The following is a 57671-nucleotide window of genomic DNA, read 5'->3' as shown; positions in this document are numbered from 1 at the left end:
TGATGACTGAATTTCTATTTGCTTATGTTCCAAAATCTTTTTACTACCTAGGCTTCAGAAATATCGTTTTCGATGATGACCTTAATGGCATGGTGGTCTGCTGCCTTACTGAAGACTTCATAGGCTTTTTCAATTTCACTTAGTTTGAAATAGTGAGTTACCAATTTTTCTGGTTCAATCTTATGACTTTCAAGTGCTTTCAACAATTGTGGAGTTGTATTTGTAGATACCAAACCAGTTGTTACATTGATGTTGCGAATCCAAAGCTTGTCCAAATCAAATTCAACTGGTTTACCATGCACACCACAGTTGGCAACTGTTCCGTCTACACCGATAATCTTTTGACAGAAATCAAATGTTGCAGGAATACCAACAGCTTCGATAACAACATCTACACCACGACCATCTGTCAAATCATAAATTTCTTTAATGGCTTTTTCAGGATCTGAAGAATTAACCTTATGAGTCGCACCGAATGATAGGGCAGTTTCCAAGCGGTTATCATCTAGGTCTACCATAATCAATTGAGCTGTCAAAAGTGCAGCCAATCCAACTGGTCCTGAACCAATAATAGCTACGCTACAACCAGGTTCCACTTCCCCTTTTAAGACACCAATTTCATATCCAGTAGGCAGAATGTCTGATAGCATAACCAAGGATTCATCTGACAAGTCTTCTGGAGTATGGTAAAGAGTGTTATCTGCATGAGGGACACGTAGATATTCAGCCTGCATACCATCAATCAAGTGACCGAAAATCCAGCCCCTTCGTCTTCACAGTGGGCATAAATTCCTTTTTTACAGTAGTAGCATTTACCACAGGCGCAGACACAAGAAATCAAGTCCTTGTCGCCTTTTTTGAAGTTAGAAACTCCTTCCCCAACTTCTTCAACAATCCCAATCCCTTCGTAGCCAAGAATGGTACCACTTTGACAAGCAGGAACATCCCCTTTGATAATATGGAGGTCTGTTCCACAAATAGTATTTTACGATACGCACAATAGCGTCTGTTGGCTTGCGAATAACTGGTTTATCTACATCAACAAAAGAAGCAAGTCCTGGTTTAACATAAGTATAGGTTTTCATAAAGCACTCCTCCGTTTTTTAAATGTACTATTTATAATATAATTGCAAGCCTTTTCAATTGGCTCTTTAGGTATTTTTGTGATATTTTTAACTTTTTTATTTACCGGTAAAGCAATGTAGATAAAAAAGCAGAAGCTAGCCTCTAACTTCTGCCTTCTCTCTTATGACTCATCTCCAATTTTTCTGATACCTGCAACAAAAATCGAAGATAATAATAATTGGGTAACACTCAACTGATCAAATCCAAAAATGTAATGTTCTAGCAAATGAAATAAGAAAACAAACAAAAACAAAGATAATAAAATCTTACACATAGATTTAAGCCCAGAAATTAATCCGTCCATTATTTGGATATACATCCCTAGCATCAACCCATTGAGCTACCGCATAACCTACATTGTAGAAAATGTTAATATAATCAAATATACGTTCAAGAAGTTCAGCTAACCGATTGCTATAAATGCCTAAACGAATAGCAGCTTTTTTAGCTACCCTACTTAAAGTAGCTTTAGCAACTGCCAATCCTTTTTTCTTTACCAAATTACCAATGCCTGCCACACCACCGGAAATAGCAGTAGCAATTAGATTTTCTACTTTTTTAAACTTTTTTCATTTTTTCAAGTACAGTTTTTCAAATTATAGTAAAAAGAGCCAGAATTATACTGACTCTTCTATTGATTATTAAACTTAGAAGCACGTTCTTCTCCCCACCAATAGGGCATTAGTTCTGCGACTTTCACTGTCTTTCTTGTATCGTAGTCCATCATGAATTCTGCATCTTTATTTTCAGCGTTCAACTCTAAAAGGAATTCTCTGCAAGCGCCACAGGGCATTCCTGAACTTCCACCATAAGGTGCTTTATCTCGAAAGGCTAATACTTTCTTAACCTTAGTTTGTCCTGAAAATTGGTACATATTGAAGAGGGCCGCCCGTTCTGCACAGAGATGGAAAACACCACAGGTTCCCTCCATACAGAAACCTGTAAATATTTGTCCATCTTCTGCTTCTACTGCAGCTACAACATGATTGGCATAAACAAAGTCTGATACTTCATGTGGATTGTATAGTTTCTGTGCTTCTTCGTACATCTTTTCCCAGATGTCCATTATTGTACCCTTCTTACTTAGAGATTTCCTTTAACATATTTTCGATATGCTGGATTGATTTTTCACGTCCAAGCAAGAAAATTGTATCTGGTAATTCTGGTCCATGCATTTCACCTGAAACTGCGATACGAATAGGCATGAAAAGATTTTTCCCTTTAATACCTGTTTCCTTTTGGACTGCTTTAATTTGTGGGAAGATATTCTCTGTCACGAATTCATCATCTGTCATCACTTCGAGTTTTGCTTTGAAGGCTTCAAGAACTGTTGGGACTGTTTCACCTGCCATGACTTCTTTCTCAGCCTCAGTTAATTCTGGGAAGTCTGAGAAGAAGAGGTCTGTCAATGGGATAATCTCATCTACTGATTTCATTTGTGGTTTATAGAGCTCAACTAATTTTTCAGCCTTGTCAGTCAATCGACCTGCTTCTTCTAGGAATGGTTTTGCCATTTCAAAGATAGTTTCTAGGTCTGCATTCTTGATATAGTCATTGCTCATCCAGTCTAGTTTTTTCTGGTCAAAGGCTGCTGGAGACTTGCTGAGGCGATTTTCATCGAACAGTTTAATGAGTTCTTCACGAGAGAAAATCTCATCTTCGCCACCTGGGTTCCAACCAAGAAGAGCAATAAAGTTAAAAACTGCTTCTGGAAGGTAACCTTTCTTACGGTAATCTTCTATAAATTGAAGTGTATTAGTATCACGTTTAGATAACTTCTTACCAGTCTCAGAGTTGATAATCAAGGTCATGTGACCGAACTCTGGAGCTTCCCAACCAAGTGCTTCATAAACCATGAGCTGTTTTGGTGTATTAGCGATGTGGTCGTCTCCACGGATTACGTGAGAAATCTGCATATCATGGTCATCGATGACAACGGCAAAGTTGTATGTTGGATAACCGTCTTTCTTTTGGATAACCCAGTCACCACCGATATTGCCACCTTCAAATTCGATATCACCTTTGACCATATCATGCCACTTGTAGATACCTGTCTCATTGACAGCCAAACGAACAGTTGGGATGATCCCTGCTGCTTCACGTTCTGCGATGTAAGCTGCTTTTTCTTCTTCACTCATACCAAGGTATTCATTGATGTAGCGTGGTGTTTCGCCAGCTACTTCTTGGCGTTCGCGTTCAGCTGCCAACTCTTCTTCTGTAACGTAAGATTTATAGGCTTTTCCTTCAGCTAATAGTTGGGCAATGTATTTTTGATACAAGTCCAAACGCTCAGACTGGCGATAATTCTCATGTGATTCTGGACTTTCATCCCAATCCATGCCTAACCAGCGAAGGTTTTCAAGTTGTGAACGTTCACCATCCTCGACATGGCGTTTACGGTCAGTATCTTCGATACGAATGAGAAATGTTCCACCATGATGGCGCGCATACAAGTAATTAAACAATGCTGTACGGGCATTCCCGATGTGTAGTAGTCCTGTTGGACTTGGTGCGTAACGTACGCGGATATCTTTTGACATAGTTTCTCCTATAAAGTCTCTAGGCGTCTGCCTTTTTGCTCTCTATATTATATCACAAGTCTTGGCTGAGTCCAATTTCTATGGATAAAGAGAGTAAAAAGAGTGGACAAACCACTCTTTTCTTCTATTATTACAGACGTGCGTTAAGTTCTTTGCTCAATTCTTCAAATCCTGGTTTTCCAAGAAGGGCGAACATGTTACGTTTGTAGGCTTCAACACCTGGTTGGTCAAATGGGTTGATAGCATTCAAGTAACCTGAAAGAGCGATAGCCAATTCGAAGAAGTAGATTGTATAACCAAGAGTGAAAGCGTCTTGCTCAGGCAGTGTCACAAACATATTTGGAACTCCACCATCAGTGTGTGCTAACAGCACCCCATCTGTCGCTTTTTTGTTTACAAAGTCAACGTCTTTTCCTTGAAGGTAACCAAGACCGTCCAAGTCTTCTGCCAATTCAGGAATCAGCACATTTTTGCGAGGTTTATCTACACGGATAACTGTTTCAAAGAGGATACGAATTCCTTCTTGGATAAATTGACCCAATGAGTGCAAGTCAGTTGAGAAGTTAGCTGAAGTTGGGTAGATACCTTTTTGGTCTTTTCCTTCTGTTCAGGCACCCCTTGTAGATGCATCTGCTGGAAATTCCCTTGCACTGGCTGGCTAGTTTGATTGACTTGCCAAGCCCTTTGCGCTTGACCTTGACCGTCTTATTCTGGCATGCTTTTCTCCTTATAAATTTTGTTGATTTGTCATATTGCGAAAACATTGAAAAACAATGACAAATTTCACAATATTATAATATAAATTATTTTTCCTATCAAAAAAGAGAGTGGGAAAGAACTTCAAACAAGTTAAAAAGTTCGTCTTCCACCTCCCCCCGCACAGTTGATCAGGCAATCTTTGGGACTTACAAAGCGAAGGAAGATGCCAATCAACCACTAAGTTATCTGTTTTTTTAAATTTAGACTCAAAAGCCTGGACTTTTTGCCCAGGCTCTGATTCAAGTTTTTAGACTCTTATTTTTCTAGTATTCTTAATTAGATATTTTATCTTACTTAGGCAGCTTCGAAAATCTGAATGGTAGAACCTTTCTCAAGTACTACTGCTTGGTCTGCTGCGACATGGAGTGTACCAGGAAGGCTCCCCTCTTTTGAACCATCAAAAGAAATCGTGATATGCCCCAGTCCAGTTAAATTTTTTTCTACTACATTTCCTACGGCAGTAATCGAATATTCCTGACTATCTACGACCAGCTTTCCACCTTCTAGTATTGCACCTAGAAGATTTTTGTTATCGATTTTAAAACAATACTCTGCTAAATCTTCCGGAGCTTCTTCTCCAAATAAAATGAGCATATTAGCGTCTTGAATCATATTCTGAGCTTCAAGCCCCACTTGAATTACTTTAGCTTCAAAAATTTTCTTCATCTAATTCCTATTCATCCTTTCTCAAATCTGTCATAAACTTATGCTTATAGATAAGTTTAACATAATAGTTGCTGTGTTTACGTGCATCTATCAAAGTTCTACTGATAAAGGCCAATACTAGCTATCCAAGCTACTAGCACCCGCGGAACACCATTTAGAAAGCGTGAATAAAGTACAGAAGGAACACCAACCTCAACTGTTTCAGCTTTGGCTTCAGAAAGACCGAGTGCTACAGGGATGAAATCACAACCGTTTTGGGTGTTGATAGCAAATATAGCTGGTAGAGCCATTTGGGGTGGAATATTTCCTTTTCCGATTTCGACTCCAATTAAGGTTCCGATAATCTGACTGATAACAGCTCCGGGGCCTAACAAAGGAGATAGGAATGGCAAGGAACAGATAAAGCCAATCAAAATGAGCCCCCAGATGTTCCCCGCCAGGGGAACCATTAATTTTGCCAGCCAATTTCCAACACCTGAACCTTGAATAACCCCAATCAGCAAGGAAACAAAGGCCATGAAAGGAATGATTGTATTGAGCATTGTCTGAATGGCTTCACGAGCAGCCTGGTTGAAAGTCGCAACGACCTTCCCAGCGCCCATCCCAATTCGTGCTACAATACTTGTTTCAGCTTTTTGCTCTGTAATTTTTTTACTAGTATCGTAAGTTGGCTTTTCAGTTACCACAGTTGTCGCTTTTTCGTCTTCATTAGCAGCAGAAATTTGATTAAGGCCAACTGCTGACACATAGATTTCCTCGGTGATATATTGAGCTAGAGGGCCACTTTTCCCTGTAGCGACAATATTGATTGTAGGGATCCCCTTTTTAGGATAAATACCGCAGCGAAGAGTACCGCCGCAATCTACGATTGCTAAAGCAATTTCCTCATCTGGGATAGAAGTTTTAAACCCGTTAACAGCTTCCATACCGGTCAAATCAGCAATTTTATCTACAATATCTGGCTTTTCTCCGCCACCAGTGATATAGATGAATTTATGCTTAGCCTCACTAGGTGTAATGACCAAAGGGCCCCCGAAACCACCATTTCCTTTAACAACTTTTATACTCTTATATGACATAATTTCACTCTTTCTATCAATCAAATGTTTTACTCAAGGTAACACCTTGCTGTTTTGCTACATAAGCAGTTGTAAAATCGGTTACCCAACCGCCTACAAAGTTCATGACAATCCCAACAAGCATGTAACGAATGGCTAAGTCCGTTTGACTTAAACCTAAATTTTGAATTCCTGTTGCAATTCCCACCCATACAAACAACTCCCCAGGATTGATATGCGGGAATACACCATTTGAAGTATGGCAGAACTGCATCTGAGCTGCTACAAAACTAGGTTTATAATATTCTGGTAAGAAACGTCCCATACTAATCGCCATCGGATTCCCCAGCATAAAGGCTGAAATGAAAGGTAAAATCATATACCGGCTAACAGGATTTTTGGCAGAAATCTTAGCTAGGGAATTGACCTTCTCTTCTCCCAAGAAAGCGATAAGGGTATTCATTGCAATCAATAGCATCAAGACAAGAGGTACAATATTTGTCATCCAGCTAATAAAGGTTTCTCCACCTAATTGGAAGAGTTTCATAAAACTCTCTGCAAATTCTGTAATATAATTCATAAGGAACTCCTTTTCTTATTTTTTTTTAAATAACTGTTTAATAGATAATTGTAAGTAAGCCGCATAAAAGCCGAATCCCAGAAAAGAATCAGAAGAACTTGTCTCTTTCTCAATACCTGCCTCATGCCAAAGATAGACTTTTCTAGCATCTTCTATAGCTGATTGCATCAACTTATTTTCTTTTCTCACAAGAGGATTATACTTGTCAAAATAATGGATGTCTTCTCCAACATAATCGTCCATATTTTGAAAACGCGCTAAGATTGTGACTCCTTGCATTTTGCTAGCTTTAAGAACCCGACCGTTTTCATCAACCGCGAACATGACAATCGTACCGGATTTGATTCTTCCGGATTTCCTGCCAATCGCTACGCGCCCCAGTTTCCGGAGCATCGTATAGGTCTTATTGAAGTCTTTCAGTTGCTGCCAGCCGAGGAACATTTGAAATATATAAGCTGCCATGACAAATACAGCGAAAATTATTATCGAATTCATTAAAATACTCCTTTGCTCTTAGAAAATGATAGAAACTCTGTCTCTGTTTCTACAGCCCTCAATGCTTCTTTTAGAGAAGGCTCTCCTGCAATTCGAAAAATGTCGTCATACAATTCCAGCAATTCACTTTCCATTTTTCTTTCAATTTCTGAGGGTATGGCGACTAGAAAGATAAATTCAATCCATTCATCTCCTTTTTGATAAGGCTCTTCTAGTTTTCCGAACATTAAAATAGTCTTTGCATAACCCTGGTTAATTGTATGGGGGAACGCAATTCCTCCACCAAAAATGGTTGATTGCTTTTTCTCCCTATCAATTATCCGATTTCTAAAACCTTCATCAATCATCTGAAGTTTCTCTAACTCCGCAGACATATTTAGCAAGTATTGCTGATAGGTTTTTTGGGGGCTTAATCGAATAAAACGTAAGCTGACTGTTTCTAGATTTTTTTGATGAAAAGCATTGGCTTTCTGCCATTCTTCCTGCAGCCATTGATCATCAAAAAGATGATTAACTTGAATGACTGGAGATTTAGAATCTTTATATTTTAGAGGAACTGTCGTAAAAATCGCGAAATAGTCCTGATTCAATTCCACATTAAAATCCTCTTCAGAATACTGAGTAATGTCTACATCATTTCCAATGACTCGTCTGAGTTGCTGGATAATCATCGCAGCAGTTCCTCTTCCTGTTGTGCAAACCACAGCTATCTGCTTGCGAGAACCCTTAACAGCAGAATTTTGTTTTCTTAAAATCATTTCAAAATACAAAGCCAGATATCCGATTTCAGATAATTCCAATTCAGAACCAAAAATTGTAGATAGTTCTTCTCCAGCAATTTTCGCCATTTCAAAAGCAAAAGGATATTGAGTTTGAACCTCGCCATGAAATATATCATTAGCTTGCACATGGAAAATCAGTCGATTGATTAAGGACCCTAAATGAGACTTGATTTCTTCAAATAATTCTTCATCATCAAAGTGAACCAACATAGTTTCTTTGACTTTCTTGACAATCCCTTGAAAAATGTATGCAAGCTGTTCAGATTGATAAGACGGCTTGCTTAAAGTGTCAATAAAACGGACATTAAACGGAAAACACAAAAAGTCTATCTCAAACTGACTGAGGGAAATCTTATAAGTCACCTCAATATGATAGATTAATTTCTCAGCCAAATGTGTCTCTGTTAAATCATTCCTATAGTAGGGAATAGGACAATTCAACACCCTAGATGTATGAATACGATCCACCATAATTGAAAGGGTCTTTCGAAGGAGCTCCTGTGTTTCTTTAGGGATTTTATAATCCTGGACTAGCGTCTCCAGAAAAGAAGATGTTGCCTCAGTGAGTGTCCTTCCTTCAAAGTAAGGAGCCACTTGGTGAATATAGAGCAAGCGCAAATTCAGCTCGCTCCCCAAGACCTCCAGCCCACGATTGGGCTTTCCTGAAATAGTGATAGAGTAACTCTCTGCCAAAGATTTTACTTGTTTTAAATCCTTATTAAGGGTACTTCTACTAACACCTACTTCCTCAGCCAAATCGTCAATAAGAAGAGGGGAGGTTGACTCAATTAAACGTTTTAGCAAATAGGCGATTCTTTTACTGGAAGAATTGAAGTCACTCTCCTGTTTTAAACTACCAGATAAAATCTTTTCCAACTCTGTATAGTCATACACTTCTAACATTAATTGATCATCTTGTGAGATAATCTGGATATTAGGAGCCAAAACATCATTTAATTGTTGGATACTCTTTTGCAAGGTTTGCATACTAATATCCAGCTCCGAGCGCATATCTACCAAGAAATAAGTTGGCTGTGAGACCATTTTTTCTAAAATGTTATACCATCGATTTACTAAGGTCAACTCTCTTCCTCACCTTCATTTTTTTAACCGCGAGTTTTACCTCCGGCAATATTTGTAGTGACACCTGTTATATAGCTAGAACGGTCTGAAATATAGAACGCTACAAGATCAGCTACTTCCCGTAGTTTCCCACTCCGTCCCAATGGAGTCGTTGAAGTTGAAGCATAACCAGCTCGAATATCTTCTACCGTCTTTCCACGGGTATAAGCAAGAGCTTCCTCGTAAGAAAGAGTTCGAAGACCCGTAGCTTCCATAATTCCTGGAGCAATTCCAACCACACGTACACCATGTTTACCAAGCTCTTTCGCCCATGAACGAGTGTAACTATAGACTGCTGCTTTCGTGGCAGCATAGGCACTTTGTCCTTCAGAACCTTCCAAGCCTGCTTCTGAAGCCATGTTTACAATTACACCTTTTCTATTTTGAACCAGAATCCGGCCTACTGCCTGGCTAACCAAATACAGACCTTTTTGGTTAATCATTGTTACTTTTTCAAACGTTTCATCGTCTAACTCGTAAGGACCTTTAGGATTTTCTGCATCAATTAATAATCTAGGGACATTAATCCCCGCATTGTTGACCACCGCATCAATATTGCCAAATCTTTCAACTATTTTAGCGACTCCTACTTCTACTTCAGAGCGAGAAGTTACATCAACTTTTACAAATAATAGATTCGGGTGACGCAAATCGTTGTCGCTAAGGTCAAAATTCGCTACATTGACACCTAATTCCAGCAATTCTTCAACGATTGCCTTACCGATCCCAGATGACGCACCCGTCACAAGAACTGTTTTGCCTTTTATATTTAACCAATCATTCATTTTGATACCTCTCAAGTTTTATTTACAAGGCAATTATACAGCGCTTTCATAAAAGAATTAAGACACTCTTTTTTACACTGTTCAAAAAAATGATAAACTAATTAAAAGGCTTGTACTAAAAATCCACAAGAAATGAACTTGTGGATCTTTTTTATTCTGAATTAGCTCAACATATATGAGAATCAAAGACGTGCATTCAGTTCTGCACCGAGCTCTTCAAATCCAGGTTTCCCAAGAAGGGCAAACATATTTTTCTTATAGGCTTCAACACCTGGTTGGTCAAATGGGTTGATAGCATTCAAGTAACCTGAAAGAGCGATAGCCAATTCGAAGAAGTAGATAGTGTAACCAAGAGTGAAAGCATCTTGCTCTGGAAGAGTCACGTACATGTTTGGTACGTCACCATCTGTGTGGGCAAGAAGAACACCGTCAGTCGCTTTTTTGTTTACAAAGTCAACGTCTTTTCCTTGAAGGTAACCAAGTCCATCAAGGTCTTCTTCCAAGCTAGGAATAATCACGTTCTTGCGAGGTTTGTCAACACGGACAACTGTTTCAAACATGATACGAGTTCCTTCTTGGATAAATTGACCAAGTGAGTGCAAGTCAGTTGAGAAGTTGGCTGAAGTTGGGTAGATACCTTTTTGATCTTTTCCTTCTGACTCACCAGCCAATTGTTTCCACCACTCTGAGAAGTATTGAAGTGATGGCTCGTAGTTTACCAAGATCTCAGTTGCATAGCCTTTACGGTAAAGGATGTTACGAACTGCTGCGTATTGGTAAGCTTCGTTTTCAGAGATTTTATCTGAAGTGTAGTCTTTGCGAGCTGCATTCGCACCTTCCATAAGGGCTTTGATGTCAGCTCCTGATGCTGCGATTGGAAGCAAACCAACGGCTGTCAATACTGAGAAGCGTCCACCGATATCATCTGGAACAACAAATGTTTCCCAACCGTTAGCGTCTGCTTCAATCTTAACAGCACCTTTTTGGCGGTCAGTTGTTGCGTAAATACGTTTGTTGGCTTCTTCTTGACCGTATTTCTTAACCAAGAGTTCTTTGAAGACACGGAAAGCAATCGCTGGTTCAGTTGTTGTACCTGATTTAGAAATCACGTTTACTGAGAAGTCTTTGTCAGCTACGTACTCTACCAAGTCAGCAAGGTAAGTAGATGAGATTGAGTTTCCAGCGTAAAGGATTTGTGGAGCTTTACGTTCTTCTTTTGTTTGCAAGTTTGCAAAGTGGTGGTTCAAGAAGTCGATTGCTGCTTTGGCACCAAGGTAAGATCCACCGATACCGATCACAACCAAAACATCGCTGTCTGACTTAATTTGCTCAGCAGCTTTCAAGATACGGTCAAATTCTTCGCGGTCGTAGTTTTCAGGAAGGTCCAACCATCCCAAGAAGTCGCTACCAGCACCAGTTCCTTTACGGATCAATTCGTCAGCAGCTGTAACTTGTGCTTGCATGTATTCCACTTCATGTGGTGCAACAAATTTGTCTAAAACTTTTGAATAATCAAATTTAATATGTGACATGTTATTCCTCCAATATTTCTTCTTTTCTATCATAACGCTTACCTTCGTTTTTTTCAAGCTTTTTTGTCGAATTTCTCCAATTTTTATCAGAATTCAAACGTTTGCGTAAAAATGTCACATTCCAAAAATTTTGAAAAAATAAAAGAAAGAACGACTAGATGTTCCAGTCGTTACAGTTCATTCAATAAATACTCAAATAATTCTAAATTACCATCTTCTTCATTAACCAGAAACTCTGGATGCCACTGCAAACCGATAATGCGGTGTTCGTCGATAGATTCAATCGCTTCAATGGTTTGATCTCTCGGATCAATAGCAGTTACACGGAAATTAGATGCCAATTCTTTGATACTCTGACGATGGACGGAATTGACCTGACTTTCTTTTCCAAATAGCTTGGCAACCACGCTTCCTTCCACTGTCTCAATAGAGTGAGATGTTCCGAAAGGTAGTCCTTGCCAGTGACCTTCGATTTCTTGATTGAGGGTTCCACCAAAGGCAACATTGACAAGTTGGACACCGCGACAGATTGCCATAATTGGTTTATTCTGACGGAGTGCTTCTTTCAAGAGTGCCAATTCAAATTCATCACGGACCAGATTATAATCATCGCTCTCGATGGTCTTTTTCTCTCCATAAAACTGAGGATGAACATTTTGGCCTCCTGTCAAAATCAATTTGTCAATCATTTCTACATAATCGCGTACAACTGACTCATCACCAACAGGAATGACTAGAGGGAGACCACCGACTTGACGAATGCTCTCTGCGAATCTACAAGATACAGATGAATGAATGTTTTTGCCTTCTGTGTCTACGGGACATAGATTTGCAGCAACTCCTACAACGGTTCTAGGCATGATGTCTCTCCTTTCGAATATTAACGATAGTCCTATCTTATCACTCAAAACGTCTTTCGTCTAATATGTTTTTTTAAAGGCCGTGATAAAAATTTTTTATGGACAAGAAAAAGCTGCCCCATAGGACAACTTCTTTCTTATTCAAAAACAAATTGATTGTGATAGAGTTCTGAGTAGAATCCACCTAGTTTCAAGAGTTCATGGTGGTTACCACGTTCAATGACCTCTCCATCTTTAAGGACAATAATCTGATCAGCATTGAGAATAGTTTTCAAGCGGTGGGCAATAACGAAACTGGTTTTGCCTGCTACAACTGCCTCCATGGCATGCTGAATCTTGCTTTCTGTCACCGTATCTACGTTTGAAGTGCCTTCATCGAGAATGAGAACTTCTGGATCTGTCATCAGGGTTCGAGCAATGGAAATCAATTGCTTCTGCCCTGTCGAGAAGATACTCTGCTCATCATCAATAAGAGTATCGTACTTATCAGGCAAACTTTCGATATAGTCGTGAATGTGGCTTGCTTTGGCTGCTGACTCAACCATTTCCTGACTGGCATCTGGCACACCGAAACGGATATTGTCTCGAATGGTTCCGCTAAAAAGAACGGAATCTTGCAAGACAATTCCCACTTTACTTCTAAGACTATCTAAATCATAGTCACGAATGTCTTTATCATCAAAATAAATACCGCCAGCATCAACATCATAAAAGCGATTGATGAGGTTCATAATAGTGGTTTTCCCTGAACCCGTTGGCCCAACAACTGCAGTCATCTGGCCTTTAGGGGCAGAAATGTTGACATCTTTCAAAATAGGTTTATCAGGCAAGTATGAAAAATCGATATGACTGATTTCAACACCTTCTTGCAACTGAGTGAAGATTGGAGCCTTTTCAGGTCGGATTTCTTCCTCTGCATCAAACATTTCCTGTATCCGTTCAGCCCCTGTAAAGGCCAACTGAAGACTTCCCCAACTAGCTGCAACTTGAATAATAGGCTGGTAGTACTGCTGTGAAAATTGGGCAAACATCACAATCAAACCTAGGGCTGTACTTGTTTCAATAGTCTTATCGTTTAATAGAACGGCCGAACCAGCAAAGATAACGACGGCTGTATTAACCAGACTCATCCCATTCATGACAGGGAACAGAATTCCTGAGAACATCCTTCCTTTAAAGGTTGCCTTGCGTACGCGCTCATTTTGTTCAAGAAATCCTGCCATCATATCCTCTTGAATTCCTTGCACAATCACGGCTTTTTGGCCTGAGATACTCTCATCCATATAGGCGTTGAGCTTCCCTACCTCTTTCTGCTGGAGATTGGTGTATTTGCGTGCCATTTTCACGATGAAAATCAGCATAAGGAAAGCCAATGGGGTGCTGGCAATGGTGATAAGAGCCAGCGTCACATTTCTCGAAAACATGACAAGAATCAGACCAATGTATAAAACAATATTGCTCATGACCTGAATCAAGCTTTCGTTAAAGGCTTGGAGGATATTATCCAAATCACTGGTAAAATGAGACAGGATATCGCCATCTTGTCGACGGTCAAAGAAAGAAACCGTCAACTGAGCAAGCTTACCAAAAAGACCTTTGCGCATCTCGTTGGTCGATTCTGCAATCACGCGCGTCATGAGACACATGTATATGACACTAGAAATAAATAAAACCAAAACCAGCAGACCAAGATTGACCATGATTCCTGATAGGCTTTGCCAAACAAGTTCTGGATTGCCATCTTGATAAGCTTGGACTAAATTAACTAGTTGCGTCACTGCTTGTCCAGAAAAGACCGGAAAGAGAGCTTGGGCAAGAGTCGCCAGAACAATCATCAGGATAACAACTACAAATGATAGCTTATAAACTTTAAAATAATTCCAAAAAAATTGAACTGTCTTCATTTTACTCCTCCTTTCCTTTCTGTGTTTCGTAGATTTCACGGTAAACAGCATTGTTGGCAACCAAGTCTGCATGCGTACCTTGACCAATCAATCGTCCTTGATCTAGAACCAAGATTTTATCTGCATGAACAACCGAGCTAATCTTTTGCGCGATGATAATGGTTGTTGTTCCCTTCAAGTCCTTATTCAAGGCTTCTTGCACTAGACGCTCTGACTTGGCATCCAAGGCCGAGGTCGAATCGTCAAAAATCAGAATACGTGGATTGCTGACAATCCCACGCGCAATCGACATCCTTTGTTTTTGTCCACCTGAGAAGTTGGTTCCTCGTTCCTCAACTGGACTTTCAAAGGTTTTCTCCATACGATGAATGAATTCACTGGCTTGGGCAATAGTGGCTGCACGCTCCATTTCAAATAGAGTAGCATCTCCCTTACCCTGTCTCAAGTTATCTGCAATCGTTCCACTGAAGAGAATGGCACGTTGGAGAACGATAGACACTGTTTTACGCAGGGTTCCTTCACTCACTTCTCGAATATCCTTGCCACCGATTTTAATAGAGCCTTCTTGCGGATCAAAGAGACGTGGAATCAATTGAGCCAAGGTTGACTTCCCTGCACCAGTCGCTCCAACGACACCAACCATTTGACCAGATTCAATAGTAAAGCTCACATCTTTCAGCATCGGTTCCTTATCCATTGGATAGGTAAAGGTTACATTTTCAAAGCTAAGACTTCCGACCAACTCTTCATCTGGCACATCCTTGAAGGTCATAGCTGGCTCTGCGTCAAGAATTTCTCGAATACGACGCATAGAAATCATGGCACGGCTGACAGAATTCCCTAAAAATCCAACCATAACAATGGTAAAGATAATCTGGCTCAGGTAATTAACAAAGGAAGCAATAGAGCCAACAACTGATGGATCCGACTGAACCATCCCTGCAACTAGCCAAATAGAGAGGAATACCGCCCCATAACCGACCAACATCATGAAAGGTTCCACTACTGAAAAAGCATAACCGATGTAAAGATTTTGACCGAGAAGCTCGTCTGAAACTTCCGTAAACTTAGCAAACTGCTCTTTTTCTTGGACAAAGGACTTGACCACACGAACGCCACGCAGATTTTCCTTGGCAATGGCATTGATGCGTTCAAGAAGGGTTTGAAACTTGGCAAAACGAGGCCCCATCATTCCCATCATGACGGCAGTCAAGCCAAAAATTAAGATTACCATGAGAACAATTACCCACCACAGAGAAGGTAGGGTTTGAACCGCCAGGATAAAGGAACCGATGAACAAGAGGGGAAGTCTGAAAAGAATCTGGAAGGTCATCATGACCACGTTCTGAATCTGGTTGATGTCATTTGTCATGCGAACGACTAGATTTCCCGCATTAAATTGTTCAATATTAGCATAAGAAAAGGTTTGGATTTTACGGAAGGCATCCTCCCGAAGGTCAGATGAAACTCCTTGGGCAATATAGGCTGCAAGGACAACATTGAGACCACCAGCAACCAGACCGACTACGGCCACACCAATCAACCAAGCCCCGATACTATAAATAGCTTCATATTTTCCAGCAAGGAGGGCGTCTAAGACTTCCTGCAGATAACGCGGTTGCAGAAGTGAACTAGCAACCATCAAGCCTGTCATCAGGAGCGAAGCCAAGGCCTGCCACTTGTAGGTTTTTATTTTCTGAATCAGCATACTTTCTCCTTAAAAAATAGACAAAAGGGAGCGACAATGTGTCAGCTCCTTCTCATTCTGTTTGTGTGATGTTATTCTAGCAAAAAAGTGACAACTTGTCAAAGAAGTCTCCTTGATACAGCTAGAATGACTAGTAATTTTCTCTTTATAGTTTCTGTTTTAACTCGACCAAGACATTCATAGCCTGCATAGGTGTCATATTGTAAATATCCAGTTTAGCTAATTCTGCTAGGATAGGATGTTCTTCAGGTGTATCAAAGAGTGAAATTTGTTCTGAGACAGTACTTGTTTGTTTCATAGGAGCAGGACTTTCTGTCCCTTGATTCTCTAACTGAGTCAAAATCTTGTCTGCTCTAGCTAAAAGATCTGCTGGCAAGCCAGCAATCTTGGCAACATGGATACCGTAGGATTTATCAGCTGGCCCTGGTTCAATCTTGTGAAGGAAGGTGACCTGCCCATCCTGCTCCAAAGTTGCCACGTGGACATTGACCAAGTGTTGTAAACTAGACTCCAGACTAGTCAACTCATGGTAGTGGGTCGCAAAGAGGGTCTTGGCTCCGATATGTTCATGGATATATTCGATGATGGACTGAGCAAGAGCCATTCCGTCATAAGTTGCAGTTCCCCGTCCCAACTCATCGAAGAGAATCAAAGAATTCTTAGTCGCATGCGAAATGGCATTGTTTGCCTCCATCATCTCTACCATAAAGGTTGATTGGCCTGAAACCAAATCATCGGCTGCTCCGATACGGGTAAAGATAGCATCAAAAATAGGTAAATGGGCACTTTCTGCTGGCACATAAGAGCCCAACTGGGCCATTATCGCCGTCATGGCTAACTGACGCATGTAGGTTGACTTCCCGCTCATGTTGGGTCCTGTAATCAGTTGAATACTGGTATCTTCTGCCATCTGAATCGTATTGGGAATATAGGTCTGAGCCCCCATAACCTTTTCAACGACAGCATGGCGCCCTTTCTGGATATCAATTCGCGAATCATCTCCGAATTCAGGTCGAATCAAATGCTGGGTTTCAGCTACAACCGCCAGACTTTGCAAGACATCAACGGTCGCAATTCCTTGAGCTAGAGCCTGCAAACGCTGAATGTACTTGCCGACCTCTTCACGAATGCGCATAAAAATTTCGTACTCTAGGTTAGCTGACTTCTCACGCGCCTCCAACATGTCGCCTTCGATACGAGCTAATTCTTCGGTTCCAAAGCGTTCTGAGTTTTTCAGCGTCGCCTTGCGGAAAAAGTGAGCAGGCACATTTCCCAGTTGTGAATTGGTCACATGGAAATAGTAGCCATCCTTTTTATTATAATCAATCTTGAGCGTACTGATACCAGAGTTTTCTCGCTCCTTAGCCTCAATTTCAGCAATCCAGCTAGTCCCTTCTCTAAGCACACGACGGTACTTGTCTAAAGTCTCATCAAATCCAGTTCGGATAATCCCCCCATCTGTAATCACATGAGGAGCTTCAGGAGCAATCGCTGCGCTAATCAAGCTCTCCAACTCAGGGATTCCATCCAGTTGTGCGATGAGATAAGCTAGAGCAGGTTGCTCCATTCCTTCTAAAATCGCACGAATCCGTGGCACACTAGATAAGGTGGCCGCCAACTGCAAGAGATCCTTGGGATTGGTTTTGCCAAAAGAAACACGACTAGCCAAGCGCTCAATGTCATAAACACCCTTGAGACTGTCTGTCAAATCACTGCGCTCAAAGAAATGGTCGAGAAAGACCTGCACCACTTCTTGACGTTGGATAATTCGTTCCTTATCAATCAAGGGGCGATGAATCCAAGAACGCAAGAGCCGCATACCCATAGCTGTTTTGGTTTCATCCAAAAGCCAGAAAAGGCTGCCTTGCTTCTTGCCCGAACGAGCATTCTCAACCAAATCCAGACTAGCCTTGGTCGCATAATCCATCTGCAAGAAATCTTTGATTTCATAGCGGATAACAGGCTTGAGGTGGTTCAATTCCCTCATCTGGGTTCGATGGACATATTGGAGCAACTTACTAGATGCCGCTTGCTCCACAGCTGCCAATCGTGAATCCAGTAAATGAAGGTCTTCAAAGCTTTCTTTTTCATAAGAGAGCACCAGATTCATCTGGCGGCTGAGGATTTGTTCTTCTTCCTCAGACAAGTCATAGCCCAACACCACTTCTCGCGCCTTGAGATTACGGATTTCCCCACAAACCAGCGTGAAATCCAAAAGACCTGTCACATAAAAGTCACCCGTCACCAGATCCATATAAGCTAGGCCAAATTGATTGCCTTCGCGGTCTATGGCAACCAAAAAATTATTCTGACTATCCGGCTTACTGCTATCGACCACTGTTCCTGGCGTAATGACCTGAACAACCTCTCGTTTCACAACCCCAACTGCTTGTTTAGGATTTTCCATCTGCTCTGCGATAGCCACCTTATAACCCTGCTCAATCAAGACATCGATATACTGTTGGGCAGAATGATAGGGGACACCCGCCATAGGAATCGGATTGTCGGCATTCTTGTTGCGACTCGTTAAGGAAATTTCCAGAATCTGCGCAGCATTGACCGCATCCTCATAAAATAATTCATAAAAATCACCCATCCGAAAGAGCAAAAACGCATCTGGATATTGCTTTTTAATCTCCACATACTGTTGCATGCCAGGTGATAGCTTTTCTGTCGCCATTGTCCGTCTCTCCTTGTCAAAAATAAGTCTTGAGAGCAACTCTCAAGACCTTACTTATCTTTCATCAAATCTAGCAAACGATCTTCCATGAGTTTGGCAACGTGCTGGTCTCGACAAATGACCAATAAGGTATTGGCACCAGCAACTGTTCCTAAAATCCATTCATCCTTGTTTGCATCTACAATATTTGCCAAAACAGAAGCTTCTCCCAGTTTGGTATGAAGCACCAAGGTAAACTCTGCTCTTGCAACACCTTCTAAATGATGAGACAAAAATTCCACCAAATCAATCTTTTCTGTCTCATTTGCTAGTACATAATACACCATATCATTTTTCTTGACCTTGGTCAAGCCGATTTCGCGCAAATCACGAGACAGGGTTGTCTGCGTCACACAAACATTGTGTGCCTCCAACCGATCTTGAATTTCTTTTTGTGTACTTAATTTCTCCTCAGTAATCATTTTTTTTATTAACTGATGACGATCTCTTTTTCTCATAAAATCCTCTTATGTGAATATTTATAACTATTTTTATAACTATATTATACCAAAAAAATAGGAGATTTCAAAAATTTTTTCTTCTTTCTTTAAAATTGTGATAAAATAGTAGAAAAGTCCAAAAAGGAGCTCTTAATGAATACAAAAGAATTGATTGCTAGCGAGTTGGCTAGCGTCATTGATAGCCTAGACCAAGAGGCTATTTTAAATTTACTGGAAACCCCTAAAAACTCAGAAATGGGAGACATTGCTTTCCCTGCTTTTTCTCTTGCCAAAGTCGAACGTAAAGCACCTCAAATGATTGCGGCTGAACTGGCTGAAAAAATTAACAGCCAAGCCTTTGAAAAGGTTGTTGCAACAGGACCTTACGTCAACTTTTTCCTTGATAAATCTGCCATCTCTGCTCAAGTATTGCAAGCTGTTATCACTGAAAAAGAACACTATGCTGACCAAACTATTGGCAAACAAGAAAATGTTGTTATCGATATGTCTAGTCCCAATATCGCTAAACCATTCTCTATTGGTCACCTGCGCTCAACTGTTATCGGAGATAGCTTATCACATATTTTCCAAAAAATCGGTTATCAAACAGTCAAGGTCAACCACTTGGGAGACTGGGGTAAACAATTTGGGATGTTGATTGTTGCCTACAAAAAATGGGGCGACGAAGAAGCTGTAAAAGCTCATCCAATCGATGAACTCCTTAAACTCTATGTCCGTATCAATGCTGAGGCTGAAAATGACCCTAGCTTGGATGAAGAAGCACGCGAATGGTTCCGTAAACTGGAAAATGGTGACGAGGAAGCTCTCGCTCTTTGGCAATGGTTCCGTGATGAAAGTTTAGTGGAATTTAACCGCCTTTACAATGAATTGCAGGTTGATTTTGACAGCTATAACGGGGAAGCCTTCTACAACGATAAGATGGATGCAGTTGTAGACATTCTTTCTGAAAAAGGCCTTCTTGTTGAGTCAGAAGGGGCCCAAGTTGTGAATCTTGAGAAGTATGGAATTGAACATCCAGCCCTTATCAAGAAATCGGATGGTGCAACTCTCTATATCACACGTGACTTGGCTGCAGCCCTTTACCGTAAAAACGAATATCAATTTGCTAAATCTATCTACGTAGTTGGTCAAGAGCAATCTGCCCACTTTAAACAGCTCAAAGCTGTCTTGCAAGAGATGGGCTACGATTGGAGTGACGACATTACTCATGTTCCTTTTGGTTTGGTTACAAAAGAAGGGAAAAAACTCTCTACCCGTAAAGGGAATGTCATCTTGCTAGAGCCCACTGTTGCAGAGGCTATTAGTCGTGCAAAAGCCCAAATTGAAACAAAAAATCCTGAATTGGAAAATAAAGATCAGGTAGCACATGCTGTTGGGGTTGGATCCATTAAGTTCTATGACCTCAAGACTGACCGTACAAACGGATATGACTTCGACTTAGAGGCCATGGTATCCTTCGAGGGTGAAACTGGACCTTATGTTCAATACGCCTACGCTCGTATCCAATCGATCTTACGCAAAGCGGATTTCAAACCAGAAACAGCTGGCAACTATAGCTTGAATGATGCTGAAAGCTGGGAAATCATTAAACTCATTCAAGACTTCCCACGTATTATCAACCGTGCGGCAGATAACTTTGAACCTTCTATCATTGCTAAATTTGCAATTAGCCTGGCTCAATCCTTTAACAAATACTATGCACATACACGTATCTTGGATGAAAGCCCAGAACGCGACAGCCGTCTAGCCCTCAGCTACGCAACCGCAGTCGTTCTCAAAGAAGCCCTTCGCTTGCTTGGAGTAGAAGCGCCAGAGAAGATGTGATTCAGTACTAACAATTGGAACTAAAGTTCCTAATTGTTAGACGCTAGCCGCGTATGTGCGGACTAGCTAACTGCTTCACTAGTCATGGTCTCTAAATATAATCGATTTAGAGACCATGACGTCGTAACCAGAGATACTTGCCTAAACACTTTACTAATTCACCAAACTAAATAATATCGATTTGGTTTGGTTCATGTCGTAATCTTTTAATTACTTGATTGTTAAGCAATCTAAGTAACTAACGCCAAAGCCTATCAGGTATTTGGCTAGGCGCTTCACTAGTTTTAGGACATAAATATGATCGATTTATGTCCTAAAACGTCGTAATCTTAAAGTTATTGGAACTAAAGTTCCTAATTGTTAGACGCTAGCCGCTTATATGCGGACTAGCTAACTGCTTCACTAGTCATGGTCTCTAAATATAATCGATTTAGAGACCATGACGTCGTAACTATGGCGATTTGCCTAATCGCTTTACTAATTCACCAAACCAAATAATATCGATTTGGTTTGGTTCATGTCGTAATCTTTTAATCACTTTATTGTAAAGTAGTCTAAGTAACTAACGCCAAATCCTATCAGGGATTTGGCTAGGCGCTTCACTAGTTTTAGGACATAAATATGATCGATTTATGTCCTAAAACGTCGTAATCTTAAAGTTATTGGAACTAAAGTTCCTAATTGTTAGACGCTAGCCGCTTATATGCGGACTAGCTAACTGCTTCACTAGTCATGGCTCCTAAATATAATCGATTTAGGAGCCATGACGTCGTAACTATGGCGAATTGCCTAAACGCTTCACTAATTCACCTAACCAAATAATAGACTTCCTGCAAAACTAGAATCCTAGTTCATGATTGATAATGCCAGCAATCAAATTCATTCGTAATCCGAAGCGTTTACGATGATTTCGATAGGTTGTTGAAAATATTTTAAACGTTTTCATAGTGAAATGAAATAAGAACAGGACAAATCAATCAAGACAGTCAAATCGATTTCTAACAATGTTTTAGAAGTAGATATGTACTATTCTAGTTTCAATCTACTATACTTTGGCAAAAATATTCTCAACCTTGCTGCTCCCCTTAGATAGCGCATGGTTATAGGCTTTCTCTTCAGCTGTTAGCGGCTTGAGTTTGCTGGATTTACGTGGAGTTTGTGCTTGAGGATATATCTTCATAAGCCCTTGATAAGCACTGTCAGCCAAGATTTTACCAGCTTGTCCGATATTTCTGCGACTCGTTTTGAACAACTTCATATCATGACAATAGTTCACAGTGATCTCCAAAGAAACAATTCTCCCTTGGCTTGTGACAATCGCCTGAGCCTTCATAGCGTGGCATTTCTTTTTACCAGAATCATTCGCTAATTGTTTTTTTAGGACGATTGATTTTTACTTCCGTCGCATCAATCATTACCGTGTCCTCAGAACTGAGAGGAGTTCTTGAAGTTGATAAGGATTATGCTCTGGTTTCTTGTCTTGTTGCTCCTGGTTTTGAATTTGAGGATTTTGAATTATTTGAAAGGGTAGATCTACTGGCGACCTATCCAGAGCACAAGGAGATGATTGAGCGTTTGACCAGATCCTAGTCTTGATAAGCAAATTTAATCTGATTTAGCAATGTTAGGATTTCTGATAATTGTGTTATAATGTTACCAATAGGAGATAATAGATGACAAAACAAGTCTTATTAGTGGATGATGAAGAACACATTCTGAGATTGCTTGACTACCATTTAAGTAAGGAAGGCTTTTCTACTCAATTGGTAACAAATGGACGGAAGGCCTTAGCTTTGGCAGAAACAGAACCCTTTGATTTTATCTTGCTTGATATCATGTTACCACAATTAGATGGCATAGAAGTTTGTAAGCGGCTGAGAGCCAAAGGCGTCAAAACTCCAATTATGATGGTTTCTGCGAAAAGTGATGAATTTGATAAGGTTTTGGCCTTGGAATTAGGGGCTGATGACTACCTGACCAAGCCTTTTAGCCCTAGAGAATTGCTGGCGCGTGTCAAGGCTGTCCTCAGGCGAACTAAAGGAGAACAAGAAGGAGATGATTCAGATAATATCGCTGACGATTCTTGGCTATTTGGGACCTTGAAAGTATACCCTGAGCGTCATGAAGTCTACAAGGCGAATAAGTTACTGAGTTTGACCCCAAAAGAATTTGAACTCTTGCTCTATCTTATGAAACATCCCAACATGACACTGACTAGAGAGCGTCTTTTGGAACGTATCTGGGGGTATGACTTTGGGCAGGAAACACGTTTGGTGGACGTTCATATTGGTAAGTTGAGGGAAAAAATTGAAGACAATCCTAAAGCCCCTCAATTTATTCGAACCATTCGGGGTTATGGTTATAAGTTCAAGGAGTTATAGATGAAACGCTACCTTCAATTTTGGCTAGTCAATCTAAGTGTTAGCCTCATTCTGATTGCAGGGATGGCATTAACTTGGATCAGTAAAGGCATCGGTCTCTTTCTTCTAGCCCTTTCTTTGGGACTAGGTAGCTACTGGCTCTTTTGCCTTTGGAAATGGGAAGTTGCTTTTGAGACCTTGCACCAACCTCTCTTGACCAGTAGTGAATACTTTTTAGAAAAAGGGCAAGAAGACTTAAAGTCTTTGGCTCAGTATGTGTCTGGCCTAAAAACCAAAGTCTCCCAACAGGATCAGCAATACAAGGACCTAGCCGAAACAATGGAGGTTCTTCTGTCGCACCTAACCATGGGGACGTTTTTAGTTTCCGCTCAAGGTCAGATGTTATTATCCAGTCGCTCTCTGCCTCATTATTTTCCCGATGTGGACGGCGACATAAGTTCACTTGATGACCTCAAACGGATGGATATTCGGAATTTAGTTCACCAAGCCTTCGATCAAAAAACAAGGTTAAAACAAGAAGTAAGTGGGTTTCATGAGGGTGACCTGATTTTAGAAGTGACAGCAGTTCCCGTTTTTAGCCCCACCCAATCTGTGGAAGCTGTGCTCGTCTTGTTATATGATTTAACAACGATTAGAACTTATGAAAAGTTAAATTTAGCCTTTGTCTCAAATGCCTCCCATGAATTGAGGACACCAGTTACTTCGATTAAGGGCTTTGCTGAAACCATTAAGGAGATGTCAGCTGAAGAAGAAGCGCTCAAGGATGACTTTCTAGACATTATTTACAAAGAAAGCTTGCGTCTTGAGCATATTGTTGAGCATCTTCTTACCTTATCTAAGGCTCAACAAATGCCTATACAATGGACGACCCTTTCTTTGGCAGAATTTGTACAGGATTTGACTCAAAGCGTGCAACCTCAGCTCAAGAAGAAGGATTTACAGCTAAAGGTGCAGGTGCCAGATGATATCACCCTCGTATCAGATAGTCAATTACTTTCCCAAATCTTACTCAATCTTTTAACCAATGCCATCCGTTACACTGAACAAGGGGGAAAAATTGAGGTCAAGACCCAAAAGGTGAACGAAGGCATTAAGATTTCTGTGTCAGATACAGGGATTGGTATTAGTCAATTAGAGCAGGATCGTATTTTTGAACGTTTTTACCGAGTTAATAAAGGTCGAAGCAGACAAACTGGTGGCACTGGTCTTGGCCTTGCTATTGTCAAAGAACTTAGTCAATTATTAGGTGGCCAAGTCACGGTGACGAGTCAGCTTGGCAGAGGCAGTTGCTTCACGATTTTTCTTCCTAACCAATCTTTCGCACAGGACTAATAATTTTTAAAGCTATTTTTAGGAGCAGCCACTTTTCAAAAGTGGCTTTTTTTGATTCTTTACACAATCTTTACATGAATCAGGGATAAACCTTTACAAAGACTTGTTAGACTATAAGTGTAGTAATCCTACACAAGAAAAATACATAGAAATAAAGGTGATTATTATGAAATTCAAAAAAATGCTTACTCTTGCAGCCATTGGCTTATCAGGATTTGGGCTTGTTGCCTGTGGCAATCAGTCATCTGCTTCCAAACAGTCAGCTTCAGAAACGATTGAGGTGATTTCACGAGAAAATGGCTCTGGAACACGGGGTGCCTTCACAGAAATCACAGGGATTCTCAAAAAAGACGGTGATAAAAAAATTGACAACACTGCCAAAACAGCTGTGATTCAAAATAGCACAGAAGGTGTTCTCTCAGCAGTTCAAGGGAATGCTAATGCTATCGGCTACATCTCCTTGGGATCTTTAACGAAATCTGTCAAGGCTTTAGAGATTGATGGTATCAAGGCTAGTCGAGACACAGTTTTAGATGGTAAATACCCTCTTCAACGTCCCTTCAACATTGTTTGGTCTTCTAATCTTTCCAAGCTAGGTCAAGATTTTATCAGCTTTATCCACTCCAAACAAGGTCAACAAGTGGTCACAGATAATAAATTTATTGAAGCTAAAACCGAAACCACAGAATATACAAGCCAACACTTATCAGGCAAGTTGTCTGTTGTAGGTTCCACTTCAGTATCTTCTTTAATGGAAAAATTAGCAGAAGCTTATAAAAAAGAAAATCCAGAAGTTACGATTGATATTACCTCTAATGGGTCTTCAGCAGGTATTACCGCTGTTAAGGAGAAAACCGCTGATATTGGTATGGTTTCTAGGGAATTAACTCCTGAAGAAGGTAAAAGTCTCACCCATGATGCTATTGCTTTAGACGGTATTGCTGTTGTGGTCAATAATGACAATAAGGCAAGCCAAGTCAGTATGGCTGAACTTGCAGACGTTTTTAGTGGCAAATTAACCACCTGGGACAAGATTAAATAAAATGTTTGCTCCATAAATCTCTAAAGAGATGCAGACGTTTCATCGTACAATAAGATAAAGAAGGCAAGTAGGGAGGTGTCGTATCTCCCTTACTTTCTTCACTAGAAAGGACAAGATGTGACAAAACAAGCCTTCAAAGAAGCAGTTTTTAGGGCAATTTTTTTCCTGAGTGCAACAGTAGCTGTTGTAGCTATTTTGCTAATCTGTTTCTTTATTTTTAGTAATGGCTTACCTTTCATGGCTAACTACGGCTTTGCCCGTTTTTTATTAGGCAGTGATTGGTCGCCAACGAACATTCCGGCAAGCTATGGTATTTTACCAATGATCGTTGGTTCCTTATTAATTACCTTAGGAGCGATTGTGATTGGGGTGCCAACAGGCATCTTGACATCGGTGTTTATGGTTTATTATTGTCCAAAGCCCGTCTATGGCTTCTTAAAATCAGCTATCAACTTGATGGCGGCCATTCCATCTATTGTTTATGGTTTTTTCGGCCTACAATTATTGGTGCCTTGGATTAGAAGCTTTTTAGGAAATGGCATGAGTGTCCTAACCGCTTCGTTACTATTAGGAATAATGATTTTGCCAACCATTATCAGTTTGTCAGAATCTGCTATCCGAACAGTTCCCAAAACGTATTATTCTGGTAGCTTGGCTCTAGGAGCTAGTCATGAACGGAGTATTTTTAGTGTCATCTTGCCAGCTGCGAGATCTGGTATTTTATCAGCAGTTATTTTAGGAATCGGTCGCGCAGTAGGTGAAACCATGGCAGTTATTTTGGTGGCAGGCAACCAGCCGATTATTCCAAGTGGACTCTTTTCAGGAACCAGAACCTTAACAACCAATATTGTTCTGGAAATGGCTTACGCATCAGGTCAGCATAGGGAAGCCCTTATTGCAACCTCAGCAGTTCTCTTTTTCCTTATTCTCTTGATTAATGCCTACTTTGCCTACTTGAAAGGAAAATCATCTTATGAGTAAATACCTGCTAAAACTTCTCGTTTATTGTTTTTCAGCTTTAACCTTTGGCTCTCTCTTTTTAATCATTGGTTTTATCCTCATCAAAGGCTTACCTCATCTAAGTCTATCCCTCTTTTCTTGGACTTATACTTCTGAGAACATTTCCCTTATGCCAGCGATTATTTCCACCGTTATTCTGGTCTTTGGTGCTCTTCTTTTAGCCTTGCCCATAGGGATTTTTGCTGGTTTTTATCTTGTGGAATATACAAAAAAAGATTCCCTTTGTGTTAAAATCATGCGATTGGCCTCAGATACCTTGTCTGGGATTCCTTCCATTGTTTTTGGTCTGTTTGGCATGCTCTTCTTTGTAGTCTTCTTAGGTTTTCAATACTCTCTGTTATCAGGAATCTTAACCTCAGTCATCATGGTGTTGCCAGTCATTATTCGCTCAACAGAAGAAGCCCTTTTATCTGTTAGTGATAGCATGCGTCAAGCAAGTTATGGACTTGGGGCAGGTAAGTTACGGACTGTTTTTAGAATTGTTCTACCAGTTGCCATGCCAGGTATTTTAGCTGGAGTGATACTAGCTATTGGCCGTATCGTTGGTGAGACAGCTGCCCTCATGTATACATTAGGTACCTCTACCAATACGCCAAGTAGTCTCATGTCTTCAGGTCGTTCTCTAGCCCTGCATATGTATATGCTGTCAAGTGAGGGGCTACATGTCAATGAAGCCTATGCTACCGGTGTGATTTTGATTATTACTGTTTTAATGATAAATACTCTATCAAGCTTATTATCTCGAAAACTTGTGAAAGGAGCTTCCTAGTATGGGAACATTTTCAGTCAGACACCTAGACTTATTTTACGGGGACTTTCAAGCCTTAAAAAATATTTCGATTCAATTACCAGAAAGACAGATTACTGCCTTGATAGGCCCATCTGGTTGTGGTAAATCAACTTTTCTAAAAACCCTTAATCGGATGAACGATTTGGTTCCTTCTTGCCATATTGAAGGCCAAGTCCTCTTAGATGAGCAAGATATTTATAGTAGCAAATTCAACCTTAATCAGCTACGTAAGCGTGTAGGGATGGTTTTTCAACAGCCTAATCCCTTTGCCATGTCTATCTATGATAACGTGGCTTATGGCCCAAGGACACATGGTATTCGAGACAAAAAACAATTAGATGCCTTAGTGGAAAAATCTTTAAAAGGGGCAGCCATTTGGGAAGAAGTCAAAGATGATCTTAAAAAGAGTGCCATGTCCTTATCTGGCGGTCAGCAGCAACGCCTTTGCATTGCGCGAGCTTTAGCAGTAGAACCTGATATTCTGTTAATGGATGAGCCGACTTCAGCCTTAGACCCTATCTCCACTTTAAAAATTGAAGACCTCATTCAGCAACTAAAAAAGGATTATACGATTATCATTGTTACCCATAACATGCAACAAGCTTCACGTATTTCAGATAAAACTGCTTTTTTCTTAACAGGAGAAATTTGCGAATTTGGAGATACCGTTGACGTGTTTACCAATCCAAAAGATCAGCGCACAGAAGACTATATTTCAGGACGGTTCGGATAAGGAAGGAGAAACCTATGAGAAATCAATTTGACTTAGAATTGCATGAATTAGAACAATCCTTTTTAGGACTAGGGCAACTTGTCCTTGAAACAGCTTCAAAAGCCTTACTGGCCTTAGCCTCCAAAGACAAGGAGATGGCAGAGCTAATTATCAATAAGGATCATGCTATCAACCAAGGTCAAAGCGCTATCGAATCGGCCTGTGCCCGTTTGTTGGCCTTGCAGCAGCCACAAGTGTCTGACCTTCGATTTGTGATTAGCATCATGTCTTCTTGTTCAGACCTTGAACGTATGGGAGACCATATGGCAGGCATTGCCAAAGCTGTTTTGCAACTAAAAGAAAATCAACTAGCCCCTGACGAAGAACAGTTACACCAAATGGGTAAATTATCCCTCAGCATGCTAGCCGATTTATTGGTTGCCTTTCCTTTGCACCAAGCCTCAAAAGCTATTAGTATTGCTCAAAAAGATGAACAGATTGACCAATATTATTATGCCTTATCAAAGGAAATCATTGGACTTATGAAAGACCAAGAAACCTCAATTCCCAATGGAACTCAATACCTTTATATCATAGGTCATCTGGAACGCTTCGCTGATTACATTGCTAACATTTGTGAACGCCTAGTCTACCTAGAAACAGGAGAACTAGTGGATTTGAATTAATTCAACTAATCCTTAAAAGAGAAGAGTACGATTAAGTGCTCTTTTTTATGGTTGTAAAAAAGTTCATTTGACCAATTTAAGCAGTGTAGATAGTGAGGAGCTGTTTCAATTCTATCGTGAACGAGGGAATGCTGAAAACTTTATCAAAGAAAGGAAAGCAGGATTCTTTGGGGATAAGACAGATAGTTCGACCATGGTTAAGAATGAAGTACGTATGATGATGGGCTATCTGGCTTATAATCTCTACCTCTTTTTAAAGCAGCTAGCTGGTGATGAAGTAAAGGTCTTGACTATCAAGCGTTTTCGACCTCTCTTCCTTCATATTGCCGGAAAATATGTCTCTACTGCTAGACGACATATTCTCAAATTCTCAAGTCTATACGCCTATTCAAAACAATTTCAAGCCTTATTTGATACAATCTGCCAGATAAATCTGATACTCCCTGTTCCATATAGAGCTAGAGGGCAGGGGAAAACATGCCTAACAGAATAAGTCACCTTATTTTAAAAATCGAGCATCAAACCAAGGGAGGAGTCTACCCTTTTTTAGGAAAAAATCAAGACAAATCTCCTCAATTATGTCTCGAACATCAGAAATTAAGCAAAATCACCAGAAGGACAGTAGTTTAACTAGCTTTTCTGGTGATTTTTGAACTGTGTAGTTCGTTAGTGCCAGATATGAATAATTTGGGATGATAAATCTTTCTTCCTCAGGTAGCCTATCATAATACTCTTCAAAAATCTTATCAAAAACACTCTCTTTCTTTTGGGCGATAGTTTCATCTTCGTATGTAGGAGTCCTCATCAAGAAATACTTCAATTCTAGGTATTCCTTATCCAACTCTATATAACTTGGCATCAACTTGTAATCTTCAACCCCCAAACGTTCAGCGATATATTTTAACTTTGTTAGTGTTGGTCTGGATTCTCCATTTTCAATTCTAATTAATTGACGGATACTTCATTCAGACTCATCGCCACAAAATTCTGAACTACTGATTTTTTTAGCCAAACGTAATCTTTTAATTTTTTCGCCAAACTCTCGCAAGCTACAAGAACCTCCTGAGTTGTTTACCTCTATTATAAGCATATACTGAATCAAACTATCTATCAGATTTCTTCTCACTTTAACTAAAGACTGAGAGTTTAATACTAGCCCCGGTTTTTGTGTATTTTTGAAGTCACAAAGACACCACTTCCCAGCAATGCAAGTGCAAAATCCTCTAGAATATGATAGAATAAGAGAAAGGACTCTATTAAGGAGGAAATCATGAAAAAACAAACCGTCGCCGTCTTGGGGCCTGGTTCCTGGGGAACTGCCCTTTCACAAGTCTTAAATGACAATGGACACGAGGTACGTATTTGGGGAAATCTTCCCGAACAAATCAATGAAATTAATACCTATCATACTAACAAACACTACTTTAAAGATGTCGTTCTAGATGAAAATATCATTGCCTACACCGACTTAGCAGAGGCACTGAGAGATGTGGATGCGATTTTGTTTGTTGTCCCAACAAAAGTGACACGACTTGTTGCCCAACAAGTTGCACAAACCTTGGACCATAAGGTTATCATCATGCACGCATCAAAGGGATTAGAACCTGATAGCCATAAACGATTATCAACCATTCTTGAAGAAGAAATTCCTGAACATCTCCGTAGTGATATCGTCGTTGTTTCAGGACCTAGTCATGCAGAAGAGACCATTGTGCGTGACCTAACTTTAATAACTGCTGCTTCTAAAGATTTACAAACAGCTCAATACGTTCAGGAGCTATTTAGTAATCACTACTTCCGACTTTATACCAATACGGATGTTATCGGGGTCGAAACCGCTGGTGCTCTCAAAAATATTATCGCTGTCGGTGCCGGAGCTTTACATGGTTTGGGATTTGGTGACAACGCTAAGGCAGCCATCATCGCTCGAGGCTTGGCAGAAATCACCCGCCTAGGGGTAGCACTCGGGGCTAATCCACTGACCTATAGCGGCTTATCTGGTGTGGGAGATTTGATCGTAACAGGAACCTCCATCCACTCTCGTAACTGGAGAGCCGGAGATGCTCTTGGTCGTGGAGAATCCCTAGCTGATATCGAAGCCAATATGGGCATGGTGATTGAAGGAATTTCAACGACTCGAGCAGCCTATGAGCTAGCGCAAGAACTTGGAGTCTATATGCCGATTACGCATGCCATTTACCAAGTTATTTACCAAGGAACCAATATCAAAGATGCCATTTATAATATCATGAACAATGAATTTAAAGCAGAAAATGAGTGGTCTTAACCCTCTAGAGAAAGGATTCTTATGGCACTGAAAGTTAGAAAAGCAGTCATTCCTGCCGCTGGACTAGGAACTCGATTTTTACCAGCAACCAAGGCCCTTGCCAAAGAAATGTTGCCAATTGTAGACAAACCAACTATCCAGTTTATCGTGGAAGAGGCTCTCAAATCAGGTATTGAAGATATTCTGGTTGTCACTGGTAAGTCAAAACGTTCTATTGAGGACCACTTTGATTCAAATTTTGAGCTTGAGTACAACCTCAAAGAGAAAGGTAAAACAGATCTGTTAAAATTGGTAGATGAAGCAACTGGTATGCGCCTCCATTTCATCCGCCAAACTCACCCTCGTGGTCTTGGAGATGCTGTCCTACAAGCCAAAGCTTTTGTAGGGAATGAGCCCTTCGTTGTTATGCTGGGTGATGACCTTATGGACATCACAGATGAGAACGCCGTTCCTTTGACAAAACAACTGATGAAGGATTACGAAAAGACACACGCATCAACCATTGCTGTCATGCCCGTACCACACGAAGACGTTTCATCATATGGAGTCATTGCTCCTCAAGGTGAAGGAATCAACGGACTCTATAGCGTTGAAACTTTCGTTGAAAAACCAGCGACCGAAGATGCACCAAGTGATTTTGCAATCATCGGTCGCTATCTACTCACACCTGAGATTTTTGATATCCTCGAAAAGCAAGCTCCTGGTGCTGGAAATGAAATCCAACTTACTGATGCTATTGATACGCTCAATAAAACACAGCGTGTTTTTGCCCGTGAATTTACAGGAGCTCGTTACGACGTTGGGGATAAGTTTGGATTTATGAAAACATCTATTGACTACGCCCTCAAACATCCACAAGTCAAAGATGACTTAAAAGATTACCTCATCCAACTGGGAAAAGAATTGGCTGAGAAGGAATAATACTCTTCGAAAATCTCTTCAAACCACGTTAGCTTCACCTTGCCGTACTCAAGTATAGCCTGCGGTTAGCTTCCTAGTTTGCTCTTTGATTTTCATTGAGTATAAAATAAAAAAAGATAAGGTTCAAAAAATGCCTTATCTTTTTTCATTTCACAAATTTTCATCCCATTCCCTTGTAGAGAAGTAAGACTGCGAGTCCTACGAACAAGACTAACGCTACCAGTCTCTGACTAGCACTATACATCCGTCTTTCTCCTCTAACTGGAAAGATAATTGCTAGAAATGCACCACCAACTGCACCTCCGATATGGCCTGCTAGGCTGATTCCTGGAATCAGAACACTTCCAATAATGTTAATCACAAAAAGTGTCAGATAAGACTGTCCTAGCTGTTGGATATAAGGATTACGAGTTGCATAGCGAAGAATGATAATCGCGGCAAATAGACCATAAAGAGAGGTGGATGCACCTGCTGCTAAGGATTTGGGACTAAATACAAAAACAAAGAGATTGCCCATCATTCCTGATAAAAGATAGAGAAAGAAAAACTGCTTAGAACCGAAAATCTCCTCTACCTGCCTTCCAAGATAATAAAGTGAAAGCATATTAACAATGAAATGCTCCCACCCAATATGAACAAAAATAGCCGAAAAGAGACGCCAAATTTGCTCGGGAAAGAGGCGAATGGCAGGCCCATACATGGCTCCAAATCGAAATAGAGTATCCGCCCTGTCAAAGTTTCCTCCTGTAGTTACCAACATTAGTAGAAATACCACGGCCGTCACTAAAAGAAAGAAACTCGTCACAGGGTAACGCCTATCAAAGATTTCCTTCATCAATCAAAACCTCCTGAACAGGAATATCATGGTTTTCAGGACTAAAGTCCTGAACTTGATAATGATAAACCGTACTCAAAGTATGACCAGTAAACTGTTCCAGATAGCGGTCATAATAACCTCCGCCATAGCCAATCCGATAGCCTTCCATCGTAAAAGCCAGCCCTGGGACATGAATCAAATCAATCTGAGAGGCATCTACCACTTCCAAATTTCCCTGTGGTTCCAGTAAGCCAAAGGAAGTTTTGACCAGTTGTTGCAGATCATAGACCACAAAGTCCATGCGCCCCTTGGAATAGGTTTTGGGTATCAGAACCTTCTTGCCGTCCCTCAGCGCCTGCTCAATCAATCCCTGCGTTTGAAATTCGTGCGGAAAAGAGAGATAGGTTGCGATGACCTTGGCTTCTTGGTAGAAGGGATGGTGTAAAAGCCGCTCGGTTAAAGCTTGCTCTATAGCCTGTTTTTGCTCTTGAGATATAGCCTTCATTTCTTGCAAGACTTGCTTGCGTAGTTCCGATTTCATAGACAACCCCTCTACTCTGCTGCCTTCTTTTTCAGGAAACTAGAGACCGCATCCACCCCAATAGCTAATGCTTCTTCCTTAGGAGCCATCTGAGGGTGATGAAGGGCGTAGGGACTATCGATACCCAGCCAAAACATCACGCCATCAACCTTTGAAAGGAGATAACCAAAGTCCTCGCCTGTCATAGCAGGCTCGATATCAATCAACTCAATTCCGTCTTTCTCTTCAAAAAAGTCCATTAGTTCACGCGCCAAGGCTGGATGGTTCTCAACAGGTAGGTATCCACCTTGTTTGAGTTCCACTTCGACTTCCATATCAAAGGCAGCTGCAACTCCTTCTGCAACTGTTTTGACCCGCTTTTGTACCAAGAGACTCATGTCCTGAGTCAAGGCCCGAATAGTTCCATGTAAAAAGGCTGTGTCTGTGATGACATTGTTGGTTGTTCCAGCTTGGAAAAGACCAAAGGTCACCACTGCTCCCTCTATTGGGTTGACATTGCGGCTGACAACTGACTGCACCTGGGTCACAAAGTAACTAGCCGCCACCAAGGCGTCATTAGCTTCATGTGGAAAGGCTGCATGTCCTCCTTTACCTTTGAAACGAATCTTCACCTCACAGGTCCCTGCAAAGAGTGTATGAGTATTGGTCGCAATCTGTCCAACCTTCAGATCTGGTCGCACATGGAGCCCATAAAACTGGTCTGGCAACCAGTCTCCAAAAGCGCCATCCTCATACATAAGCATGCCACCAGCTTCATTTTCTTCAGCAGGTTGAAACAGAAAGAGCAGATTGTTCTTTGGTTGCTCCTCAAGGGCGCGCTCTAGACAGCCTAAGGCAATAGTCATATGAAAATCATGTCCACAAGCATGCATGCGACCTTGATGCTGAGAAGCAAAAGGAAGGCCTGTTTGTTCGACGATAGGCAGGCCATCAATATCTGTTCTCCAACCAATGGTACGCTCTGGCTGACTTCCCTGCAAATAAACCAAAATCCCTGTCCGCCAAGTACGAACTTGAACAAAATTCTTGCCCGCAGTCAATTTCTCAATCACATCTAGCAAATAAGCATGAGTCTTGAACTCCTCCAAGCCAATCTCTGGAATCTGGTGCAAATCTCGTCTAGTCTGAATCAAATCTAACATCTATCTATCCTCCTATATAGCAGAAAGAGGCTGGAAAAAGGATCCCGCCTCTATTTTTCTTTTACAATTACAAGGTACGAAGCGCATCTTCTAGCGCTGTTTTTTGTTGAGTTTGGGCATCAATCTCTTTGATAATTCGAGCTGGAACACCTGCTACTACTACATTTTCTGGAACATCTTGGGTAACGATAGCTCCTGCTGCGACAACTGAACCACTACCGATTTGGACTCCTTCGATAACCACTGCATTGGCACCGATAAGAACATTGTCTCCAACACGGACTGGTTCTGCGCTAGCTGGCTCAATCACACCTGCTAAAACTGCACCTGCACCAACGTGGCTGTTTTTCCCAACGATGGCACGGCCACCAAGGATAGCCCCCATGTCAATCATGGTTCCTGCACCGATTTCAGCACCGATATTGATAACAGCTCCCATCATGATAACAGCATTGTCACCAATTTCTACCTGGTCACGGATAATAGCGCCTGGCTCGATACGAGCGTTGATAGCACGTTTATCTAGCAAAGGAACTGCAGAATTGCGAGCATCTTGCTCAACAACATAGTCTTGATTTTCCACCAAACCATTGAGAAGCGGAGCCACGTCCTTCCAGTCTCCAAATAAAACATTCCCTAGTCTAACAACCGAGCTAGGTACAGCAGTTGCGAGTTGTCCCTCAAAAGTTACTTTCACACTGGTTTTCTTCTCAGCATTAGCGATAAATTGGATAATTTCTTGAGCATTCATTTTTGTAGCAGTCATAAAAAAACCTCTCATTCTTTATAATGATAACTATTCTACCAAAAAAAGCCTCAAATTTGAAGCCTTTTTGTCTGTTTTTAGGTATGATTTTTTAGGGATGTGAGATAAAACGTGCTGTCGGTAAAAGCAAACCCCTACCGATACAACCTAAAAACACTCTTCACAACTATCTCCCCGTGTTTTATTGACTATTCTAGTATAGCACACTTTTAGAATTAAGAAAAGACTTTTTATCTACTTTCTTTCGCTTCTTCTATAGACAAAAATATCATGGGTAAAATAATCAAGGCCATAGCTAGAAGGAGTGACCAATCCACTACCAGGCCTAAGAACAAAACACTCAAGAGAGCAGAAGAGAGAGGTTCACTGGCACTGATAACGGAAACCACCAAAGGAGAAACCAAGGACACCGCCTTCATGGAAATAAAAAAAGCAAAAGCCGTCCCAAAGAAAGCGATAATGAGGCAAATCAAGATACTCCAAATATCAAGAGTAAAGGAAAGCTGATGCACTGGCGAGAGAACATTGCTAAATAAACCTGCCAAAATCATCCCCCACCCAACCGTGGGTACAAAACCATAGCGCTTCGCAAAAGGCTGGGGCAAGATAACATTAAACATAACACCCATAGCACTCAGTAAGCCCGTCACAAGGGCTAGTGGTGTCATGGATAACTGAGAGAAATCTCCCTTTGTCGCCATCAAGCAAACACCCAGCATAGCAATCAAAACATAGAAAATAGCACTTTTTGACGCTCGTTTTTGATAAACCAAGCGATTGTAAAAGAGGATAAAGACAGGACTGATAAACTGTAAAATAGTCGCTGTCGCTGCATTTGAGTATTCTACACAGAGATAGAAAAAATACTGGACTGAAAAAATCCCCAAAATAGCATAGGCCAAAAAGGGTAGGTAATTTTTCTTGTCTCGCCAAATATCTAGCACTTGCGATTTTAATTGTATTGCAGACCAAATGAGTACAAGACTCCCTGCTAGTGTCAATCGCATAGAGGTAATCCAGCCAGAAGACACCTGGTAATGAGTAAAGAAATACTCTCCTAGAATTCCACAGATTCCCCAGATTAAGCCGGATAGGAGCGAATAAATAGTTCCTTTAACAATCTTTTTCTGATACTGATTCATACCTTTATTGTAACACGAAAGGAAAAAAGAAAAAAGTGGCAATCTATTGATTCGCCACTTCATTTAGAGAATTATCGTCTCGCCCTTGAAGAAGAAGGTCGTGTAGCACTTGAGTTACTGCTATCGCTAGAACTACTACTTGAACTGCTGGAGCTTGATGGAGTTGGTAGACTCCTCACAATACTAGACCAAGCATTCTGATAATCCGCATCACTTCCGCCAATAGCAAAGCGATAACTTGTCGCTGGCGCTCCTGACTTATTAGCCCAATAGCTGGTAACAGTCGAACCTGTGACCTCTACTTCTTTTCCTTCAACAGAAACCTTCCCTGGTTTTTGACCTGTTGATTTCAAGACTTCCGATTTCACTACACTAGGATCTAAAGCAAAGCGCTCGTTCCCCCAAATGCTTGGGGAGGCTTGCTGAATCGCATTTACTAGATGAGCCATGTAATTAGAGTTATTAGAATAACCTGCTCTACGTGACAATGAATGATTATCATCATGCCCAATCCAGCCACCTAGGGTTAATCTAGGTGTCGAAAGCATGAGCCACATATTTTCGTCTTGGTTGGTTGTACCAGTCTTCCCAATCCAATCTGCATTAGCCAGAGTAGGATTTAAAGCAGTCAGATTCGTCTTGAAGGTTGTTGTCACACGAGAGGATAGAACTTCTCGCAGCAATCCCTGCATAATCGTCGCAGTAGCTTTTGAATAGACTTGAACCGGTTTATCCTGATACTCATACACCACTCTACCATCTGCTGCTTCAATCTTTGAAATCACATGCTTCTGATGATAAACTCCATTATTAGCTAAGGTCTGATAGCCATTGGTATGCTGGGCAACTGTGACTTCAATACCACCACCCATTGGCAGGCTCTCAATACCGTACTCAGGAATCTCGTAACCCATCTTTTCCATATAACCCTTGACATCAACACCCTTTTCACGGAGCATACGATAGGTCCAGTAAGCAGGGATATTCCATGAATAGTTCAGAGCTTCTCCCAAGGTCATCATTCCTGTTCCCTTGCTATTAGCATACATAATCGGATTGCCATTAGCAAAGTTTGTTGGATAGTTAGATAGAATCGTTTCACTTCCCATCAAGCCCTGGTCAATAGCAATACCGTAGGCCAGCAAGGGCTTGGTAGTAGAAGCTGGCGAACGTTTGGTATCAAAGGCATGATTATTTTGATTTTCTTGATAATTACGACCACCTACAAAGCCTAGAATAGCACCTGTTTGGTTGTCCATCAAGACATTCCCTACTTCTACACGACCTGTTCCATCGTCTAAAAGATAGCCATAATCAGCAACCGCATTTTGCATGACAGAATGAATTTTCTGATCTATGGTAGTAGTAATCTTATAACCACCATTTTCAATTTCCTTGGCTGCCAAATCTCGATAAAACTTCTGAGTTGCCTCATTTTTCAACTCCTTAGCGGAGACATTATCTCTCTGAGCTAGATAGTCATACATACGTTCTTGAGCTTCTGCCAAAGTTGTAAAGTATAAATAGTCTCGTGAAATTCCTGTAACCGTGCCCGATGGTAAAAAGTCCTGTTTAAGGTCATAATCCTTGTACTGAGAATACTCGTCTTTGCTTAAGGCACCTGTACGATACATACTGTAAAGAACTGCCTTAGCCCGTCTTAAGCCAATTTCTAGGTCTTCATCACTCTTCAACTCCCCAGTATTTTCATAAGGAGAGTAAGTAATGGGACTCTGTGGAAGTCCTGCTAAAAATGCTGCTTGAGGAACAGTCAACTGACTGGCATCTACACCGAAAATCCCCTCAGCTGCCTGCTGAGCCCCTGCAATATTCTGTCCCTTATTATTTCGGCCAAAGGGAGCCACATTGAGATAGGTCGTTAAAATCTCATCCTTATTCATGGCGCGTTCCAAGGCAAGAGCATCCACAATCTCTGTCGCCTTACGAGCCAAGGTCGGCGCATCCCCAACCACCTGCTGTTTAATCAGTTGCTGGGTCAAGGTTGAACCCCCACTAGAGGAACCCAAACCTACAAATTTCCCCAAGGTCGCACGAATCACCGCCTTGGGTACTACACCCTTATGTTCTTTAAAGTGTTCATCTTCCGTCGCAATGATAGCCTTCTTCAGATTTTCCGAAATTTGCTCAGATGAGATAGAAGTGCGCAACAAATCACTCTCTATGGAAGCAATCACCGTCCCGTCCGAATAGGTAATCTCTGAAATAGAAGAGATGTCCTTGACCTGATTCACTAATTCTTCTGTCTGAGGCACCCGAACCTTGTCAAATAAGGCCACTCCGTACCCCAAAGCAATCCCGGCTCCCAACATTCCTCCTAGAAAACCAAGCACAAAGAGTAAGTTAAATAAGGCTTTTATACTCAGTAAAATAGCTGGAAAAATGGCTGGCCTATCTAAGGTTTTAGATTTTTTGGTACTCGAACCTTTCTTTCCAGGTCTAGCTGATTTTTTATGTTTTTGTTTTTGCTGGAAAAATTCCAGCATTTTCTGTTTTAATTCATTTAATTGATTTTGCATGGATTTCCTCACTTTATCTATTATACCATAAAAGGGAAACTTTCAATAAAATAGCCATTTTCTTCCCTATTCTGCTAGGCTATTGCCCAAGTTTGTGATACAATAGGTAGAAACAATAATTTTAAAAAGGAGAAAAGACACATGCACATTTTTGATGAGCTAAAAGAGCGTGGTTTGATTTTTCAAACGACTGATGAAGAAGCTTTGCGTAAAGCCCTAGAAGAAGGTCAAGTTTCTTATTATACTGGCTACGATCCAACTGCTGACAGCCTTCACCTAGGCCACCTTGTCGCAATCTTGACAAGTCGTCGCTTGCAACTAGCAGGTCACAAACCTTATGCGCTCGTTGGCGGTGCTACAGGTCTCATCGGAGATCCGTCCTTCAAAGATGCTGAACGTAGTCTCCAAACAAAAGACACAGTAGATGGCTGGGTCAAGTCTATCCAAGGACAACTTTCTCGTTTTCTTGACTTTGAAAATGGTGAAAATAAAGCTGTCATGGTCAACAACTACGACTGGTTTGGCAGCATCAGCTTCATTGACTTCCTCCGTGACATCGGAAAATACTTCACTGTCAACTACATGATGAGTAAGGAGTCTGTGAAAAAACGGATTGAAACAGGGATTTCTTACACTGAGTTCGCTTACCAAATCATGCAAGGGTACGACTTCTTCGTCCTTAACCAAGACCACAATGTCACTCTTCAAATCGGTGGTTCTGACCAGTGGGGAAATATGACAGCTGGTACAGAATTGCTTCGTCGTAAGGCTGACAAGACTGGCCACGTTATCACTGTTCCATTGATCACAGATGCAACTGGTAAGAAATTTGGTAAATCAGAAGGAAATGCCGTCTGGCTCAATCCTGAAAAGACTTCTCCATACGAAATGTACCAATTCTGGATGAATGTTATGGACGCAGACGCTGTTCGCTTCTTGAAGATCTTTACTTTCTTGTCACTTGATGAGATTGAAGACATCCGCAAACAATTTGAAGCAGCGCCACACGAACGCTTGGCTCAAAAAGTCTTGGCTCGTGAAGTCGTTACACTTGTTCACGGCGAAGAAGCCTACAAAGAAGCCCTCAACATCACTGAGCAGCTCTTTGCAGGAAACATCAAAAACCTTTCTGTTAAAGAACTTAAACAAGGACTTCGTGGTGTGCCAAACTACCAAGTACAGGCAGACGAAAATCACAATATCGTGGAACTGCTCGTCTCATCTGGTGTGGTTAACTCAAAACGCCAAGCCCGTGAAGACGTCCAAAACGGAGCCATTTACTTAAATGGCGACCGTATCCAAGACCTTGAATATGTCTTGAGTGACACTGATAAGTTAGAGAACGAACTGACTGTTATCCGTCGTGGAAAGAAAAAATACTTTGTATTGACTTACTAAACTGTTCAACATTTACCTATAAAAAAAGGAGTTACCCTCGAGAAAGGTAACTCCTTTTTGCTGTTAATAGTCCCCACCTATCCCTTAATAGACAGGCTACGCAGTACAATGCGTAAGGTTGTTAGATTATGTAAGATAGAGAGCTTTGAAGGACTGAGCCAATTAAACAAGCCAAAGCCAATCAAACTACTATTTACGACAACGGTATCTTGAATATTCTTCTTGATGAGTGTTTGCAAAGATGATGATAGCGAATCCAACTCTTGGAAGAAATCCAAGCGATTATCTAACAATAAAATATCGCTCATCTGCTTAGAAATATCTGCACTCTCATTCATCACCACACCGATATCTGATAGGGTTAGAGCAGCTGAGTCATTCAACCCATCCCCAACCATCAAAATAGTGTGACCTGCTTTCTGCAGTTCCTCTACTAACTCAAATTTCCCATCAGGTTTCAAATCTGTATAAACCTGATCAAAGGGCAAATCTTTGACTAATTGCTCTGTCCTAACCAAGGTGTCCCCTGTTGCCAGAATCAATTTTTTCCCTTGTGCCTTAAGTTTCTCCAAGGCTGCTTTTGCTTCTTTTCTCAAAGGAGTATGAATGCAGAACATTCCAATCAATTCATTCTGATAAGCCAAGAATAAGAGATTGTAGTGACTCTTGTACTCTTCAATTAAAGCATTTTGTTCCAAACTGATATGAATCTGCTCATCCTGCATCAAGACATAATTCCCAATAAGAACTGGTTGGCCATCGATATGAGATTTGATCCCCTTGCTTGCGATATATTGGAGTTTCCCATGCATTTCCTCATGTTCAATCCCCTCTATCTCGGCTTGCTTGACGATGGCATTAGCAATAGGATGATAAATGTGTTCCTCAAGACAGGCACTGATTCTGAGAATATCTTCCTCACTATAGTCCCCAAAAGGTAACACCTTTTCAACTATAGGATAACTAGTTGTGATTGTTCCCGTCTTATCAAACAAGAAAGTATCAACTTCCAGATATTTCTCCAGAACATCTCCATCCTTAATCACCATTTCACGGTTCAACCCCTCCTTGATAGCTGTCAAATAAGCTACAGGAGTAGAGATTTTCAAAGCGCAGGAGAAATCGACCAATAGGAAAGAAATAGCCTTAGAAAAAGAACCTGTTAATAGGTAAGTCAGCCCAGCCCCCAAGAAATTATATTTGACGACCTTGTCCGCCATTTTGATGAAATAGCGTTGTTTCGTTTTCTTGTTTTCTTCAGATTTCTTCATCAACTCAATCAGTTGTAAAACCCGGCTGTTCATCTGATTATCGGTTACACGAATACGTAACTCTCCAGTTTCTAATACTGTATTTGCATAAACCAAATCAGACTCTCTTTTTTCAACTGGAAAACTCTCTCCCGTCAAGGAACTTTCGTTGACCATACCTAAACCTGAAACTACTTGTCCATCAAACAGAATTTCATTTCCTTGAGATAGGACCAAGACATCTCCGATTTGAACATCGGAACTCTTGATACTAACAACCGTATCGCCCTGCACTAAGAATACATCGCTCTCTTTTGAAAGAAGACTCTGTTCTAAATCTGTTGCAGTTTTTTTCAAGGACCACTGATCTAAATGATTCCCCAAATCAAGCATAAACATGATATTGCTAGCTGTCTTGGATTGGTTCATAAACAAGGACAATAAAATCGCCGAACAGTCCAAGACTTCCATCGTTAGTTCCTTACGCGCTAGTGTTTGATAGGCTTCTCTAATATAACCCAAAGCCTGATAACAAGTCCATATATAGCGAATAGGATACGGCACAAAACTACGAAAAAGTACACGCTTAATCGCTGCACCTGAAACAATAGAATAAGCACTCTCTTCTCTACGAATGGGAAGAGTCATCAACTCAGAAACTTTCCCTTTATCAATTCTTTTTAAAAAGGCTTCTGCATTATCTAATACAGAAAAGCCTTCTTTTATACGTAGAGTAAAGTGCTGTTGATCCATGTAAAACTGGATAGACTCAATCCCCTTTTCATCTCTCGCCAAGGAACGAAGATAGTCTTGAATATCCAAGGTGAGTGAAAAAGAAGATGATAGTCGGATATGTTGGTATCCTCTATGTAGCACTTTAAAAGACATATTATTCTCCTATAAGGCTATCTAATTGCTCTTCTTTTTTCTCTTGCTCGTACAAATATTTGGCATCTTGCAAGACATCGTCTCCATGTTGCTTCACAACAGAAACAGATGCATCTAGCTCGTCCTTCAATTTGTAAGCCTTAGCCAAGGCTTTAGAATAACCTTTTTTAGCTTCCTTACTTGCTAAGATTTTCAAACCAAGGGTACCAAATGCGACACCACCCAAAAAGAGTGATGATTTTTTCGCAACTTTTGCAACGCTTAATACTTCTTTTAACATACTTATTTCCTCCTAGATATTATTATATAGCAATTTAGATATAAAAGCAATTTAATTTTGGCACTTTGAAAAGTAATGATACTACTATTTAATTCTATTACAAATCATCCTAAAGTTGCTTTCATTTACCTCTTTTGATACACTTAAACTATGAATATAAACCTCAAACCTAAACTCCAGCGTTTTGCTTCTGCGGCTGCCTTTGCCTGTCCTATCTGCCAAGAAAATCTGACTCTGGTAGAGAGCAGTCTCAAATGCTGCAACCGTCATTCTTTTGACTTGGCGAAATTTGGCTATGTCAATCTAGCACCTCAAATCAAGCAATCTGCTAACTATGACAAGGAAAATTTTCAAAACCGTCAACAAATCCTAGAAGTCGGCTTTTACCAAGCTATCTTAGATGCTGTATCTGACTTGCTTGCAAGCTCAAAAACAACCACAACAATTTTGGATATCGGTTGTGGTGAAGGATTCTATTCTCGCAAACTACAAGAAAGTCACTCTGAAAAAACTTTCTATGCCTTTGACATCTCCAAAGATTCAGTCCAAATCGCTGCTAAAAGTGAACCCAACTGGGCAGTCAATTGGTTCGTTGGTGACTTGGCTCGTCTTCCTATAAAAGACACCAGCATGGATATCCTACTAGATATCTTTTCACCTGCCAACTATGGAGAATTTCGTCGCGTTTTATCCAAAGACGGTATCTTGATCAAGGTTATCCCAACTGAAAATCACCTCAAGGAAATCCGTCAGAAGGTACAAGACCAGCTGACAAACAAGGACTATTCCAACCAAAATATCAAAAATCATTTCCAAGAACACTTTACCATCCTATCTAACCAAACTGCCTCTCTGACTAAGACTATCACAGTAGAACAACTCCAAGCCCTACTCAGTATGACTCCTCTCCTCTTTCACGTTGACCAGAGCAAGATTGACTGGAGCCAACTGACAGAGATTACTATTGAGGCTGAGATTCTGGTTGGGAAAGCATTCTAAACTAGACTTCCCAAAGGTATAAAACTTACCGAAAATCTTCAATATTACAAAAACGCATAAGAACAGGTACTCAAACCTTAATCTTATGCGTTTTGTTATGCAAAAATCACTGGAGTTTCCATACATATTAAGTGGAAATAGTTGAAATCAGTTCTTTTAATAACCATTGAATACCATATAGTACATTTACCCCAAATATGATATAGGCCGTATAAATCAAGTATTTCGATTTTTCCCGTCTCAAAGAATAAATCTTGTACAAAATAGATAAATTTAAAATAATAAATAATAGAGACAAAATCTTCCTCCAAAATCAATATTAAAAGTAGCCAGTCAGGCATATACCTCATATTTATTTTCGATTCGAGATAACAAACTTATCAATAAATAGCAAGTGATATAAGGCAAGTACAGACCCCCAGAAACTACCTCGAAGAGAGATTTCTTGATGATTGAGAGGAAACAAATCATGGTTACCTATATAGAGGCAGGTCAAAATAACAAATAAAATCCAAAATAAATCCGTCCATTTATATTTTGAAAAATATTTTTTCCACATAAAAACACCTTCTTTCCTACAATTATATTATAATACTTTATGTAAGCGAATACAAGGGGGTATAAGGCTGAAGACAGTAAAAACCAGCATTTAAAGCCTTCACTGTATCTATAATTTCTCTATTTTTAGACAGGATTGACTAAAATCCACAACATTTAAAAAAGCGAATTTCAATTGAAACTCGCTTTTTTACAAAATGTATTAGTATAAATCTTGTATCTTATACTCAATGAAAATCAAAGAGCAAACTAGGAAGCTAGCCGCAGGTTGCTCAAAGCACAGCTTTGAGGTTGCAGATAAAGCTGACATGGTTTGAAGAGATTTTCGAAGAGTATTAGTTCAAGTGCCAGATATCTTCGTTGTACTGAGCGATTGTACGGTCAGATGAGAAGAATCCTGCTTTAGAAATGTTAACGATAACTTTATCCAACCATGCGTCACGGTCTTCGTAGTCAGCCAACATTTGCTCTTTGACTTTGATGTAGTCTTCCAAATCAAGAAGAGTCATGAACCAGTCTTTGTTGATCAATTCATTGTAAAGACGTTCCAAGCGCTCTTTGTTTCCAGCTGCAAGAACTGCATCACTAACGATGAAGTCAACCAATGGTTTGATAGCTTTACGAGCGTAGAATTCACTTGATTTGTAAGCTGCTTTTGCATAAAGGTCGATAACAGTTTCTGAATCTTCACCAAAGATGTAGATGTTTTCGTCGCCAACCAACTCAGCGATTTCAACGTTAGCTCCGTCCATAGTACCAAGAGTCAAAGCTCCGTTCAACATGAATTTCATGTTACCAGTACCTGAAGCTTCTTTAGAAGCAAGTGAGATTTGTTCTGAGATATCACATGCTGGGATAAGGAAGCTTGCTGCAGTAACGTTGTAGTTTTCAACCATAACTACTTGCAAGTGTGGAGCTACTGCTGGATCGTTAGCAATCACTTCTGACATGCAAAGGATCAAGTGGATAATGTCTTGAGCGATTGTGTAGGCTGGAGCTGCTTTACCACCAAAGAAGATTGTAATTGGGCGAGCAGGGATGTTACCAGCTTTGATGTCAAGATATTTGTGGATTACGTACAAAGCGTTCATTTGTTGTCGTTTGTACTCGTGAAGACGTTTGATTTGGATATCAAAGATAGAGTTTGGATTGATTTCCACACCTTGGTGTTCTTTCAAGTGACGAGCCAATTTACGTTTGTTGTGAGCCTTGATGCTTTCCAATTTTTCTTTGACAGCTGCTTTGTCTTCATAAGACAAGAGTTTTTCAAGCTCATCTGCTTCATGGTGCCAACCATCTCCAAGAATCTCATCCAAGTAGTGAGACAATCTTGGGTTAGCATGCATAAGCCAACGACGGAAAGTGATACCGTTTGTTTTGTTGTTGAACTTTTCTGGGTAAAGGTCGTAGAAAGCTTTCAACTCAGAATTTTTCAAGATTTCAGTGTGAAGTGCTGCTACTCCGTTAACACTGTATCCGTAGTGGATATCCATGTGAGCCATGTGAACACGTCCGCTCTCATCGATGATTTGAACAGCTGGATCTTTGTATTCTGCTTTCACACGACGGTCCAATTCTTCGATGATTGGTACCAAGTGAGGAACCACTTCTTGCAAGAATTCAAGAGGCCATTTTTCAAGCGCTTCTGCAAGGATTGTGTGGTTAGTATAAGCAGTCATACTACGAACGATTGAGATTGCTTCGTCAAGCTCGATACCACGTGCAGTCAAAAGATGGATCAATTCAGGAATCACCATTGATGGGTGAGTATCGTTGATTTGCACAACTGCGTAGTCAGCAAGGTCATGCAAGTTGCTTCCTTTTTCGATTGCTTCGTCGATGATCAATTGCGCACCGTTTGAAACCATGAAGTATTGTTGGAAGATACGGAGCAATTCACCTTGACGGTCACTATCATCTGGGTAAAGGAAGAGAGTCAAGTTACGAGCGATATCTGTCTTGTCAAAGCTGATACCGTCTTTAATAATAGAAGAATCAACTGAATCCAAGTCAAACAAACGCAAGCGGTTCTTCGTTTCTGTCTTGTAACCAGGAACATCAATATCATAAAGAGTTGATGTCAAAGTAAAGTCTGCAAATGGCACTTGGTAGCTACGGCTTGAGCGAACCAACCAGTTTTGCTCTGTCAACCATGCATTTGGAATTGTTTCTTGTTGGTTGTTTTTAAGAACTTGTTGGAAAAGACCAAAGTGGTAATTAAGACCAACACCGTCACCATTCAAACCAAGAGTCGCAATTGAGTCGATAAAGCAGGCAGCCAAACGTCCCAAACCACCATTACCAAGAGATGGTTCCAATTCAACTTCTTCAACTTCGATCAAGTCTTTACCTGCAGCTGCAAGTTCTTTTTTGACATCGTCGTAAAGACCAAGGTTAATCAAGTTGTTTGACAAGAGTTTACCAATCAAGAACTCAGCTGAGATGTAGTAAACTTTTTTCTTACCAGTGTTAACTGGTTTTTGGCTACTTGCAAGCTTGCTGTAGTTAAGAAGGGCAAGGTAAAGCTCTTCATTGCTACATTCTGCAATGGTTTTATTGTAACGATTTTGTACAAATTCTTGTAGTGATAACATGTTTAAGATGTCTCCTGATATTGTATTATTTCTTTAATTCTACCAAATTTTCATTGATTCGGCGATAGATTGTTGTTAAGTCAAGCAAACCTTCCTCAACAGCTGGTGTCAATTGCTCTTCAGTCATACGCCAAGACCAGTTTCCACCAAGGGTAGATGGGAAGTTCATACGAGCCGCCTCATCCAATTCTAGCAAATCTTGCATAGTTGCAATTGCCATGAAGCTAACTGATGAAAAGACTGTACGAAGCATAGCATGTGGCACTGTTTCGTATTCTTTACGGTTCGTGTAACGAGCCATGTACTCACGAGTCGCATCATCAATCTCGTTACGGTACCAACCAAGAACCGTATTGTTATCGTGAGTTCCTGTGTACATAACTGAGTTAGCAGGTGCCAAGTGTGGGCTATCGATACTTTCGTCTTCTGGGTTGAAGGCAAATTGAAGAATCTTCATTCCTGGGAAGCCAGTACGTTCACGCAACTCAATAACTTCATCTGTCATGAAGCCAAGGTCTTCTGCGATGATGTTTAGCTCACCAAGTTCTTCCTTAACGGCTGCAAAAAGCTTGTAGCCCGGACCTTTCACCCACTCACCAGGTGCTGCTGTATCGGAACCAGCAGGGATTTCCCAGTAAGATTCGAAACCACGGAAGTGGTCAATACGAACGATATCGTAGATTTTGAAGCTTTCACGCAAGCGTTCAATCCACCATTTGTAACCATCTTTGTCCATTGCTTCCCAGTCATAGATTGGGTTACCCCAAAGCTGACCAGTTGCAGAGAACTCATCTGGTGGACATCCTGCGATGCAAGTTGCCTTACCGTTGACATCTGTTTTGAAGAGATGCGGATTTGCCCACATATCGCTTGAATCTTCCGCTACGTAGATTGGCATGTCCCCAACGATTTCGATGTGGTTGTCGTTAGCGTAAGCTTTCAATTTCAACCATTGTTGGAAGAAGAAGTATTGAGTCACACGGTGGTAAACCAACTTGTCTGCCAATTGCTCACGGTAGCTTTCAAGTGCTGAAGCTTTACGAGCACGAACATCTGCATCTGGCCATTCAGTCCAAGCAAGATTGTCAAAATGCTCTTTGATAGCCATATACTCAGCAAAGAGCTCAAGCCATGATTGGTTGTCTTGAGCAAATTTCTCAAAATCTTTAACATCTCCGACTTCAAAGAAACGTTTCACCGCTTTTTCTAAAAGAGGACGACGTGCATAGTAGATTTTCGCATAATCAACTTCAGACGCATCGCTACCAAAGTCAACTCCTTCAAGGTCACTTGCTTCCAACAAACCTTGCTCCACCAAGATATCCAAATCGATAAAATGAGTGTTTCCTGCGAAAGCTGAGAAAGATTGGTAAGGAGAATCCCCGTAACTAGTTGTTCCTAGTGGAAGGATTTGCCAGTAACGTTGTTTTGTGCGAACCAAGAAATCAACGAAGTCGTAAGCACTTTGACCAAATGATCCGATTCCGTAAGCTCCTGGAAGAGAAGAGATGTGCATCAACACACCACTTTGACGTTTTTTCATAATAGCACCTCGTGTGTTAAAATAATGGAACGTTGCGTATTTTTGCAGACGCAAACGTTTGCGCTACTTATAAGTATACTCCTTTTCAAGCATAATTGCAAGCGTTTTTAAAAAACTTTTTTGATTATTTTTAAGGAGACTAACCCATTTTAGCAAAGATAACTTATACTCAATGAAAATCAAAGAGCAAACTAGGAAACTAGCCGCAGGCTGTACTTGAGTACGGCAAGGCGACGTTGACGCGGTTTGAATTTGATTTTCGAAGAGTATTAAAACTATCTAATCCTAAAGTTTAACTCTCATGGGACAGTCTACAAAGTGCAAATCCTCCTCTAGAAAACTTGAATTTAGATGCAAGGGGCACAAAGGTCCATAGAAAATAGATAGGAATTAGAAACAGGGAGGTAGCCCCTCCTGATTTCCCTCTTTAGATAGATTACATCTATTTTTTATTAAAAATACTGTATTCTTATCTATTTCACACTTTTCTTCTATTAAAAAGCAAAATCATGCTATCAAATCAAGCTTAAAAATTTTTTAAAATTTTTAACAAAAACACTTGCAACCGTTTTCTATTTGTGCTATACTAAGCTCATAAAGGAAAACGTTTGCGTTTTCCTTATCAATAAAACTTGTTATTCTTTAGGAGGAATACACTATGTCATCTAAATTCACGAAGAGCGCTGCGGTGCTTGGAACTGCTACACTTGCTAGCTTGCTCTTGGTAGCTTGCGGAAGCAAAACTGCTGATAAGCCTGCTGAGTCTGGTTCATCTGAAGCGAAAGAAATCACTCTTTACGTTGAGGACCAATACAAAGCTTATGCTGAAACAGTTGCTAAAGCTTATAAAGAGCAATCAGGCACAACAGTTAACATCAAATCTGGTGACCAACTTGGTGGACTTGACAAACTTTCTCTTGACAACCAATCTGGTCAAGCTGCTGACGTTATGATGGCTCCATACGACCGTGTGGGTAGCCTTGGTTCTGACGGACAACTTTCAGAAGTGAAATTGAGCGATGGTGCTAAAACAGAAGATACAACTAAATCTCTTGTAACCGCTGCTGACGGTAAAGTTTACGGTGCTCCTGCCGTTATCGAGTCACTTGTTATGTACTACAACAAAGACTTGGTAAAAGACGCTCCCAAAACATTTGCTGACTTGGAAAACCTTGCTAAAGATAGCAAATATGCCTTCGCTGGAGAAGATGGAAAAACTTCTGCCTTCCTAGCTGACTGGACAAACTTCTACTATGCATACGGACTTCTTGCTGGTAACGGCGCTTACGTATTCGGACAAAACGGTAAAGACCCTAAAGACATCGGTCTTGCCAACGACGGTTCTATCGCAGGTATCAACTACGCTAAATCTTGGTACGAAAAATGGCCTAAAGGTATGCAAGATGGTACAGCTGCTGGAAACCTAATCCAAACTCAATTCCAAGAAGGTAAAACAGCTGCTATCATTGATGGGCCTTGGAAAGCTCAAGCCCTCAAAGATGCTAAAGTAAACTACGGTGTTGCGACTATCCCAACTCTTCCAAATGGAAAAGAATATGCTGCATTCGGTGGTGGTAAAGCTTGGATCATTCCTTCAAGTACTAAGAACCTTGAAGGCGCACAGAAATTTGTAGACTTCCTTGTTTCAACTGAACAACAAAAAGCTTTCTACGATGCAACTAACGAAATCCCAGCTAATACTGAAGCTCGTTCATACGCTGAAGGTAAAAACGATGAGTTGACAACAGCTGTTATCAAACAATTCAAGAACGCTCAACCAATTCCAAACATCTCTCAAATGTCTGCAGTTTGGGAACCAGCTGCTAACATGCTCTTTGATACTGTAAGTGGTCAAAAAGATGCTAAAACAGCTGCTAACGACGCTGTAACATTGATCAAAGAAACAATCAAACAAAAATTTGGTGAATAAAAAATTTGTTCAAGGGGGGTGGAATTCAAATCCCCCTTTGAATTTATCAATAGAGACACAAATAATTTAGCTTTCTTATAAAAAAAGTAGTATCCTATGAAAGGAGTTATTATGGAAAAGCAACAACCTAGTAAAGCAGCCCTGCTGTCTATCATTCCTGGGTTAGGACAGATTTACAATAAACAAAAAGCCAAAGGTTTTATCTTCCTTGGTGTAACCATCGTATTTGTCCTTTATTTCCTAGCACTTGCAGCACCTGAATTGAGCAATCTCATCACTCTTGGTGACAAGCCCGGTCGTGATAATTCCCTCTTTATGCTGATTCGTGGTGCCTTCCATTTAATCTTTGTAGTCGTTTATGTACTCTTTTATTTCTCAAATATCAAAGATGCATATACGATTGCAAAACGCATTAACAATGGAATTCCAGTTCCACGTACCCTCAAAGACATGATCAAAGGGATTTATGAAAATGGCTTCCCTTACCTCTTGATTATTCCATCTTATGTTGCCATGACCTTCGCGATTATCTTCCCAGTTATCGTAACCTTGATGATCGCCTTTACCAACTATGACTTCCAACACTTACCACCAAACAAATTGTTGGACTGGGTTGGTTTGACAAACTTTAGTAATATCTGGAGTTTGAGTACCTTCCGTTCTGCCTTTGGTTCTGTTCTTTCTTGGACCATCATCTGGGCTTTGGCAGCCTCAACTTTACAGATTGTGATTGGTATCTTCACAGCTATCATTGCTAACCAACCATTTATCAAAGGAAAACGTATCTTTGGTGTTATTTTCCTTCTTCCTTGGGCTGTCCCAGCCTTCATCACTATCTTGACATTCTCAAACATGTTTAACGATAGTGTCGGAGCTATCAACACCCAAGTATTGCCAATCTTGGCTAAATTCCTTCCTTTCCTTGATGGCGCTCTTATTCCCTGGAAAACAGACCCAACTTGGACTAAGATTGCCTTGATTATGATGCAAGGTTGGCTTGGATTCCCATACATCTACGTTCTGACCTTGGGTATCTTGCAATCTATTCCTAACGACCTTTACGAAGCAGCTTATATTGACGGTGCCAATGCTTGGCAAAAATTCCGCAACATCACTTTCCCAATGATCTTGGCTGTTGCGGCACCTACTTTGATTAGCCAATACACCTTCAACTTTAACAACTTCTCTATCATGTACCTCTTCAACGCTGGAGGACCTGGTAGTGTCGGTGGTGGAGCTGGTTCAACCGATATCTTGATTTCATGGATTTACCGTTTGACAACAGGTACATCTCCTCAATACTCAATGGCGGCAGCTGTTACCTTGATTATCTCTATCATTGTCATCTCAATCTCTATGATTGCATTCAAGAAACTACACGCATTTGATATGGAGGACGTCTAAGATGAATAACTCAATTAAACTCAAACGTAGACTGACTCAAAGCCTTACATACCTTTACCTGATTGGTCTATCAATTGTCATTATCTATCCACTTTTGATTACCATTATGTCAGCCTTCAAGACTGGTAACGTAGTAGCCTTTAAACTAGACAGCAACGTCGACTTTAGTTTTGCTAACTTCCAAGGCCTCTTCACTGAAACCTTGTACGGTACTTGGTACCTCAACACCTTGATCATTGCCTTGATTACCATGGCTGTTCAAACAAGTATCATCGTACTTGCTGGTTATGCCTACAGCCGTTACAACTTCTTGGCTCGTAAACAAAGTTTGGTCTTCTTCTTGATTATCCAAATGGTGCCAACTATGGCCGCTTTGACAGCCTTCTTCGTTATGGCGCTTATGTTGAACGCCCTTAACCACAGCTGGTTCCTCATCTTCCTCTACGTTGGTGGTGGTATCCCGATGAATACTTGGCTCATGAAAGGCTACTTCGATACAGTGCCAATGTCTTTAGACGAATCTGCAAAACTAGACGGTGCAGGACACTTCCGCCGCTTCTGGCAAATTGTTCTTCCACTTGTTCGCCCAATGGTTGCCGTACAGGCTCTCTGGGCCTTCATGGGACCTTTCGGGGACTACATCCTCTCTAGTTTCTTGCTTCGTGAGAAAGAATACTTTACTGTTGCCGTAGGTCTCCAAACCTTCGTTAACAATGCGAAAAACATGAAGATTGCCTACTTCTCAGCAGGTGCTATCCTCATCGCCCTTCCAATCTGTATTCTCTTCTTCTTCCTACAAAAGAACTTTGTTTCAGGACTTACAAGTGGTGGCGACAAGGGATAATTTATCCCCGCCACCCTTTTTCATTTTATACTCTTCGAAAATCTCTTCAAACCACGTCAGCTTCCATCTGCAACCTCAAAGTTGTGCTTTGAGCAACCTGCGACTAGCTTCCTAGTTTGTACTTTGATTTTCATTGACTATTAGCGATTGTCACTGTAAATAATATCCTTACAACAAGCAATTTTTCTCCTAGACTTGAAATAAAGCGAATTTAACTATATAATACTCATATAGAAAACACCTTTTAGAAAGATACCCATGCTTCCATATCCATTTTCCTATTTTTCAAGTATTTGGGGATTTCGTAAGCCCCTGTCCAAACGTTTCGGGCTCAACTGGTTTCAACTACTCTTTACCAGTATCTTCCTTATCAGCTTGTCTATGGTACCCATTGCCATCCAAAACAGCTCCCAGGAGACCTATCCGCTAGAAACTTTTATCGATAATGTCTATGAACCTCTGACAGATGAGGTTGTCCAGGATCTCTCTGAACATGCTACAATTGTCGATGGCAACTTAACTTATACAGGAACTGCCAATCAAGCCCCTTCTCTTGTGATTGGTCCAAGCCAAAGCAAGGAATTACCTAAAGACTTGCAACTGCATTTCGATACAAATGAGCTAGTCATCAGCAAGGAAAGCAAGGAACTGACCCGCATCTCTTACCGAGCCATTCAGACTGAGAGTTTCAAAATCAAAGACAGCTTGACCCAAGCAATTTCTAAAGACTGGTACCAGCAGAATCGTGTCTATATCAGTCTCTTCCTAGTTCTCGGTGCCAGCTTCCTCTTTGGTTTGAATTTCTTTATCGTCTCTCTAGGAGCTAGTCTTCTCCTTTATATCACTAAGAAATCACGCCTCTTTTCATTTAGGACCTTTAAAGAGTGCTACCATTTTATCTTGAACTGTTTAGGATTGCCGACTCTGATTACACTTATTTTGGGATTATTTGGCCAAAATATGACAACCCTGATTACTGTACAAAATATTCTTTTTGTTCTGTATCTGGTCACTATCTTTTATAAAACACATTTCCGTGATCCAAATTACCATAAATAGGAGATTTTTATGCCCGTTACGATTAAAGACGTGGCCAAGGCTGCTGGTGTTTCGCCTTCAACCGTAACCCGTGTTATTCAAAATAAATCAACCATTAGCGACGAAACAAAAAAACGCGTTCGCAAGGCTATGAAGGAGCTCAATTACCACCCCAACCTCAACGCTCGTAGCTTGGTAAGCAGCTACACTCAGGTGATTGGTTTGGTTCTTCCTGATGACTCAGACGCCTTCTACCAGAATCCTTTCTTTCCATCGGTTCTACGTGGCATCTCTCAAGTCGCATCTGAAAACCACTATGCCATTCAGATAGCAACAGGAAAAGATGAAAAGGAGCGTCTCAACGCTATTTCACAAATGGTCTATGGCAAGCGTGTAGATGGGCTAATCTTTCTCTATGCCCAAGAAGAAGATCCCCTCGTCAAACTCGTAGCAGAAGAACAGTTCCCCTTCCTTATTTTAGGTAAATCTCTATCTCCTTTCATCCCACTTGTCGACAACGACAATGTTCAAGCTGGTTTTGATGCGACTGAATATTTCATCAAAAAAGGCTGCAAATGCATTGCCTTTATCGGAGGAAGTAAAAAGCTCTTCGTGACCAAAGACCGTTTAACAGGCTATGAACAGGCGCTTAAGCATTACAAACTGATCACTGACAACAATCGCATCTACTTTGCCGACGAGTTTCTGGAAGAAAAGGGCTATAAATTTAGCAAGCGATTATTCAAGCACGATCCACAAATTGATGCTATCATCACAACCGATAGCCTCCTAGCTGAAGGTGTTTGTAACTATATTGCCAAACACCAGCTGAATGTCCCTGTTCTCAGCTTTGACTCGGTTAATCCCAAGCTCAACTTGGCAGCCTATGTCGATATCAATAGCCTAGAACTTGGTCAAACATCATTTGAAACGATTCTTCAGATTATCAACGATGCTAAAAGCAATAAACAAATTTGTTACCGCCAGTTGATTGCCCATAAAATTATAGAAAAATAAAAACCAGCTCACGCTGGTTTTTTTGGTCACTAATTATCTATCTCAACAAACCTTCCTAGAATATGAACATTTTCCGAGACAGAGACAAAGGCGCTTGGATCCACTTGTGTCATAATCTGTTTAAATTCATTAAACTCTGCACGTGTAATGACAGTGATTAGAACTGCCTTTCTCTCGTGATTATAGGTTCCTTCTGCATCGTGGATCATGGTTGCTCCGCGGTGCAATTTTTTATGGATTTTCTCAATTACTTTATCTGGATGATTGGTCACAATCATAGCCTGCATGCGTTTTTGCTTGGTAAAAACAGCGTCTGTTACACGGCTAGAGACAAAGATGGTAATCATAGAGTAGAGAGCGTATTTCCAACCAAAGGTCAAACCTGCTATCAGCATGATGGTCCCATTTACCAAGAGAGAAATACTACCGACATTCTTACCTGTTTTCTTGCGAATAGTCAGGCTGACGATATCCGTCCCACCACTGGAGATATTGTTTCGAAGAGCAAAACCAATCCCCAAACCCATAACAACACCCCCAAAAAGGGCATTGATAATGGGATCCTCCGTCAAGGTTGCCACAGGGACAAACTGGATAAAGAAGGAACTCATAGACACCGTGATAAAGGTAAAGACAGTAAACTTATGGCCAATCTGATACCAAGCTAAGACCATCAAAGGGAAGTTAATGGCGTAGAAGGTTAGCGAAATCGGAATATGAAAACCAAACCAGTGATTACTCAAGGCAGAGATAATCTGTGCCATACCTGTCGCACCACTCGAATACACATGCCCTGGTTGAAAAAAGAAATTAACTGCTACTGCTGATAAAAAACCATAGACCAGAGAGGCCGAAATCTTCTCATCATACTTTTCTCGAGAGATACTTTGTAAGACACGTAAAATTTTTATCTGATAAGCAAAGCGGCGCAGATAATAGCGCCACCGCTTAATTCGTTTTGCTTGTTTCATCTTCTTCTACTTGTAAGCTGAGTTCCTCTAGTTGTTTGAGTGCTACTGTTGATGGAGCTTGTGTCATTGGGTCACTTGCCTTGTTGTTCTTAGGAAAGGCAATGACTTCACGGATATTTTCTTCTCCTGCTAAGAGCATGACAAAGCGGTCAAGCCCGATAGCCAAGCCACCGTGTGGTGGGAAACCATAGTCCATGGCTTCAAGAAGGAAGCCAAACTGGTCATTTGCTTCTTCGGCTGAGAAACCAAGAGCCTTGAACATGCGTTCTTGAAGGTCTTTTTGGTTGATACGAAGACTACCACCACCAAGTTCGTAACCGTTCAAGACGATATCGTAAGCAATGGCACGAACCTTAGCCAAATCACCTTCTAATTCGTGAGCTGTTTCTTCCTGTGGAAGAGTAAACGGATGGTGGGCACTCATGTAACGGTCTTCTTCTTCAGACCATTCAAACATTGGCCAGTCAACCACCCAAAGGAAGTTGAATTTATCATTATCAATCAAGCCAAGCTCTTTGGCAATACGTCCACGAAGGGCACCAAGAGTTGCATTCGCCACTTCAAGCGTATCTGCCACAAAGAGAACCAAATCCTTATCCTCAAGCGCAAGCGCTGCTGTCAATTCTGCTTGGATGCCAGTCAAGAACTTGGCAACTGGTCCATTTAATTCTCCATCAACAACCTTAACCCAAGCAAGACCTTTGGCACCGTACTGTTTGGCTACTTCCGTCATCTTGTCGATGTCTTTACGTGAATAGTCGTCCGCAGCTCCTTTGACCACAATGGCTTTTACAGCAGGTGCTTCTGAAAAGACTTTAAAATCAACACCCTTGACCACTTCTGTCAAGTCCTGAAGCAACATGTCAAAACGGGTATCTGGCTTGTCAGAACCGTAAAGAGCCATCGCATCATCGTATTTCATACGAGGGAATGGTAGCGTTACTTCGATGCCTTTTGTTTCTTTCATCACGCGCGCAATCAAGCCTTCTGTAATATCTTGGATTTCTTGCTCCGTAAGGAAAGACGTTTCCAAGTCGACCTGAGTGAACTCAGGCTGGCGGTCTCCACGCAAGTCCTCATCACGGAAACATTTAACGATTTGGTAATAACGGTCAAAACCAGCATTCATCAAGAGCTGTTTCGTGATTTGTGGACTTTGAGGAAGGGCGTAAAAATGCCCTTTATTGACGCGAGACGGTACCAAATAGTCACGCGCCCCTTCTGGTGTTGACTTAGAAAGGAATGGTGTTTCCACGTCGATAAACTCCAACTCATCCAAGTAGTTGCGGATAGAGTGGGTCACCTTAGCACGAAGTTTAAGATTTTCCAACATCTCTGGACGACGAAGGTCAAGGTAACGGTAACGCAAACGTGTATCGTCATTTGCCTCAATGCCATCCTTAATCTCAAATGGTGTTGTCTTAGCTGTGTTAAGCACAATAAGAGCTGTCACGTTTAACTCAACTGCACCAGTTGGCAACTTATCATTGGCTTGCTCACGCGCAGCGACCTGACCAGTCACCTCAATAACAAATTCGCTACGAAGGCTTTCAGCTGTTGCCATAACCTCGGCAGAGACTTTTTCAGGGTTGATAACCAACTGCATGATTCCTTCACGGTCACGAAGATCGATAAAAATCAAACCACCAAGGTCACGACGACGGCCAACCCATCCTTTCAAGGTTATTTCTTGTCCGATGTGTTCCTCACGAACACGACCAGCATACATACTACGTTTCATGTTTTCTCTCCTCTTTTATTCTGTTACTATTTTACCATAAAAGCGAAGGCTCTTCATGAAAATCAGCAGAAAAGTTTGCTAGTCTTTAAAAATCAGGTAAAAGCCCTAAAAATTAGCGCTAATACTCTTCAAACCACGTCAGCGTCGCCTTACCTTAGGTATGGTTACTGACTTCGTCAG

The 57671-nt window shown here is 40.9% G+C and carries 46 protein-coding genes and 6 pseudogenes; 19 read left to right on the top strand and 33 right to left on the bottom strand.

Features of this window, described 5'->3' with window-relative positions; translation table 11 throughout:
- Positions 1-47 precede the first annotated feature (47 nt).
- The 17 genes and pseudogenes from HT736_RS05240 to argR all read right to left on the bottom strand — a co-directional run bounded on the left by HT736_RS05240 (position 48) and on the right by argR (position 19093).
- Positions 48-1085, bottom strand: a pseudogene (locus tag HT736_RS05240) (zinc-dependent alcohol dehydrogenase family protein).
- Positions 1086-1403: 318 nt separating this feature from the next.
- Positions 1404-1643, bottom strand: coding sequence for a hypothetical protein (locus HT736_RS05235; RefSeq protein WP_000907298.1), 240 nt, complete (start codon positions 1641-1643; stop codon positions 1404-1406).
- 113 nt (positions 1644-1756) lie between these two features.
- Positions 1757-2191: a cytidine deaminase gene (locus HT736_RS05230; RefSeq protein ID WP_023934276.1), complete on the bottom strand. Its 435-nt coding sequence runs from the start codon at positions 2189-2191 to the stop codon at positions 1757-1759.
- A gap of 13 nt (positions 2192-2204) precedes the next feature.
- Complete coding sequence (gene gltX / locus HT736_RS05225) at positions 2205-3665, bottom strand: glutamate--tRNA ligase (RefSeq protein WP_000031077.1); 1461 nt, start codon at positions 3663-3665, stop codon at positions 2205-2207.
- Between the two features lie 130 nt (positions 3666-3795).
- Positions 3796-4272 (bottom strand): annotated as a pseudogene (pgi, locus tag HT736_RS05220) (glucose-6-phosphate isomerase); the annotation flags it as partial.
- 446 nt (positions 4273-4718) lie between these two features.
- Positions 4719-5090 carry a PTS glucitol/sorbitol transporter subunit IIA gene (locus HT736_RS05215; RefSeq protein ID WP_023935311.1) on the bottom strand — a complete coding sequence of 124 codons (372 nt, stop codon included), beginning with the start codon at positions 5088-5090 and terminating at the stop codon, positions 4719-4721.
- 98 nt (positions 5091-5188) lie between these two features.
- The gene (locus HT736_RS05210; protein WP_020992831.1) at positions 5189-6169 is read right to left on the bottom strand and encodes a PTS glucitol/sorbitol transporter subunit IIB; all 981 of its coding nucleotides are present in this window, start codon (positions 6167-6169) and stop codon (positions 5189-5191) included.
- Between the two features lie 16 nt (positions 6170-6185).
- Positions 6186-6728, bottom strand: a complete 543-nt coding sequence (locus HT736_RS05205; RefSeq protein ID WP_023934057.1) for a PTS glucitol/sorbitol transporter subunit IIC — start codon at positions 6726-6728, stop codon at positions 6186-6188.
- A 15-nt stretch (positions 6729-6743) separates the two neighbouring features.
- On the bottom strand, positions 6744-7223 hold the full coding sequence (locus tag HT736_RS05200; RefSeq protein ID WP_023934056.1) for a transcriptional regulator GutM: 480 nt from the start codon (positions 7221-7223) through the stop codon (positions 6744-6746).
- Positions 7223-9049, bottom strand: a complete 1827-nt coding sequence (locus HT736_RS05195; protein WP_080673552.1) for a PTS sugar transporter subunit IIA — start codon at positions 9047-9049, stop codon at positions 7223-7225. The genes HT736_RS05200 and HT736_RS05195 overlap by 1 nt, the downstream gene beginning before the upstream one ends.
- Positions 9050-9111: 62 nt before the next feature.
- Positions 9112-9912, bottom strand: a complete 801-nt coding sequence (locus HT736_RS05190; protein WP_023934055.1) for an SDR family oxidoreductase — start codon at positions 9910-9912, stop codon at positions 9112-9114.
- A 182-nt stretch (positions 9913-10094) separates the two neighbouring features.
- The gene (locus HT736_RS05185; protein WP_023935317.1) at positions 10095-11444 is read right to left on the bottom strand and encodes a glucose-6-phosphate isomerase; all 1350 of its coding nucleotides are present in this window, start codon (positions 11442-11444) and stop codon (positions 10095-10097) included.
- Between the two features lie 170 nt (positions 11445-11614).
- A complete protein-coding gene (locus tag HT736_RS05180) occupies positions 11615-12304 on the bottom strand; it encodes a gamma-glutamyl-gamma-aminobutyrate hydrolase family protein (protein WP_023934053.1) in 690 nt (229 codons plus the stop codon).
- 137 nt (positions 12305-12441) lie between these two features.
- A complete protein-coding gene (gene patB, locus HT736_RS05175; RefSeq protein ID WP_054393129.1) occupies positions 12442-14208 on the bottom strand; it encodes a multidrug efflux ABC transporter subunit PatB in 1767 nt (588 codons plus the stop codon).
- Position 14209: 1 nt separating this feature from the next.
- Positions 14210-15916 (bottom strand): multidrug efflux ABC transporter subunit PatA, encoded by a 1707-nt coding sequence (patA, locus tag HT736_RS05170; protein WP_054388462.1) that lies wholly within the window; start codon positions 15914-15916, stop codon positions 14210-14212.
- A gap of 145 nt (positions 15917-16061) precedes the next feature.
- Entirely contained in the window at positions 16062-18596 is a 2535-nt protein-coding gene (gene mutS / locus HT736_RS05165; RefSeq protein ID WP_054388463.1) for a DNA mismatch repair protein MutS, read from the bottom strand.
- 50 nt (positions 18597-18646) lie between these two features.
- Entirely contained in the window at positions 18647-19093 is a 447-nt protein-coding gene (gene argR / locus HT736_RS05160) for an arginine repressor (RefSeq protein WP_023939905.1), read from the bottom strand.
- Positions 19094-19228: 135 nt separating this feature from the next.
- Here argR and argS point away from each other — a divergent pair, with 135 nt between their 5' ends.
- Entirely contained in the window at positions 19229-20920 is a 1692-nt protein-coding gene (gene argS, locus HT736_RS05155; protein ID WP_054388464.1) for an arginine--tRNA ligase, read from the top strand.
- 838 nt (positions 20921-21758) lie between these two features.
- Here the strand turns inward: argS and HT736_RS05150 are convergent.
- Positions 21759-21866: pseudogene (locus HT736_RS05150) on the bottom strand (IS5/IS1182 family transposase); the annotation flags it as partial.
- Positions 21867-21968: 102 nt separating this feature from the next.
- Positions 21969-22377 (bottom strand): annotated as a pseudogene (locus HT736_RS05145) (transposase family protein); the annotation flags it as partial.
- On the opposite strand from HT736_RS05145, the pseudogene HT736_RS05140 reads away from it, so the two are divergent.
- The 9 genes and pseudogenes from HT736_RS05140 to HT736_RS05100 form a co-directional block, all read left to right on the top strand.
- Positions 22370-22510 (top strand): annotated as a pseudogene (locus tag HT736_RS05140) (cupin domain-containing protein); the annotation flags it as partial. The pseudogenes HT736_RS05145 and HT736_RS05140 sit on opposite strands and share 8 nt — an antisense overlap.
- Positions 22511-22593: 83 nt before the next feature.
- The gene (locus tag HT736_RS05135) at positions 22594-23301 is read left to right on the top strand and encodes a response regulator transcription factor (protein WP_000166478.1); all 708 of its coding nucleotides are present in this window, start codon (positions 22594-22596) and stop codon (positions 23299-23301) included.
- Complete coding sequence (locus tag HT736_RS05130; RefSeq protein WP_023935331.1) at positions 23302-24633, top strand: ATP-binding protein; 1332 nt, start codon at positions 23302-23304, stop codon at positions 24631-24633.
- Positions 24634-24799: 166 nt separating this feature from the next.
- Positions 24800-25675, top strand: a complete 876-nt coding sequence (locus tag HT736_RS05125) for a substrate-binding domain-containing protein (RefSeq protein ID WP_054388466.1) — start codon at positions 24800-24802, stop codon at positions 25673-25675.
- A 117-nt stretch (positions 25676-25792) separates the two neighbouring features.
- Positions 25793-26656, top strand: coding sequence for a phosphate ABC transporter permease subunit PstC (gene pstC / locus HT736_RS05120; protein WP_172921861.1), 864 nt, complete (start codon positions 25793-25795; stop codon positions 26654-26656).
- Positions 26649-27464, top strand: coding sequence for a phosphate ABC transporter permease PstA (gene pstA, locus HT736_RS05115; protein WP_000049768.1), 816 nt, complete (start codon positions 26649-26651; stop codon positions 27462-27464). The genes pstC and pstA overlap by 8 nt, the downstream gene beginning before the upstream one ends.
- A gap of 1 nt (position 27465) precedes the next feature.
- Positions 27466-28218 carry a phosphate ABC transporter ATP-binding protein PstB gene (gene pstB / locus HT736_RS05110; RefSeq protein WP_000536449.1) on the top strand — a complete coding sequence of 251 codons (753 nt, stop codon included), beginning with the start codon at positions 27466-27468 and terminating at the stop codon, positions 28216-28218.
- A gap of 14 nt (positions 28219-28232) precedes the next feature.
- On the top strand, positions 28233-28883 hold the full coding sequence (gene phoU / locus HT736_RS05105) for a phosphate signaling complex protein PhoU (RefSeq protein ID WP_138700030.1): 651 nt from the start codon (positions 28233-28235) through the stop codon (positions 28881-28883).
- 61 nt (positions 28884-28944) lie between these two features.
- Positions 28945-29376 (top strand): annotated as a pseudogene (locus HT736_RS05100) (transposase); the annotation flags it as partial.
- Positions 29377-29490: 114 nt separating this feature from the next.
- Here the strand turns inward: HT736_RS05100 and HT736_RS11955 are convergent.
- Entirely contained in the window at positions 29491-29742 is a 252-nt protein-coding gene (locus HT736_RS11955; protein WP_007284768.1) for a hypothetical protein, read from the bottom strand.
- Positions 29743-30153: 411 nt separating this feature from the next.
- On the opposite strand from HT736_RS11955, the gene HT736_RS05090 reads away from it, so the two are divergent.
- Positions 30154-31170, top strand: a complete 1017-nt coding sequence (locus HT736_RS05090) for an NAD(P)H-dependent glycerol-3-phosphate dehydrogenase (protein WP_119919435.1) — start codon at positions 30154-30156, stop codon at positions 31168-31170.
- A gap of 21 nt (positions 31171-31191) precedes the next feature.
- The gene (gene galU, locus HT736_RS05085; RefSeq protein ID WP_001185619.1) at positions 31192-32091 is read left to right on the top strand and encodes a UTP--glucose-1-phosphate uridylyltransferase GalU; all 900 of its coding nucleotides are present in this window, start codon (positions 31192-31194) and stop codon (positions 32089-32091) included.
- 160 nt (positions 32092-32251) lie between these two features.
- Here the strand turns inward: galU and HT736_RS05080 are convergent, their stop codons facing one another.
- From HT736_RS05080 to pbp1b, 6 genes are all read right to left on the bottom strand, one after another.
- Positions 32252-32926, bottom strand: a complete 675-nt coding sequence (locus tag HT736_RS05080; protein WP_000658506.1) for a rhomboid family intramembrane serine protease — start codon at positions 32924-32926, stop codon at positions 32252-32254.
- Positions 32910-33449, bottom strand: coding sequence for a 5-formyltetrahydrofolate cyclo-ligase (locus tag HT736_RS05075; RefSeq protein ID WP_172930801.1), 540 nt, complete (start codon positions 33447-33449; stop codon positions 32910-32912). The genes HT736_RS05080 and HT736_RS05075 overlap by 17 nt, the downstream gene beginning before the upstream one ends.
- Positions 33450-33460: 11 nt before the next feature.
- Positions 33461-34591 (bottom strand): N-acetyldiaminopimelate deacetylase, encoded by a 1131-nt coding sequence (locus HT736_RS05070; protein ID WP_054392633.1) that lies wholly within the window; start codon positions 34589-34591, stop codon positions 33461-33463.
- A gap of 67 nt (positions 34592-34658) precedes the next feature.
- Complete coding sequence (dapD, locus tag HT736_RS05065; protein ID WP_000127477.1) at positions 34659-35357, bottom strand: 2,3,4,5-tetrahydropyridine-2,6-dicarboxylate N-acetyltransferase; 699 nt, start codon at positions 35355-35357, stop codon at positions 34659-34661.
- Between the two features lie 230 nt (positions 35358-35587).
- Positions 35588-36499, bottom strand: a complete 912-nt coding sequence (locus HT736_RS05060; RefSeq protein WP_119947525.1) for a DMT family transporter — start codon at positions 36497-36499, stop codon at positions 35588-35590.
- 71 nt (positions 36500-36570) lie between these two features.
- Complete coding sequence (gene pbp1b / locus HT736_RS05055) at positions 36571-39036, bottom strand: penicillin-binding protein PBP1B (RefSeq protein WP_172930800.1); 2466 nt, start codon at positions 39034-39036, stop codon at positions 36571-36573.
- Between the two features lie 141 nt (positions 39037-39177).
- On the opposite strand from pbp1b, the gene tyrS reads away from it, so the two are divergent.
- Positions 39178-40434, top strand: coding sequence for a tyrosine--tRNA ligase (gene tyrS / locus HT736_RS05050; protein WP_000546883.1), 1257 nt, complete (start codon positions 39178-39180; stop codon positions 40432-40434).
- A gap of 77 nt (positions 40435-40511) precedes the next feature.
- Here the strand turns inward: tyrS and HT736_RS05045 are convergent, their stop codons facing one another.
- Both HT736_RS05045 and HT736_RS05040 read right to left on the bottom strand, forming a co-directional pair.
- Positions 40512-42572 (bottom strand): heavy metal translocating P-type ATPase, encoded by a 2061-nt coding sequence (locus HT736_RS05045; RefSeq protein WP_172930799.1) that lies wholly within the window; start codon positions 42570-42572, stop codon positions 40512-40514.
- A 1-nt stretch (position 42573) separates the two neighbouring features.
- Positions 42574-42852, bottom strand: a complete 279-nt coding sequence (locus HT736_RS05040; RefSeq protein ID WP_000910903.1) for a DUF6110 family protein — start codon at positions 42850-42852, stop codon at positions 42574-42576.
- A 150-nt stretch (positions 42853-43002) separates the two neighbouring features.
- Between HT736_RS05040 and HT736_RS05035 the strand changes: the two genes are divergently transcribed.
- The gene (locus HT736_RS05035; RefSeq protein WP_001024685.1) at positions 43003-43851 is read left to right on the top strand and encodes a putative RNA methyltransferase; all 849 of its coding nucleotides are present in this window, start codon (positions 43003-43005) and stop codon (positions 43849-43851) included.
- Between the two features lie 352 nt (positions 43852-44203).
- Here HT736_RS05035 and HT736_RS12075 read toward each other — a convergent pair whose 3' ends face one another.
- The 3 genes from HT736_RS12075 to malQ all read right to left on the bottom strand — a co-directional run bounded on the left by HT736_RS12075 (position 44204) and on the right by malQ (position 48594).
- Positions 44204-44410 (bottom strand): hypothetical protein, encoded by a 207-nt coding sequence (locus HT736_RS12075; protein WP_000265678.1) that lies wholly within the window; start codon positions 44408-44410, stop codon positions 44204-44206.
- 334 nt (positions 44411-44744) lie between these two features.
- Entirely contained in the window at positions 44745-47003 is a 2259-nt protein-coding gene (gene glgP / locus HT736_RS05030; RefSeq protein WP_172930798.1) for a glycogen/starch/alpha-glucan family phosphorylase, read from the bottom strand.
- A gap of 25 nt (positions 47004-47028) precedes the next feature.
- Positions 47029-48594 carry a 4-alpha-glucanotransferase gene (gene malQ, locus HT736_RS05025; protein WP_318971831.1) on the bottom strand — a complete coding sequence of 522 codons (1566 nt, stop codon included), beginning with the start codon at positions 48592-48594 and terminating at the stop codon, positions 47029-47031.
- Positions 48595-49204: 610 nt separating this feature from the next.
- On the opposite strand from malQ, the gene HT736_RS05020 reads away from it, so the two are divergent.
- From HT736_RS05020 to HT736_RS05000, 5 genes are all read left to right on the top strand, one after another.
- Positions 49205-50476 (top strand): extracellular solute-binding protein, encoded by a 1272-nt coding sequence (locus tag HT736_RS05020; RefSeq protein ID WP_172930797.1) that lies wholly within the window; start codon positions 49205-49207, stop codon positions 50474-50476.
- A 111-nt stretch (positions 50477-50587) separates the two neighbouring features.
- The gene (locus HT736_RS05015; protein WP_000414964.1) at positions 50588-51880 is read left to right on the top strand and encodes a sugar ABC transporter permease; all 1293 of its coding nucleotides are present in this window, start codon (positions 50588-50590) and stop codon (positions 51878-51880) included.
- A gap of 1 nt (position 51881) precedes the next feature.
- A complete protein-coding gene (locus HT736_RS05010) occupies positions 51882-52724 on the top strand; it encodes a sugar ABC transporter permease (protein ID WP_001065638.1) in 843 nt (280 codons plus the stop codon).
- Between the two features lie 258 nt (positions 52725-52982).
- Complete coding sequence (locus tag HT736_RS05005) at positions 52983-53783, top strand: DUF1189 domain-containing protein (protein WP_000938253.1); 801 nt, start codon at positions 52983-52985, stop codon at positions 53781-53783.
- Positions 53784-53792: 9 nt separating this feature from the next.
- Positions 53793-54779 (top strand): LacI family DNA-binding transcriptional regulator, encoded by a 987-nt coding sequence (locus HT736_RS05000; protein WP_001145437.1) that lies wholly within the window; start codon positions 53793-53795, stop codon positions 54777-54779.
- Between the two features lie 29 nt (positions 54780-54808).
- Here HT736_RS05000 and HT736_RS04995 read toward each other — a convergent pair whose 3' ends face one another.
- The gene (locus HT736_RS04995) at positions 54809-55750 is read right to left on the bottom strand and encodes a YitT family protein (RefSeq protein WP_000806293.1); all 942 of its coding nucleotides are present in this window, start codon (positions 55748-55750) and stop codon (positions 54809-54811) included.
- Positions 55728-57491 (bottom strand): aspartate--tRNA ligase, encoded by a 1764-nt coding sequence (aspS, locus tag HT736_RS04990; protein ID WP_000830878.1) that lies wholly within the window; start codon positions 57489-57491, stop codon positions 55728-55730. The genes HT736_RS04995 and aspS overlap by 23 nt, the downstream gene beginning before the upstream one ends.
- Positions 57492-57671 lie beyond the last annotated feature (180 nt).

It is taken from the genome of Streptococcus sp. 339, assembly GCF_013277285.1.
Taxonomy (GTDB): Bacteria; Bacillota; Bacilli; order Lactobacillales; family Streptococcaceae; genus Streptococcus; species Streptococcus pseudopneumoniae.
This window is presented reverse-complemented; position numbering and strand designations above follow the sequence as displayed.

What these genes read in the sequence shown, in the direction of transcription:
- HT736_RS05230 (WP_023934276.1), bottom strand. Translation starts at nt 2,191, where the DNA reads ATGGACATCTGGGAAAAGATGTACGAAGAAGCACAGAAACTATACAAT.
- gltX (WP_000031077.1), bottom strand. Translation starts at nt 3,665, where the DNA reads ATGTCAAAAGATATCCGCGTACGTTACGCACCAAGTCCAACAGGACTA.
- HT736_RS05215 (WP_023935311.1), bottom strand. Translation starts at nt 5,090, where the DNA reads ATGAAGAAAATTTTTGAAGCTAAAGTAATTCAAGTGGGGCTTGAAGCT.
- HT736_RS05210 (WP_020992831.1), bottom strand. Translation starts at nt 6,169, where the DNA reads ATGTCATATAAGAGTATAAAAGTTGTTAAAGGAAATGGTGGTTTCGGG.
- HT736_RS05205 (WP_023934057.1), bottom strand. Translation starts at nt 6,728, where the DNA reads ATGAATTATATTACAGAATTTGCAGAGAGTTTTATGAAACTCTTCCAA.
- HT736_RS05200 (WP_023934056.1), bottom strand. Translation starts at nt 7,223, where the DNA reads ATGAATTCGATAATAATTTTCGCTGTATTTGTCATGGCAGCTTATATA.
- HT736_RS05195 (WP_080673552.1), bottom strand. Translation starts at nt 9,049, where the DNA reads ATGGTCTCACAGCCAACTTATTTCTTGGTAGATATGCGCTCGGAGCTG.
- HT736_RS05190 (WP_023934055.1), bottom strand. Translation starts at nt 9,912, where the DNA reads ATGAATGATTGGTTAAATATAAAAGGCAAAACAGTTCTTGTGACGGGT.
- HT736_RS05185 (WP_023935317.1), bottom strand. Translation starts at nt 11,444, where the DNA reads ATGTCACATATTAAATTTGATTATTCAAAAGTTTTAGACAAATTTGTT.
- HT736_RS05180 (WP_023934053.1), bottom strand. Translation starts at nt 12,304, where the DNA reads ATGCCTAGAACCGTTGTAGGAGTTGCTGCAAATCTATGTCCCGTAGAC.
- patB (WP_054393129.1), bottom strand. Translation starts at nt 14,208, where the DNA reads ATGAAGACAGTTCAATTTTTTTGGAATTATTTTAAAGTTTATAAGCTA.
- patA (WP_054388462.1), bottom strand. Translation starts at nt 15,916, where the DNA reads ATGCTGATTCAGAAAATAAAAACCTACAAGTGGCAGGCCTTGGCTTCG.
- mutS (WP_054388463.1), bottom strand. Translation starts at nt 18,596, where the DNA reads ATGGCGACAGAAAAGCTATCACCTGGCATGCAACAGTATGTGGAGATT.
- argR (WP_023939905.1), bottom strand. Translation starts at nt 19,093, where the DNA reads ATGAGAAAAAGAGATCGTCATCAGTTAATAAAAAAAATGATTACTGAG.
- argS (WP_054388464.1), top strand. Translation starts at nt 19,229, where the DNA reads ATGAATACAAAAGAATTGATTGCTAGCGAGTTGGCTAGCGTCATTGAT.
- HT736_RS05135 (WP_000166478.1), top strand. Translation starts at nt 22,594, where the DNA reads ATGACAAAACAAGTCTTATTAGTGGATGATGAAGAACACATTCTGAGA.
- HT736_RS05130 (WP_023935331.1), top strand. Translation starts at nt 23,302, where the DNA reads ATGAAACGCTACCTTCAATTTTGGCTAGTCAATCTAAGTGTTAGCCTC.
- HT736_RS05125 (WP_054388466.1), top strand. Translation starts at nt 24,800, where the DNA reads ATGAAATTCAAAAAAATGCTTACTCTTGCAGCCATTGGCTTATCAGGA.
- pstA (WP_000049768.1), top strand. Translation starts at nt 26,649, where the DNA reads ATGAGTAAATACCTGCTAAAACTTCTCGTTTATTGTTTTTCAGCTTTA.
- pstB (WP_000536449.1), top strand. Translation starts at nt 27,466, where the DNA reads ATGGGAACATTTTCAGTCAGACACCTAGACTTATTTTACGGGGACTTT.
- phoU (WP_138700030.1), top strand. Translation starts at nt 28,233, where the DNA reads ATGAGAAATCAATTTGACTTAGAATTGCATGAATTAGAACAATCCTTT.
- HT736_RS11955 (WP_007284768.1), bottom strand. Translation starts at nt 29,742, where the DNA reads ATGCCAAGTTATATAGAGTTGGATAAGGAATACCTAGAATTGAAGTAT.
- HT736_RS05090 (WP_119919435.1), top strand. Translation starts at nt 30,154, where the DNA reads ATGAAAAAACAAACCGTCGCCGTCTTGGGGCCTGGTTCCTGGGGAACT.
- galU (WP_001185619.1), top strand. Translation starts at nt 31,192, where the DNA reads ATGGCACTGAAAGTTAGAAAAGCAGTCATTCCTGCCGCTGGACTAGGA.
- HT736_RS05080 (WP_000658506.1), bottom strand. Translation starts at nt 32,926, where the DNA reads ATGAAGGAAATCTTTGATAGGCGTTACCCTGTGACGAGTTTCTTTCTT.
- HT736_RS05075 (WP_172930801.1), bottom strand. Translation starts at nt 33,449, where the DNA reads ATGAAATCGGAACTACGCAAGCAAGTCTTGCAAGAAATGAAGGCTATA.
- HT736_RS05070 (WP_054392633.1), bottom strand. Translation starts at nt 34,591, where the DNA reads ATGTTAGATTTGATTCAGACTAGACGAGATTTGCACCAGATTCCAGAG.
- dapD (WP_000127477.1), bottom strand. Translation starts at nt 35,357, where the DNA reads ATGACTGCTACAAAAATGAATGCTCAAGAAATTATCCAATTTATCGCT.
- HT736_RS05060 (WP_119947525.1), bottom strand. Translation starts at nt 36,499, where the DNA reads ATGAATCAGTATCAGAAAAAGATTGTTAAAGGAACTATTTATTCGCTC.
- pbp1b (WP_172930800.1), bottom strand. Translation starts at nt 39,036, where the DNA reads ATGCAAAATCAATTAAATGAATTAAAACAGAAAATGCTGGAATTTTTC.
- tyrS (WP_000546883.1), top strand. Translation starts at nt 39,178, where the DNA reads ATGCACATTTTTGATGAGCTAAAAGAGCGTGGTTTGATTTTTCAAACG.
- HT736_RS05045 (WP_172930799.1), bottom strand. Translation starts at nt 42,572, where the DNA reads ATGTCTTTTAAAGTGCTACATAGAGGATACCAACATATCCGACTATCA.
- HT736_RS05040 (WP_000910903.1), bottom strand. Translation starts at nt 42,852, where the DNA reads ATGTTAAAAGAAGTATTAAGCGTTGCAAAAGTTGCGAAAAAATCATCA.
- HT736_RS05035 (WP_001024685.1), top strand. Translation starts at nt 43,003, where the DNA reads ATGAATATAAACCTCAAACCTAAACTCCAGCGTTTTGCTTCTGCGGCT.
- HT736_RS12075 (WP_000265678.1), bottom strand. Translation starts at nt 44,410, where the DNA reads ATGTGGAAAAAATATTTTTCAAAATATAAATGGACGGATTTATTTTGG.
- glgP (WP_172930798.1), bottom strand. Translation starts at nt 47,003, where the DNA reads ATGTTATCACTACAAGAATTTGTACAAAATCGTTACAATAAAACCATT.
- HT736_RS05020 (WP_172930797.1), top strand. Translation starts at nt 49,205, where the DNA reads ATGTCATCTAAATTCACGAAGAGCGCTGCGGTGCTTGGAACTGCTACA.
- HT736_RS05015 (WP_000414964.1), top strand. Translation starts at nt 50,588, where the DNA reads ATGGAAAAGCAACAACCTAGTAAAGCAGCCCTGCTGTCTATCATTCCT.
- HT736_RS05010 (WP_001065638.1), top strand. Translation starts at nt 51,882, where the DNA reads ATGAATAACTCAATTAAACTCAAACGTAGACTGACTCAAAGCCTTACA.
- HT736_RS05005 (WP_000938253.1), top strand. Translation starts at nt 52,983, where the DNA reads ATGCTTCCATATCCATTTTCCTATTTTTCAAGTATTTGGGGATTTCGT.
- HT736_RS05000 (WP_001145437.1), top strand. Translation starts at nt 53,793, where the DNA reads ATGCCCGTTACGATTAAAGACGTGGCCAAGGCTGCTGGTGTTTCGCCT.
- HT736_RS04995 (WP_000806293.1), bottom strand. Translation starts at nt 55,750, where the DNA reads ATGAAACAAGCAAAACGAATTAAGCGGTGGCGCTATTATCTGCGCCGC.
- aspS (WP_000830878.1), bottom strand. Translation starts at nt 57,491, where the DNA reads ATGAAACGTAGTATGTATGCTGGTCGTGTTCGTGAGGAACACATCGGA.